The sequence below is a fragment of the Psychrobacter sp. SWN149 genome (genome assembly GCF_015864565.1).
Taxonomy (GTDB): Bacteria; Pseudomonadota; Gammaproteobacteria; order Pseudomonadales; family Moraxellaceae; genus Psychrobacter.
The window spans coordinates 1-57,671 of record NZ_JADYWX010000004.1; the positions used below are offsets into that span (position 1 = coordinate 1).

General features: G+C 43.7%; 39 protein-coding genes and 1 other RNA gene (1 of these 40 running past the window's edge). 23 read left to right on the forward strand and 17 right to left on the reverse strand.

The features are described 5' to 3' along the window. On the reverse strand, positions 1 to 3,594 hold a 3,594-nt coding region (locus I6E86_RS07455; protein WP_197176643.1), incomplete at its 3' end, for a tandem-95 repeat protein. A 735-nt stretch (positions 3,595 to 4,329) separates the two neighbouring features. Here I6E86_RS07455 and rsmA point away from each other — a divergent pair. After that, a complete protein-coding gene (gene rsmA / locus I6E86_RS07460; RefSeq protein WP_194364290.1) occupies positions 4,330 to 5,193 on the forward strand; it encodes a 16S rRNA (adenine(1518)-N(6)/adenine(1519)-N(6))-dimethyltransferase RsmA in 864 nt (287 codons plus the stop codon). 45 nt (positions 5,194 to 5,238) lie between these two features. Continuing rightward, a complete protein-coding gene (locus I6E86_RS07465) occupies positions 5,239 to 6,078 on the forward strand; it encodes a symmetrical bis(5'-nucleosyl)-tetraphosphatase (RefSeq protein WP_197176644.1) in 840 nt (279 codons plus the stop codon). Between the two features lie 86 nt (positions 6,079 to 6,164). On the opposite strand, the gene I6E86_RS07470 is transcribed toward I6E86_RS07465, so the two are convergent. The 8 genes from I6E86_RS07470 to I6E86_RS07505 form a co-directional block, all read right to left on the reverse strand. Beyond that, positions 6,165 to 8,606 (reverse strand): site-specific recombinase, encoded by a 2,442-nt coding sequence (locus tag I6E86_RS07470; RefSeq protein ID WP_197176645.1) that lies wholly within the window; start codon positions 8,604 to 8,606, stop codon positions 6,165 to 6,167. Between the two features lie 253 nt (positions 8,607 to 8,859). Continuing rightward, on the reverse strand, positions 8,860 to 10,644 hold the full coding sequence (locus I6E86_RS07475) for an acyl-CoA dehydrogenase C-terminal domain-containing protein (protein ID WP_197176646.1): 1,785 nt from the start codon (positions 10,642 to 10,644) through the stop codon (positions 8,860 to 8,862). A gap of 305 nt (positions 10,645 to 10,949) precedes the next feature. Further along, complete coding sequence (locus I6E86_RS07480) at positions 10,950 to 12,743, reverse strand: acyl-CoA dehydrogenase C-terminal domain-containing protein (protein ID WP_197176647.1); 1,794 nt, start codon at positions 12,741 to 12,743, stop codon at positions 10,950 to 10,952. Between the two features lie 544 nt (positions 12,744 to 13,287). Next, a complete protein-coding gene (locus I6E86_RS07485; protein ID WP_197176648.1) occupies positions 13,288 to 15,000 on the reverse strand; it encodes a putative bifunctional diguanylate cyclase/phosphodiesterase in 1,713 nt (570 codons plus the stop codon). Between the two features lie 153 nt (positions 15,001 to 15,153). Next, positions 15,154 to 16,020, reverse strand: coding sequence for a 16S rRNA (uracil(1498)-N(3))-methyltransferase (locus tag I6E86_RS07490; RefSeq protein ID WP_197176649.1), 867 nt, complete (start codon positions 16,018 to 16,020; stop codon positions 15,154 to 15,156). Between the two features lie 275 nt (positions 16,021 to 16,295). After that, entirely contained in the window at positions 16,296 to 17,144 is an 849-nt protein-coding gene (locus I6E86_RS07495) for a methylenetetrahydrofolate reductase (RefSeq protein WP_197176651.1), read from the reverse strand. A gap of 23 nt (positions 17,145 to 17,167) precedes the next feature. Beyond that, positions 17,168 to 18,592, reverse strand: coding sequence for an adenosylhomocysteinase (gene ahcY / locus I6E86_RS07500; protein ID WP_197176653.1), 1,425 nt, complete (start codon positions 18,590 to 18,592; stop codon positions 17,168 to 17,170). Between the two features lie 347 nt (positions 18,593 to 18,939). Beyond that, positions 18,940 to 20,883 carry a TonB-dependent receptor gene (locus I6E86_RS07505; RefSeq protein ID WP_197176655.1) on the reverse strand — a complete coding sequence of 648 codons (1,944 nt, stop codon included), beginning with the start codon at positions 20,881 to 20,883 and terminating at the stop codon, positions 18,940 to 18,942. Positions 20,884 to 21,284: 401 nt separating this feature from the next. Here I6E86_RS07505 and I6E86_RS07510 point away from each other — a divergent pair, with 401 nt between their 5' ends. Beyond that, positions 21,285 to 23,276 (forward strand): mechanosensitive ion channel family protein, encoded by a 1,992-nt coding sequence (locus tag I6E86_RS07510; RefSeq protein ID WP_197176657.1) that lies wholly within the window; start codon positions 21,285 to 21,287, stop codon positions 23,274 to 23,276. A gap of 89 nt (positions 23,277 to 23,365) precedes the next feature. Here the strand turns inward: I6E86_RS07510 and I6E86_RS07515 are convergent, their stop codons facing one another. The 5 genes from I6E86_RS07515 to I6E86_RS07535 all read right to left on the reverse strand — a co-directional run bounded on the left by I6E86_RS07515 (position 23,366) and on the right by I6E86_RS07535 (position 27,785). Next, positions 23,366 to 23,998, reverse strand: coding sequence for a DNA-3-methyladenine glycosylase family protein (locus I6E86_RS07515; protein WP_197176659.1), 633 nt, complete (start codon positions 23,996 to 23,998; stop codon positions 23,366 to 23,368). 133 nt (positions 23,999 to 24,131) lie between these two features. Beyond that, complete coding sequence (locus I6E86_RS07520) at positions 24,132 to 24,863, reverse strand: Smr/MutS family protein (protein ID WP_197176662.1); 732 nt, start codon at positions 24,861 to 24,863, stop codon at positions 24,132 to 24,134. A gap of 93 nt (positions 24,864 to 24,956) precedes the next feature. Next, positions 24,957 to 25,850 (reverse strand): indole-3-glycerol phosphate synthase TrpC, encoded by an 894-nt coding sequence (gene trpC, locus I6E86_RS07525; RefSeq protein WP_197176664.1) that lies wholly within the window; start codon positions 25,848 to 25,850, stop codon positions 24,957 to 24,959. A 79-nt stretch (positions 25,851 to 25,929) separates the two neighbouring features. After that, complete coding sequence (gene trpD / locus I6E86_RS07530) at positions 25,930 to 27,051, reverse strand: anthranilate phosphoribosyltransferase (RefSeq protein ID WP_197176666.1); 1,122 nt, start codon at positions 27,049 to 27,051, stop codon at positions 25,930 to 25,932. A 110-nt stretch (positions 27,052 to 27,161) separates the two neighbouring features. After that, entirely contained in the window at positions 27,162 to 27,785 is a 624-nt protein-coding gene (locus I6E86_RS07535) for an anthranilate synthase component II (protein ID WP_197176668.1), read from the reverse strand. A 773-nt stretch (positions 27,786 to 28,558) separates the two neighbouring features. Between I6E86_RS07535 and glnA the strand changes: the two genes are divergently transcribed. Then, on the forward strand, positions 28,559 to 29,968 hold the full coding sequence (glnA, locus tag I6E86_RS07540; RefSeq protein WP_194364306.1) for a type I glutamate--ammonia ligase: 1,410 nt from the start codon (positions 28,559 to 28,561) through the stop codon (positions 29,966 to 29,968). A gap of 222 nt (positions 29,969 to 30,190) precedes the next feature. Further along, positions 30,191 to 30,964: a DUF4124 domain-containing protein gene (locus I6E86_RS07545; RefSeq protein ID WP_197176669.1), complete on the forward strand. Its 774-nt coding sequence runs from the start codon at positions 30,191 to 30,193 to the stop codon at positions 30,962 to 30,964. Between the two features lie 108 nt (positions 30,965 to 31,072). Here the strand turns inward: I6E86_RS07545 and I6E86_RS07550 are convergent, their stop codons facing one another. Further along, a complete protein-coding gene (locus tag I6E86_RS07550; protein ID WP_197176670.1) occupies positions 31,073 to 31,789 on the reverse strand; it encodes an SIMPL domain-containing protein in 717 nt (238 codons plus the stop codon). A gap of 258 nt (positions 31,790 to 32,047) precedes the next feature. On the opposite strand from I6E86_RS07550, the gene ffs reads away from it, so the two are divergent. The 13 genes from ffs to I6E86_RS07615 all read left to right on the forward strand — a co-directional run bounded on the left by ffs (position 32,048) and on the right by I6E86_RS07615 (position 50,974). Next, an RNA gene (gene ffs, locus I6E86_RS07555) (signal recognition particle sRNA small type) lies at positions 32,048 to 32,144 on the forward strand. Positions 32,145 to 32,364: 220 nt separating this feature from the next. After that, positions 32,365 to 32,961: a LemA family protein gene (locus I6E86_RS07560; protein ID WP_179798982.1), complete on the forward strand. Its 597-nt coding sequence runs from the start codon at positions 32,365 to 32,367 to the stop codon at positions 32,959 to 32,961. A 13-nt stretch (positions 32,962 to 32,974) separates the two neighbouring features. Further along, positions 32,975 to 35,965, forward strand: a complete 2,991-nt coding sequence (locus tag I6E86_RS07565; RefSeq protein WP_227680593.1) for a M48 family metalloprotease — start codon at positions 32,975 to 32,977, stop codon at positions 35,963 to 35,965. A 244-nt stretch (positions 35,966 to 36,209) separates the two neighbouring features. Next, entirely contained in the window at positions 36,210 to 37,088 is an 879-nt protein-coding gene (locus I6E86_RS07570) for a hypothetical protein (protein WP_197176672.1), read from the forward strand. A 113-nt stretch (positions 37,089 to 37,201) separates the two neighbouring features. Further along, positions 37,202 to 38,338, forward strand: coding sequence for a 3-phosphoserine/phosphohydroxythreonine transaminase (gene serC / locus I6E86_RS07575; protein ID WP_197176674.1), 1,137 nt, complete (start codon positions 37,202 to 37,204; stop codon positions 38,336 to 38,338). Positions 38,339 to 38,593: 255 nt separating this feature from the next. Next, a complete protein-coding gene (locus tag I6E86_RS07580; protein ID WP_197176676.1) occupies positions 38,594 to 40,426 on the forward strand; it encodes an extracellular solute-binding protein in 1,833 nt (610 codons plus the stop codon). Between the two features lie 134 nt (positions 40,427 to 40,560). Beyond that, a complete protein-coding gene (gene gloB, locus I6E86_RS07585; RefSeq protein WP_197176679.1) occupies positions 40,561 to 41,340 on the forward strand; it encodes a hydroxyacylglutathione hydrolase in 780 nt (259 codons plus the stop codon). A 103-nt stretch (positions 41,341 to 41,443) separates the two neighbouring features. Beyond that, positions 41,444 to 42,514, forward strand: a complete 1,071-nt coding sequence (gene yejB / locus I6E86_RS07590) for a microcin C ABC transporter permease YejB (protein WP_197176680.1) — start codon at positions 41,444 to 41,446, stop codon at positions 42,512 to 42,514. A 98-nt stretch (positions 42,515 to 42,612) separates the two neighbouring features. Next, positions 42,613 to 43,626 carry an ABC transporter permease gene (locus tag I6E86_RS07595; protein WP_197177172.1) on the forward strand — a complete coding sequence of 338 codons (1,014 nt, stop codon included), beginning with the start codon at positions 42,613 to 42,615 and terminating at the stop codon, positions 43,624 to 43,626. Between the two features lies 1 nt (position 43,627). Beyond that, on the forward strand, positions 43,628 to 45,325 hold the full coding sequence (locus I6E86_RS07600) for an ABC transporter ATP-binding protein (protein ID WP_197176682.1): 1,698 nt from the start codon (positions 43,628 to 43,630) through the stop codon (positions 45,323 to 45,325). A gap of 171 nt (positions 45,326 to 45,496) precedes the next feature. Beyond that, positions 45,497 to 46,783 (forward strand): iron-containing alcohol dehydrogenase, encoded by a 1,287-nt coding sequence (locus I6E86_RS07605; RefSeq protein WP_197176684.1) that lies wholly within the window; start codon positions 45,497 to 45,499, stop codon positions 46,781 to 46,783. A gap of 330 nt (positions 46,784 to 47,113) precedes the next feature. Then, the gene (gene msrB, locus I6E86_RS07610) at positions 47,114 to 48,334 is read left to right on the forward strand and encodes a peptide-methionine (R)-S-oxide reductase MsrB (RefSeq protein WP_197176685.1); all 1,221 of its coding nucleotides are present in this window, start codon (positions 47,114 to 47,116) and stop codon (positions 48,332 to 48,334) included. A gap of 216 nt (positions 48,335 to 48,550) precedes the next feature. Then, positions 48,551 to 50,974: a YadA family autotransporter adhesin gene (locus tag I6E86_RS07615; protein WP_197176687.1), complete on the forward strand. Its 2,424-nt coding sequence runs from the start codon at positions 48,551 to 48,553 to the stop codon at positions 50,972 to 50,974. A 123-nt stretch (positions 50,975 to 51,097) separates the two neighbouring features. On the opposite strand, the gene folE is transcribed toward I6E86_RS07615, so the two are convergent. Then, positions 51,098 to 51,694 carry a GTP cyclohydrolase I FolE gene (gene folE / locus I6E86_RS07620; protein WP_227669600.1) on the reverse strand — a complete coding sequence of 199 codons (597 nt, stop codon included), beginning with the start codon at positions 51,692 to 51,694 and terminating at the stop codon, positions 51,098 to 51,100. Between the two features lie 380 nt (positions 51,695 to 52,074). On the opposite strand from folE, the gene I6E86_RS07625 reads away from it, so the two are divergent. Both I6E86_RS07625 and I6E86_RS07630 read left to right on the forward strand, forming a co-directional pair. Next, positions 52,075 to 52,884, forward strand: a complete 810-nt coding sequence (locus I6E86_RS07625) for an enoyl-ACP reductase (protein ID WP_194364320.1) — start codon at positions 52,075 to 52,077, stop codon at positions 52,882 to 52,884. 136 nt (positions 52,885 to 53,020) lie between these two features. Continuing rightward, positions 53,021 to 53,716: a YoaK family protein gene (locus I6E86_RS07630; RefSeq protein WP_197176689.1), complete on the forward strand. Its 696-nt coding sequence runs from the start codon at positions 53,021 to 53,023 to the stop codon at positions 53,714 to 53,716. 92 nt (positions 53,717 to 53,808) lie between these two features. Here the strand turns inward: I6E86_RS07630 and I6E86_RS07635 are convergent, their stop codons facing one another. Beyond that, positions 53,809 to 53,961, reverse strand: a complete 153-nt coding sequence (locus I6E86_RS07635; RefSeq protein WP_194364322.1) for a hypothetical protein — start codon at positions 53,959 to 53,961, stop codon at positions 53,809 to 53,811. Positions 53,962 to 54,347: 386 nt separating this feature from the next. On the opposite strand from I6E86_RS07635, the gene I6E86_RS07640 reads away from it, so the two are divergent. The 3 genes from I6E86_RS07640 to I6E86_RS07650 form a co-directional block, all read left to right on the forward strand. Continuing rightward, positions 54,348 to 55,769 (forward strand): SLC13 family permease, encoded by a 1,422-nt coding sequence (locus tag I6E86_RS07640; protein ID WP_197176694.1) that lies wholly within the window; start codon positions 54,348 to 54,350, stop codon positions 55,767 to 55,769. Between the two features lie 251 nt (positions 55,770 to 56,020). After that, on the forward strand, positions 56,021 to 57,040 hold the full coding sequence (locus I6E86_RS07645; protein WP_197176695.1) for an alpha/beta fold hydrolase: 1,020 nt from the start codon (positions 56,021 to 56,023) through the stop codon (positions 57,038 to 57,040). Positions 57,041 to 57,112: 72 nt separating this feature from the next. Then, on the forward strand, positions 57,113 to 57,671 hold the 5' portion of the coding sequence (locus I6E86_RS07650) for a DUF1543 domain-containing protein (RefSeq protein WP_197176696.1). Its footprint extends 32 nt past the window's final position; only the first 559 of its 591 coding nucleotides appear in the window; its start codon is at positions 57,113 to 57,115; the stop codon falls past the right edge of the window.

Consider the following 57,671-nt stretch of genomic DNA (forward strand, 5'->3'; position numbering starts at 1 on the left):
GTTCACAAGATTTTTAGAATCGATTATATATGTATCATCTCCTATATCACCGAGCAGTCCGGTGTAATTAGATGAGTTACCACCGAAAATTAAGGTATCATTCCCAGCTTCGCCATATAGATGATCAGTTCCGCCACTTGATATTAAAATATCATCGCCATTGCCACCATAAATATAATCGTCTCCAGCAGATCCTCTTACAATATCAACCCTATCAGTTGAAGGTTTATATTCACTTGAAGCAGTAGCCATAACGAAATCTAAGGTTATGCTATTGCCAGCAACATCAGACGCTTGAATTTGATAGTTACCTTCTACAAAAGGAATGTTAGAAGCATCAGCAATAGGCACCAATACTCTATTTTCTGACTTAAATGCCTGAAGCGTGTCTTGCTCTATATCTGCATTGACTTCTAACTGATTAGTAGTGGTATTGAAGCTTAGGATTTGACCTAGTATTGGGGCAGTAGCATCAATAGTAATATCTTTCACCGCAGTGAAGCTTTCGTTGAGTGCTTCATCTGTCACCTTCGCTTTAAAGCTATAGTCACCATCTGCTAAGTTAGAAGCCGTGCCGTTTGCCAATACTTGCCATGTCACGCCTTGATCCTTTGAATACTGATACTCAACTTGGCTACCTGCTTCATTATTCTTAATGGTTAGATCAAAAGTATTGTCTTGAGTAACGCCATCGTCTTGAGATATTCCAGTATCTTCAAAGTTATTAAATACTAATTCACCTGCCTCTGGTGGTGTCGTATCAGAAGCAATATTAATACGATAAGCACCAATATAACTCCCTTGTAAGTCAACTACTTTGATATCGAACTTTTCTGCCAACTGAGATAGGTCTAAACCAAGCTCATTACCGTTTGAACGATAAACGTAAGAGCCATCAGCTGATAGTTCAAGTTGACCATTATCTGTATCTATAACAATAGGGCTAGATGCCGAACTACCTGCTTGAAATATAAGCGATTGTCCGTCTATTTGAAGCTCATAACCATTAGGTGCGTTGATTCCGCCATCGTCATCAGAAAAGATATTGCCCGTGACGTCTTGATAACCAGTAAAATCGATCGACTCTACATCTTTAGACTGCGTTACATTAAAGTCGATCGAAGATCCATATGAGTCTACATAGAGATACACAGTATATGTGCCTGGTGGTAAAGTATCCGTGCCAAAATCTACCAAGTAACTATTAGATCCTACTGATGAGATACTACCAGAGCTCGAAGCCGAGATTCCTGTCCCTTGAAGCTCATAGCTATAATAACCATTAATAACATTAGAGCCATTAGTAAGCCCCAGCTGAGACATCCCGTTTTGACCAGTTATTTCAAATTCTATAACTTCACTTATATAAGAGGAAGCCTGCTTTTCTACTACCGTTTGCTGAGCACTAACAACGTTAGTTTCAAACGTTTCTTGCAATTCAAGGTTATACACTTCGCTGAATGAGTTAACAGTCACATTTGCATTTTTAGTAATGGTTTCTGTGCCATCAGTGACCGTGTAGGTGAAGCTGTCGCTGCCATTAAAGTTGGTATTCGGTGTGTAGCTGTAGCTGCCATCAGCGTTGACACTGACTTCGCCATTAGCTGTTTCTGATGCCAGCATATAAGTTAATACATCGCCATCAACGTCAGTGGCTTTAGCCAGTGAGCCTTTAGCTACTGTGTCTTCAGTTGCCGCAATCGTAGTATTGGCTGAGACCGGCGCATCATTCACTGCTGCCACGTTAACGGTCGCGGTTTGGGTGATAACGCCGCCTTGACCGTCATTGATAGTATAAGTGAACGTGTCTTTACCATTAAAGTCAGCGTTTGGTGTATAGCTATAGCTACCGTCTTTACCGACAACAACCGTACCATTGGCAGCATTAGTAGCGATGGCGTAGGTCAAGGCATCATTGTCTGCGTCGGTAGCGGCTTCTAGTTTGCCAGTGGCAATCGTGTCTTCAGTCGCTGCAATTGTGCTGTTCTTTGAGACGGGTAGATCATTTACTGAAGCCACGGTAATGTTGGCCGTTTTAGTAATGGTTTCTGTGCCATCAGTGACCGTGTAGGTGAAGCTGTCGCTGCCATTAAAGTTGGTATTCGGTGTGTAGCTGTAGCTGCCATCAGCGTTGACACTGACTTCGCCATTAGCTGTTTCTGATGCCAGCATATAAGTTAATACATCGCCATCAACGTCAGTGGCTTTAGCCAGTGAGCCTTTAGCTACTGTGTCTTCAGTTGCCGCAATCGTAGTATTGGCTGAGACCGGTGCATCATTCACGGCTGCCACGTTAACGGTCGCGGTTTGGGTGATAATGCCGCCTTGACCGTCATTGATAGTATAAGTGAACGTGTCTTTACCATTGAAATCAGCGTTTGGTGTATAGCTATAGCTGCCGTCTTGACCGACAACAACCGTACCATTAGCAGCATTAGTAGCGATGGCGTAGGTCAAGGCATCACTGTCTGCGTCAGTCGCCGCTTCTAGTTTGCCAGTGGCAATCGTGTCTTCAGTCGCTGCAATTGTACTGTTCTTTGAGACGGGTAGATCATTTACTGAAGCCACGGTAATGTTGGCCGTTTTAGTAATCGTTTCTGTGCCATCAGTGACAGTATAAGTGAAGCTGTCTTGACCGTTGAAGTTGGCATTAGGGGTATAGTTGTAGCTACCATCAGTATTTACTGTCGCTGTACCGTTTTTAGCAGCGGTGCCAATAGTATAAGTTAATACATCGCCATCAACGTCAGTGGCTTTAGCCAGTGAGCCTTTAGCTACTGTGTCTTCAGTTGCCGCAATCGTAGTATTGGCTGAGACCGGCGCATCATTCACTGCTGCCACGTTAACGGTCGCGGTTTGGGTGATAACGCCGCCTTGACCGTCATTGATAGTATAAGTGAACGTGTCTTTACCATTAAAGTCAGCGTTTGGTGTATAGCTATAGCTACCGTCTTTACCGACAACAACCGTACCATTAGCAGCATTAGTAGCGATGGCGTAGGTCAAGGCATCATTGTCTGCGTCAGTCGCCGCTTCTAGTTTGCCAGTGGCAATCGTGTCTTCAGTCGCTGCAATTGTGCTGTTCTTTGAGACGGGTAGCTTGTTAGCAGGGGGCTTTGGTGAATTATCACTTGAACCACTGCCTATAGCTGCAACTCCTAGTGCTACAGCACCTAATGAACCCAATAAAACACCATTGCTTATACCTCCAACTAACGAGGTATCACCGAGCATTTCTGACACAAGTGTCGAATAAGAGGTCTCTGAGACTGTTTGTGATGTTATACCTGTCTCAGAATTCACATAATTAAACTCAACAAAACCCGAATCACTAATTGTACCAAGCTGAACATCATCTGTTAAATAGTAATCCTCAATAGTCAGTAACGTCTCACCATTTTCATCTGCAATCAATAGGTCATCAGCTACTTTTTTAGCTTTTAATTTTTTAGTTGGTTGACCTGTTTTAGCATCTATTAAGGCAATTTGCATGCCTTCTTCAGCAACGATATTAGTAGGTTGGTTGCTATTTAATACTTGATTTATCAATTTGACATTATCTTTTTGTAAGACTAGTTGAGTTGTTTCTGTCATTAGACATCCTTATTAAACTCTCTTATAAATTAAGAAAGCTTTCTTATGCGGGAGAAGTTTTGTTTTATGTAGGTAACATTAACTAACAATATTGATACTACTATAATCTACATTAGTTTAATTTAATAGGGAGTAAGACTAAAGTTTTTGCTTCCCATTTAAATATGTAATAAATACTTAATGAGGATTATTGTAGAGCTTAGTGGGTATGAGAAGTGCTAATAGTTCGATTAATAACTGCTTGAGAGTTTTGGAGTGCGCTGGTGAGACAGTGCTAATACTGTTAGTGCAGGCTTACGTTACCATGTAAAATGACAGTGAATGGTCAAATTTGTACGTTTTGCCAATATTTATTAAGGCAGATCAAGAATAATAGGGGTAACAGATATAATTCATGCTATCTGAGTGACATTGATAGTGAAAAGCATACCATTAAATATACTGTGACTATCTTAGAGAGTTAAAACGTTGATACTATTAGGCTATAGGCTATAGGCTATAGCCAAAGGTTAAAGTCCTCATTAGGACACTGCCTTCGTTCCTATAAATGGAGCTTATGTTAAATGGTTTTCACCCAAAAAAAGCCACCGGCTCGGTTGCGCTAAAGTATGGGCATTTTATCGATAAAATGTCTCAAAAACACAGCCTAATTATGAGCTGTGGTATAATTTGTCATTATAATACCAGCACATTGCTGCCATAGCCCATTTCTCTTTTATACATGAAGCCCTTTTTATGTCCAAAACTTCGTTTGATGCTCAAACTATTTCTAATAGCCTACGTGCTGCTAAACACCAACCGCGTAAACGCTTCGGCCAAAATTTCTTACATGACCGTAGTGTTATCCGTGAGATTGTTGAAAGTATTCGCTTAGAGCGCGATGACAATTTAATCGAGATCGGGCCGGGGATGGGCGCGTTGACTGAGCCGTTATTGGCAGAGGTGGATGCGATGACGGTCGTAGAGCTAGATCGTGATTTGGCAGACAGCTTACGTATTCGTATCGGCGCCAATAGCCATCCAAACTTTGAGATTGTCAAAAACAATGCCATGCATGTAGATTATCGTGAGTTCTACAGTGAAGAACGCGGTAAGCTGCGCGTGGTGGGTAATCTACCGTATAACATCTCAACGCCTATCTTGTTTCATCTGCTTAGCTATGCGGATGTGATTCAAGACATGCATTTTATGTTGCAAAAAGAAGTGGTCGAGCGCATCACAGCTGATGTCGGTAGCAAAACCTATGGCCGTTTGTCTGTCATTATGCAGTACCACTGTGATACAGATTATTTGCTGACAGTGCCTCGAGGCGCTTTTAATCCGCCCCCAAAAGTGACCAGTGCTGTATTCCGCCTGACACCGCATATCAACAAGCCCATCGTTGCGAACGACGAAGAGCATTTTGCCATTGTCGTACGTGAGACCTTTAACCATCGCCGCAAGACATTACGCGCAATCTTTAAAAAATCAACGTTGTTACCGACGCTGAGCGAAGATGATTTTGCAGCGTGCAGTATTGATCCGCAAGCACGTCCTGAGACCTTGAGCGTTACAGATTTTGTCAATCTAAGCAACCATTCAAGGCATTTAGAAGTATAAGTGCTGATTTTTCTGCCATTATCATCTCTAAAACATTGAGGTATTATGAGTTTTCGCCATCAGTACGTCATTGGTGACTTGCAAGGTTGCCATGCAGCTTATCTGCAATTACTAAAAACACTAGATTTTGATCCTGCTCAAGACAAGTTATGGTTTGCCGGTGATTTGGTGGCGCGTGGTGAAGATTCATTGAATACGCTGCGTGATGTAAAGGCATTGTGCGAGCAGGGTGCTGCCGCCACTGTGTTGGGCAATCATGATCTTAACTTGATTGCGGTATGGCGCGGTGCTGCCAAAATTAAGCGTAAAGACAAAACAGCACCTATTTTTGCCGCTGATGACTGTGATGAGCTGCTCGAATGGCTGCGTCGGCAGCCGATACTGGCTTATCCAGATGATCATACGGTGCTGGTACATGCTGGTATTCCACCGCACTGGACTATTGACGCGGCAGAAAGACACGCTCAGGAGCTAGAATCACAACTGCAAGGCAGCTTGAAACAGCTCGATCGATTATTACCGAATTTGTATAGCAAAGAAGCTGATGAGTGGCATGCAAGCATCAATGGCTTTACCAAGATGCGCGCGATTGCCAACTACTTCACTCGGATGCGTCTGTGCAAACAAGATGGATCGCTTGAGTTTAGCTTTTCAGGGGAGTTGGATGAGCCGATGCCAGACGGTTTCTTTCCTTGGTTTGAGTGGCCAGTACCGCGCGCGCGTAAGATATTATTTGGCCACTGGGCGGCTCTAAAAGCGGAAGTTGATTTGCCAATAGCGCGTGCGCTTGATGGTGGCTGTGTTTGGGGCAACCATTTATTGGCTTATAGGTTAGGGGATGGTCAAGTAATCACGTCTAGCGCCCATTGCCACGTTGATATTTGAGGCATAAAAGCCGTTTTTACGGTTCGTTTTAGTGGTTGATACATTAGATTAACAGGCAATGTACCAAAACCACCAAAGTCACCCATCTAATTGGGTAGCTTTGGTGGTTTTTTAGGTTTTGGCAAAGGGTTTTTGGCATCACCAGTAGGTTTGTCATCATGGTCGGTGTCACTATGCTCATCAGCGATAATATCATTGTGCTCGCTATCAATGGTACTGATGGTCTTAGTGGCTTTGTCATACTGGATATCATCAGTATACGGCATGCTGTTCAGTTCATCATCTACCAAGCCATCATCTAAATCCATGACTTTTTTGGGAGAGGTATGAGGCTGAGTATAATCGCCGTTTGGCTGATTGTCATAGTATATGTCTGTACTTGTTTGAGTGGTTTGCTTAGACTCAGGCAATATTCTGACATCAGACAATCGGCGCACCACATAATTACTGGGTATGGCTTTGCCATTTTTTTGTGCCGAGGTATCATCAAATATCATATGACCTTGGCTATCAATCCGTGCATACTTCATGGGCTTATCGCGCGGCCAAAAGAAGTCAGAGGGGTGGCTGATAATATGACCAAACACGAGCTTTGTGAGGCGACTCCATTCAAAGAAACGCACTTCTTTAGAACGCAGAGCGACAAATAATGCCAGCGAAAAGCTGACGACCAAGTTAACCATACCAATAAGCGCCACGCCAAGTATGGACAGCAGAATGATATTCCAGTTTATGTCATCAATCGAGGAGTTAAACAGTCCGTGTGCTAAGTTGGCCGAGGCAAAGGCAATATGACGAATATCAATTGGTAGGCCAAATAAATAGCCAATCGTTGCGGTACTGCCTAAGAAAACCCCGAACAAGAAATTACCCATGATAGCGCCCAAGTTGGCTTCTATAAAGCCTCCTAAGCGTTGCAGCCATGCTTTGGGCAGTAGGAACTGTAATAATCTATGGCGCTGTATACGAGCGCCAACATTGTTATATACGGCTAGATTGTCATAATAACCGGCAATCAAACCAGATAAAAACAAGTACACACCAGCAATCGCAGCATGAGGAAGTGCCAACGAATGAAAGGGGTCTAAGTCATGGAGTAGGTGACCTGCTTTTTCAGTGCCAATCATTGGCGCACCTGTGTACTGCAACCAAGCAAAAGAGATGATAAGCGCAACAGGTATAGCCAACATGACGTTACCCATAATGGCAATAAACTGCGTGCGCAAAATATCAACGACCAACTCTGAAAGTTTGGTCAGTTGGTGAGACTTTTTACCAGAACCTTCAGAGATGGTAGAGGCAATGGCTGCTGCTGTCATGGCGGGCTGCTTGGTTGCTACGGTGCCCCGAATAACATGAATGAAAACAAAGCCCAAGCCATAAATCATACTATTGATAAATGCTCGGCCCATAGGGGCAAGTGCCAAATGATAAGCCAATATCTTTATGGTTGCCATAAAGGCAATCACGAAACCACCAATAGAGGCTTTTTTGAGCATCTTTTGATAGCCAGCTTTATCGGTACTGATATAGTGCTCACCCACACGGCTTGCATTTTCGGTGACTTTACGCGAGAGCAGTTTGGTGTTGTTATCAATCAGGTAGCCGATACTATAACGGCGATTGGCAGTGGTAATCAGGGCTTGTATCAGCTCAATAACGGCTCGATCTCGCTTTTGGTTGTCATCGGTCACAAGCTCCGTCAAAATCCGTATCCGCTGCAAACTTTGATCCAAACGCAGCATCATATTGGTCAAACGAATAGAGATACCTGTTTTATAAATACGTTTACGTACCGTGGCTACTATGTCTTCGCATTGCTCTAACATGACCAGTAAAGGTGCTGGATCAACGGCATGCTCAGGGGTAATGTCAGTGAGGGTATCCAATTCATGCGCTTGACGGTATTGATTGACAAAAAGTACCGCTTCTTGGTTTTGTGCCACAAAAGAGGCTGAATAATTCAGCATTTGAGGATAGGAGTCCATCAAATCAGGATGCAAACCAAGACCACTAATACGATATGATAGAATAATGATGGCATTCAAAATGCTGTTTTTTGCCGTCGCTACTAAATTTAAGTGCTTGTCTTCTACTTTAATCTGCTTGACCAGATCATCCCATTTGTCTTTTTCGATATTGTTGAGCCAACGTTCATCAGAGCGTTTGTCAAACAAATAACCAACCAGTTCAACCACTGAGTCATCTTGAGGTAATATCGGCAAAAAACGATGACCGATCAGCCGTCGTAAACTGTTAAAGAATCCTTGATCTGACATGATGCCCGTATCGGTATACAGCGCGATTTGTCGATACTGGATAATCAGTTTTAGCACAAAGCTAGACAGACCGTCACCATATTCTGGATGCTGATGCAAAATATCAATGAGATCTTGGATTTTTTCATTGGCTAAAGCAGGTTCTTTATCACTGACACGTAGCTCATCAATCAAACGTTTGAGCACCGAAGGATCGGGCACATCACTGAGGGCGGTAATTTGTTGTAAAATGCGTTTTAATTCTGACACGTCGCACCCTTTATCATAGTTGTTTCAATCGTTTTTATTATTTAATACTATGCATTACATAGTGGGGAGTAATGCGTTTTTGAAATTTGGTAAGGTTCTAATTTTATTTTAGCAACACTTTGTCCTGCATCATTTTAATCGTAACCACACATCGATAGTGAATTATTTTGTTAGCAGTTATTTTGACAAAAAAAAGGACAGTAACAAGACTGTCCTTTTTATTAGAATTTTATATAATCTTTGCGATGACCATTTAGCTAGCAGGTACATCGAAGTAATCAAGATCAAAGTTCATCATTGGATCACTACCAGCTTTGACCATCTGTGCATGCGACTCGATACGTGGCAATATACGACCGACGAAATAATCGGCTAGCTTGGCTTTATTGGTATAAAAATCACCTTCTTTACCATCAGCAGCTTCGACCATCATCGCAAACATGTATGAATAAGACAAGTAACCAAAAGCATGCATATAATCTACTGCACAGCCATTAACTTCGTTTTTGCGTTCGCCAATATTACTTAGTACCGTGTTGGTAAGTGTTTCAATGGTATCTGCCGCATCTAACGTGGCTTGTTTGATACCATGATCTGCTTGCATATTATTGACAAAGTCACGAATCTCACCCAAGAAGTGAGTGACGTATTTACCATTGTTACGAGCCACTTTACGACCCAATAGATCAAGTGCTTGAATGCCGTTGGTGCCTTCATAAATCTGAGCGATACGGGTATCACGTACGATTTGCTCCATACCCCATTCACGGATATAGCCATGACCACCAAAGACCTGTTGGCAATCAACCGTCGCTTCTAGAGCTTTGTCAGTCAAGAAAGCCTTAGCAACTGGCGTCAGTAGAGCAACGCGAGCAGCGGCAGCTTTTGCTGATTCAGGATCAGTACTAAACTTCTCTTCATCAAGGTTCTTGGCAACGTACATCGCAAAGCAACGTGAGGCTTCGGTGTTGGCTTTGGCATTCAATAGCATACGGCGCACATCAGCATGATGAATGATGGCATCAGCAGGTTTTTCTGGGCTTTGAAGCTGTGTATCGCTACGACCTTGACCACGGTCATTGGCATATAGCGCCGCATTTTGATAAGCAAGCTCAGAACCGCCAAGGCCTTGTAGACCCATGGTGACACGTTCGTAGTTCATCATAATGAACATTGATGACAGACCTGTGTTTTCTGCACCAACCATCCAACCTTTGGCATTATCAAAGTTCATCACACAAGTGGCAGAGGCTTTGATGCCCATTTTGTGCTCAATAGAACCAACTGCTAATGTATTGCGCTCGCCCAAGCTACCATCTGCATTGACCAAGAATTTTGGTACCACAAACAATGAGATACCTTTTGAGCCTTCTGGTGCATTAGGTGTTTTTGCCAATACCAGATGAATGATATTGTCAGTGAGGTCATGCTCACCGCCCGTGATAAAGATTTTGGTACCAGAGATGTCATAGCTGCCATCATCATTAGGCACCGCTTTGGTTTTGATAATACCCAAGTCAGTACCCGCATGCGGTTCAGTCAAGCACATGGTGCCTGCCCATTCACCATTGTACATTTTTTCTAGGTAAGTTTGTTTTTGCTCTTCAGAGGCTGCTGCGTTTAGGCATAGCGTCGCACCAACGGTTAGATTTGGGTACAGTGCAAACGATTGGTTTGCAGTAAATACCATCTCTTCTGTCAGCATGGTCACCATTTTAGGGAACCCTTGACCGCCGTATTCTGCATTACCACTTAACCCAACCCAACCTGATTCAGCAAATTGCTTGTACGCTTCTTTAAAACCTGTTGGGGTAGTGACGACGCCATCGCCATGAAAGGTTGCGCCTTCTTCATCACCACTGCGATTGATAGGCAATAGAACGTTTTTAGACAGTTTTGCCATTTCTTCTAAGATCATATCGACTGTTTCTATATCGACATGAGCGAGGTTTTCGTTATTTTGCCAAAATTTAGGCGCATTAAATACATCATTTAAGATAAAGCGCATGTCATTAAGAGGGGCATTATAAACAGCCATAAACATTCCTTTGATTCAAATGAATAAAATTAGATTCTTTGAGATTATTAATAGTTCTCTTGATATAGCATTAGAGGTGAATAACCAAAGTTTAACAAATAAGCGTGTGAGCGAGTGTATTTGTTCGTGAATTGTGCGTGCACCAAAAGTTAGTAGCGACTATTGTGATGCTGAAATACATCTCAAGTGTTAAACCCACCATTGACGTATAGTGCTAACAAGATGAACAGTGCTACAAAATAAATCGGCAACATACTATGGTATGTTGCCGATCATGTATCTTAGCTAATTTATAAAGTCTTTAATTAAAAGGCAAACTGCTCAACATCCATGCTCATGTACGGCTCAACACCAGTGCTGATGCGCTCTACGTGTGTGGTAGTACGTGGAAGCAATTTGGCAAAATAGAACTGTGCCGTCTTGATTTTAGCATCATAGAATGCAGGCTCGCTGCTGCCATCAGCAATAGCGGTTTGTGCCACAAGTGCCATACGTGCCCATAAATAAGCCAAAGTCACATAACCACTGAAGTACATATAATCAACCGCTGCACCGCCTACTGCTTCAGGGCTTTCAGTGGCTTGCATGCCAATGCGTGCTGTTAAGTCGCCCCATTCTTTTAGATGCTTGACTAGTGGACGGATAAATTGACCCATCTCATCATTTTCTTTGTTTTCATCACAGAAGTCTTGGATAACTTTGACAAAGTTTGCAAGCAGCTTACCTTGTGAACCCAATACTTTGCGGCCCAATAGATCAAGTGCTTGGATTTCAGTCGTACCTTCATATAGACAAGCGATACGGGTATCACGCACGTTTTGCTCCATACCCCATTCACTTACAAAGCCATGACCGCCATAGACTTGAATGCCATGGTTGGCCGCTTCTAGACCAGTCTCGGTCAAAAATGCTTTAGCGATTGGTGTCAACAATGACAGCATTTGATCAGCAAATTTAAGCTCTTCGCCTTCGCCTTTTGCGACAGTATCCGCAAAATGTGAGAGATAATAGACCAATGCACGGCCACCTTCAGCAAAGGCTTTTTCGGTCAATAGCATGTTGCGAACCGCTGGATGTACAATAATTGGGTCAGCTACTTTTTCTGGTGCTTTGGTACCTGACAAAGAGCGCATGGCCAAACGATCTTTGGCATAAGTCAATGAGCCTTGGAAAGCATACTCTGCAGCAGTCAAGCCCTGAACAGCCGTACCGATACGGGCAACGTTCATGAAAGTAAACATGCACTGTAGGCCGCGGTTTTCTGGGCCAATTAGGTAACCTGTTGCGCCATCGAAGTTGATGACACAAGTGGCAGAGGCTTTAATACCCATTTTATGCTCGATAGAGCCACAAACGACATTGTTGCTTTCGCCAACGCTACCATCTTCTTGAACCGTCATTTTAGGAACGATAAACAATGAGATGCCTTTTGTGCCAGCAGGTGCGCCTGGTAAACGCGCCAATACAATGTGAATAATATTGTCGGTTAAATCATGCTCGCCGGCTGAGATAAAAATCTTTTGACCAGTAATACTATAGCTACCATCTTCTTTAGGCTCAGCTTTGGTACGGATGATACCCAAGTCAGAACCCGCATGTGCTTCAGTCAGACACATCGTACCTGACCATTCACCGCTGATCATTTTTTCTAAATAGATGTTTTTCTGCTCATCAGTACCATGATGCTCGATGGTTTGGATCGCACCATGTGATAGGCCTGGGTACATAGAGAATGACCAGTTAGCCGTACCAACCATCTCATTGATGACCGTTGACAGTGAAAACGGCATGTTTTGACCACCAAATGCTTCTTCAGCAGACAAAGCAGGGAAGCCAAGCTCACAATAAGCTTTATAGGCTTCTTTGAAGCCTTTTGGCGTGGTGACAACACCATTTTCAAACTTACAGCCTTCAGCATCACCGCTTTGGTTGAGTGGCGACAGCTCATTTTCAGCAAAGCTTGCAGCCATTTCAAACAGGCTATCCATCAGCTCGCGGTCCGCTTCTTGAAATGCAGGTAGCGTTTTGTAGTGGCTTTCGCTATCTAGTAGTTCATGCATAACGAATTGAATATCACGTAAGGGCGCTTTGTATTGCATAACTTCCTGTCCTTTTTGGAATGTAACCAATCACAGTCAGTATTAGGCATAAAATTGCACTGGTATGTAGTGCATGGATTCGGCCTGACTTACGCTAAAAATTAAACCAGCAGTAAGTATAAAAACAGATTGACTGTGTTATTGATGACATAAAATAGTATTGAAAAAATCATGATTGTTAGAGTCGATAGACGACTAAATGAGTTCTAACAAATTCACTATAAAAGATAGGCGTTCATAGGAAATTATACAAGTTTGGTGACAGGACTGATAAGTCATGAACCTATCTTGCATCAATTATACAATCAACGTTAGGCGCAAAAAAATCATCGTAATAACCCTATGAAAACTTTCATGATGCTAAGAATTATCATCATTAGCGCGCTACATTTTTTAGCCGATTTAGACCGCTATTGATTGCACTGAACCACACTAAAGCGATGCTCTAAAAAAGCCGCTACAACTGTATTTGCAGCGGCGCCTCTGTTAACTGTGTCTGATAGGATGTCATGCTTACCATCAATAGGGCGTATTAACAGCAGTTCTATTTAGCAGCGTACTGTTCCATTAGCATCTTGGTCGCAGCATCAGCAGTTACTGGTTTGCTAAACCAATAACCTTGACCGTTCTCACAGCCCATGCCTAACAAAACATCACGCTGTTCCACTGTTTCAATACCTTCGGCGACAACCTGCATGTCTAGCGCAACTGCTAAATCCAAAATGGCTTTGACGATAGCGTACTGGGTGCGATCGGTATCAATATTTGAGATAAAGCTTTTATCGATTTTAATAAAGTCGAAAGGATACTCTTGTAAGTAGCTCAAAGACGCATAGCCAGTACCAAAATCGTCTAGAGCAAGACAAATTCCCAACTCTTTTAGTAAATTTAGTTGTTTTCTGACATTATCATGACGTTGAATCAAAGAAGATTCAGTCACCTCAATATGTAATTGATGTGCGGCAATACCATGCTCCACCAGCAAGCCACTTACCATCGCAAAAAACTCAGGATGACTAAATTCAGCGGCATCCGCATTGATACAAACATGCTGAGAAAATCCTTGCTGCTGCCAAATTGACAGCTGCTTTGCAATCTGAATGGCCATTTGTGAAAACAGCTCAAACGACAGCTTATGAGTGAGAATAGCATCGATGAAGTGTATGGGCTTTAACAGTCCGCGAGTTGGATGCTGCCAACGCACGAGTGCCTCAAATCCTGTAATCTCACCAGTATCTAATGAGAATTTTGGCTGATAGTGGGGGACAAACTGACCTGCTGTGGTAGCCAGCCTAAGCTCAGCCTCGAGTTGTAAGCTGCCTGCAGTATCCTCTTCAATGGCATCATCATACCAGCGGATGTCATCCCCGCCATGTTGTTTGACATATTGTAAGGCTTTCTCAGCTTTGGTCAGTAGTTCTATGACATCACAATCGTCTTTTGGAAAATAACTGACGCCAATAGATACGTGATAATAAATATTGTTGTCAGCAGCTTGCTTTTTTCCCAAAGAAAAAGGACGTTCACACATTTGCATGAGTGTGTCTAGCTGATGGCGTACTAGGTTGGCGTCATTATATTCAAACAGCAAGGCAAAGTCGTCACCACCAAAGTGGGAGAAACATCGTAGGTTTTTTAATTTGAGTGCTTCGACACCTGAGACAAAGTTCTTTATTAATTTATTGGTACCTTCAGGTCCTAACAAGCTCGAAAGATTGCGATAGCGATCGATATTCAGACGTACCACCACCACTTCTTGGTAACTGTCTAATAATATATCGCTGGTCTGATTCAAAAAAACTTTTCGGTTAGGCAGTCCTGTCAATTGATCGTAGTTGAGCAAATGTGCGAGCTGTTTTTGGTCTTTCACCGCCGAAGACAGGTCTTGTATCATACAAACATGGTAGGTGCCTTGCTCGATATGGATTCTACGGTAGGTGATATGGCAATCTAATGTCTGTCCATAGCGATTGGCCATGGAAAAATCAAGCTCATAAAACCCGTGTTCATCTAAGTTGTGATGGATGTCTCTTAAAATAGACTGTTCTTCAACTGATAAAAACTCAGCAGCATAAATACCTAGTGGTCGACCAACCAAAAAGGCCTCTTTATAGCCTATCATAAGCTCATAGCTGGCATTAACAGATAGATAGCGTAAATTGCTATCTAATATAAATATGGCATCTTCGAGGCGTTCGCACAGTTCGGTCATTAATTGTTGTTTGGTCAATACTGACAAGGGTTCAAAATTGCTCATAATAAGATCTCACAAAAGAGAATGGCTTATAGGAAATAAGAATTGAACTATCAAGGCATGCTTAATCAGTGACAAATAAAAAACAGCAGGCTCTTAGATAGTAGGTGTAAATGATCTAAAATGCTATTGTTATTCCATTATTTACCAGTTTTATCAAACACTTAATGCATGCAAGGTAGACAGTGCGACCACGGGTGCTGTTTCGGTACGTAGTACTCTGGGACCAATTTGCCAAGGTCTAAAACCAACGGATGATGCCTGCTGACGCTCATCAAGACTTAAACCGCCTTCAGGGCCAATCAGTAATTTAATATAAGGGGTTTCTTGTTTAAGGATTTGGAGTAAGTTATCAGGCATTGCAGGCTGACCCGCTGCTGGCACACTCATTTGCATACACAGGTCTGCAGGTTGTAGTAAGGCTTGATAATAAGTATCTTGACTGAGCAGAGCAACAATGGGGCTAACGGTCAGCTGTCTATTAGAAGTATCAGAATCTAAAGATTTTAGCCAGTCATTAATAGACAAAGGGGAGAGAATCAACGGTGGGCGGTTGAGACCGCACTGCTCACAGGCAGCGATAGCCACTTGTTGCCAGTGTGCGAGTTTTTTGTCTACCTGAGCGGGTTTTAGAGAGATTTCCCCATGGTGGCTACTAAGCAATTGGATGGCCGTGACGCCAAGCTCAGTGGCTTTTTGGATAGCGTAATCCATACGCTCTCCGCGGCTCATGACCAGACCTATTTTACAAAAAATCGGTGCGGTTTTATCATCTGTAACTTGCGATAGCAATGTGGCTGTCGCCGATTTTTTGCTAATGCTCTTAAGCTGAGCTTGATATTCACCGCCAAACCCATCAAACAAGATACCTTGATCACCAATACTTGCTCGCAATACGCGGCACCAATGATGAACAATATTATCTGGTAGTTCAAGCTCACTACCTATTGAGAGCGCTTTTAGCTTGATTGAGAGCGAGGTATCACTGCTGGCACTTCCATGGCTATAAAAAAAACGTCGCACGTTATCTTATTCCTATTATTTGATTAAGCTTAGTTATTATCGGGTTGGTAGAATATCACTTGAGACAATTAAAGACATTTATTTTATGAGAATTTTTCTTAGTAAAAGTTGTTTTTATAAAAACAATATTATTGCACAGTGAAGATATTTTTAATAATAAAATAAGACGAAGTGTACAAATATAATTACGAATGGTTCTCAATAAGAGTTTTACCAATAAAAATGGCGCTCCTAGGAGCGCCACTTTTATTGGTAAGTTCAGTAGAGGTGAGGGACTAAGCAGTCAACCCCAAGGCTTCAACCAAGCGTTTATTGGGCTCAACTTTGTTCATGCTATAAAAGTGCATGGCGGGTGCGCCCTCGGCGATTAAGCGCTCACAGAGACGATATACCACATCAAAACCAAACTCGCGGATGGCTTTACGATCATCACCAAAGTCAGCCAGCTGCTTACGCACAAAACGTGGAATATCAGCGCCGCAGCTGTCAGCAAAGCGTATCAAATTGCTAGAGTTGGTGATTGGCATGATGCCAGCAACCAATGGCTTAGCAACCGTATCAATACCACGCTGCTCTAATGCATCACGCAAATATAAGTAGCTGTCAGCATTATAAAAAAACTGAGTGATGGCCGCATTTGCACCAGCTTGGTACTTATTCACTAGGTTATCAATATCGAACCCAAAGCTGCGTGCTTGTGGGTGCATTTCAGGATAAGCGGCCACCTCGATGTGAAAGTGATCCCCTGAATGCTCGCGAATAAATTTAACCAAATCCAGTGCAAATGGTAGCTCGCCCATGCCAACTTGCCCTGATGGCAAGTCACCACGTAGGGCGACCAAACGCTTGATACCTAAACTCTTATAGTGCGTCAGTAGCTCAGCGATTTGCACTTTGTCATCACCAATACAGGAGATGTGCGGTGCAATTTCGGTGTCACCGCGCGCGCACAAGGCTTGTACGATGTCTAAGGTGCGACTACGGGTTGAGCCGCCTGCACCATAAGTCACCGAAAAGTACGCAGGTGCCAGCTCGTTAAGATCATCATAAGTACTCAGCAGTTTTTCGTGCCCTTGCTCAGATTTGGCAGGAAAAAACTCAAAAGAGAAAGCAGGCTTACTCATCGTCGTGCTCCTCAGTACTTTGATTAGTATTTATAAGCGTCAGGCTTAAATGGACCTTCAACAGGGACACCTAAGTACTCGGCTTGCTTGCTAGTTAGCTTGGTCAAAGTGCCGTTAAAGCCTGCAACCATAGCAGCAGCCACTTCTTCGTCTAGCTTTTTAGGCAATACTTTTACGTATAAGTTATCGGTACGCTTGTCTGCTGGCAAGTCTGCGAATTTTTCATCAAACAAGTACATTTGCGCCAATACTTGGTTGGCAAATGAGCCGTCCATTACGCGTGATGGGTGACCAGTTGCATTACCTAGGTTCACTAGGCGGCCTTCAGCAAGCAAGATCAAATAATCGTTTTCATCGTCTGAGCGGAAGATTTGATGCACTTGTGGCTTGATCTCAACCCAGCGCCAGTTGTCACGCATGAATTGGGTGTCAATTTCGGTATCGAAGTGACCAATGTTACAAACGACTGCACCAGGTTTCAGTGCTGCTAGCATATGACGATCACATACATGGTAGTTACCAGTGGTGGTAACGATCATGTCAGTATCTTCAAGCAAACGCGTGTTAATGTTGTCTGCGCCGCCAGTGTTATCACCATTAATGTAAGGTGACAATACTTCAAAGCCGTCCATACATGCCTGCATAGCACAGATAGGATCAACTTCTGATACACGTACGATCATGCCTTCTTGACGTAAGCTTTGCGTAGAGCCTTTGCCTACATCACCATAACCGATAACCAAAGCGCGGCGACCAGCAAGGAACATGTCGGTAGCGCGTTTGATAGCATCATTCAAGCTATGACGGCAACCGTATTTGTTGTCATTTTTAGACTTAGTAACAGCGTCGTTGACGTTGATGGCTGGTACTTTAAGTGTGCCTTTGGCAAGCATTTCAACCAAACGATGGACACCAGTAGTCGTCTCTTCTGAGATACCATGAATGCTATCAAGCAGCTCAGCATAATCATTATGAATTAAAGCAGTTAAGTCACCGCCGTCATCCAAAATTAGGTTGGCATCCCAAAGTTGGCCTGATGCTTCGCCGCCCACGTGAATTTGCTGACGCAAGCACCATTCGTACTCTTCTTCTGTTTCGCCTTTCCAAGCATAAACAGAGATACCAGCAGCAGCAATTGCAGCTGCAGCATGGTCTTGAGTTGAGAAGATGTTACATGATGTCCAACGTACTTCAGCACCTAGCGCGACGAGTGTCTCGATAAGTACAGCCGTTTGAATGGTCATGTGGATACAGCCAGCGATTTTAGCGCCTTTAAGCGGCTGATCGGCTTCGTAGCGACGACGCAAACCCATAAGGGCAGGCATTTCGGCTTCAGCAAGGGTGATTTCACGGCGGCCGTAATCAGCAAGGCTAATATCAGCGACTTTATAGTCAGTGAAAGAGGGATCGATCGTATGGGCAGATGGGGTGTTAGACACTGCGTCCATAATATGCTCCTATCAGTGGTTAATTTATGATAAAAAGAATAAAAACGCAGGTGCCGTTGTTTGCGCTGTGAGTGACCAAAAATAGGACACTCGACAGTTAACCGAGCCTAACATAACCTATAATTTGCATGATTTTAGCTTTCAATGCAATATTCGTGGTCATGGCGCAACACCTCTCGGAGGGTGTCATTGTAATAGATGACAGATAAAATGTCACCTACTGGCTAATAGAAATAATAGACAGCAGTGTTAAGTTTGATTTCAGGTTTTTATGGCAATAAAAAAAGGCCATCAACTGATAGCCTTTCTCTTGCTTGCAATAAATACGATCTCAATTTTCGATGAGTTTAGTACCAATCATAGGTTAAAGAGCCAAAATAGCTAGTGCCTTCAGTGGCATATTCTGTACCGAATTGATTAGATAGTGTGTAATCTTCATCAGTGATATTGTCAACGCGTAAGTTAGCACGAAGATTGGTCGTCAGATAGATAACGCCACTTAAGTTTAGTAGAGTGTAGTCATCCAACTTAGTAGTATTTGCAGCATCAGAGAATCTTTCATCAGTATATTTAGCTTCTAAACGCACATCAAAAGCAGGTTGCTGATAACCAACATAAATCAAACTGCTATTTTGAGGGCGGTATACAAGGTCGTTATTATAGTTAGTACTATTGGTGGTTTTGTCTTTGGCTTCTAGATAGTCATAACCCAAACCGAATACAAACGAACTAACGCTCCAGTCTGAAGTCAAGCTTAATCCTTTGATTTGTGCCTCACTCGTGTTGGTATTACCACCAATCAAGTCATCAACGTCAGTATGATAGCCAGTCAGACGGGAGATTTGATTTCCTTTATTGTACTCTACAAACACTTCCGTATTTTTACTGGTCTCAGGCTTTAAGTCTGGGTTACTGTAACCAGGGTAGTATAAATCGTTGAAGGTTGGTGCGCGAAATCCTGTCGCATAGCTTGCACCGATACGCAAGCCATCTAATGGACGTATAGCGGCACCTATGTTGTATGTGTCCTCATTGCCATATTGTGAATTGTCATCGACGCGATAATTGGCTTGTAGGTCATAACTATCTTCTGATAATTGATAGCCCACAAAACCACTTTTGACCGTTCTATCTTCAGGATCGTAAGCAGTTTGAGCGGCAGGTGCAGGAAAACCTGAAAAATCCAAAACATCGGATGCCTCTAATTTTTGTGATAACCATTCTGCGCCAATGATAACGGTACCAGGTTGTGCATTGATACTTGTTTCTGAACGTGCCTGCTGTTGAATGGTATCAAATTGACTGCCATCTTGATAATCAATAGAGTTAGCATCATGAGTAGTGGATTTATCGATACTTTGACCATAGCTAAATTTAGTGACGGCTAATGGTGTTTGATGCTGAATAAAAACGTTGGCGCTGCCATTTTTTTGATCTGAATAAGCATTTGGAAAAGCGTTGCCTGCAGAGTCAATATCCGTTGTAGAGTCAGAATATAATGCGCTGAGTCCAGCACTTAAAGAGTCTGAAATCTTATGTTGTAATGCTAGACTGGCATTGGTAGATTTAAAACCATCATCATCAGCATTGTAATCATAAGAGCTGGGGTTAGCAATCGCGTTAAAACCGTCTGTTTCGTTACGGCTGACACCTAAGCTCAATGAAGAAGTCTCATTTTTAAGCTGACCTGTTATGCCTACTTGGTAATGGTTGTTGCTACCATAACCAACGGTCGTTGAAAGATTGGATTGTTCTACGTTATTGCCTTTAGTAAATATTTGAATGACACCGCCCATCGCGTCAGAACCATAAATACTAGAACCTGATGCGCCATATAGTATTTCTATACGGTCGATTTGATCGGCAGATAATAAATTTAGCGCTGGCGCGCCTGTAGAAATAGAGCTGTAGCGAATACCATCAATGATTACAAGCACTTGCTTACTATCATAGCCACGCATATAAAAGTTACTGACTGTGCCTGTACCGCCACTTTGAGCAATGTTCATACCGGATTGATTTTTTAGTACATCAATCACGGTTTGACCTTGATAGCGTTGCAATTCTTCTTTATCGATTACCCGTGTCTGAGCGATAATATTACTGGTCTTAGTCGGCGTACGGGTGGCTGTTACGACAATTTTATCAAGCTCAACTTGTGGTAGGTCGCTATCGTTGATGGAAGTATTTTCAAAAGTAGCTGCCATTGCGGTATTCACAGCGAGTAAACCTAGCGCGCTTAAGATACTCAAACGAAGATAAGCACGTGAAGATGAACGTGATAAAGACATAGTTGATTCCAAAGTAATCATATAAAAAGGCAGAAATAAAAGGTAACGAGTCTGACGTTAAGCATGTCAAAGGTTACAAAAAGATGTATATAAGCAAAACTATATACATTATCTACAATATGGCAGGCTTTATAAACCACTTTAACCTAATTTTTACTCAGGGTAGGCTGAATGTTATTCATTATATAGTCGTTAATTATCCGTCTGACTATGGTTTGTTCATTGATGGATATTTTTTTAGCAGACATTATCAGACCGGTATGCTGTGTCAAAAGATAGAAAGCCAACACCGTTGACCAAAAATCATGTAATCAAAAGCACTGCTGTTATAAATAATTGTTACTATAGTGCAAATCTTGAATGTTCTCCATTGTACCGTTTATAAAAATAAGAGGTTTGTTTTGTCTACCAAGCATGATCTGACTCCCAGTGTGGCGCTTTATCCCCTCAGCTCTATCATCAAAAAGCCATTAACTATCATAGTATTGTTGATGGCGATGGTGATGGGTTTTTTTCTTCCAAACAGCGCATTTGCCCTTGAAGCAGGGGCTTTGGGTGTCGGTGGCGATAGCAGCGGAGAGTCTGTTATCTCAAACCTGCCTGACTCGTTTGGGCGCGATACACCGCGGCATACTGTACAAGGGTTCATCAGTGCGCTGGGCGAAAACGATTACTTGCTCGCCAGCAACTACCTCAATTTATCAAAATCTGACAACCCGACCACAGTAGTTCGCCAGTTCAAGCAGGCACTGGATGCAGGTGGACGTTTTCAGCCTGATTTACAGATCAGCAATGCCCCTGAAGGCAATCTAACGGATCAATTGCCACCAAGCCAAGAAAATGTCGGCGTGATTAATGTCGGTGAGAGAAGTGTGCCACTGCTACTAGAAAGAGTGGTGTCTAAAGACGACGAACAATATTGGCAGTTTTCGAGTGATACGCTCAGCTCAGTGCCAGAAGTGATAGAAAACACAGAACCTACCTTAGTATCTCGCTATACCGTTGACTCTTTAGATGGTAAAAAACTTTTCGGCTACCAATTGGCTGATTTGGTCGCTGCGCTAACCATGATTATCAGTAGCTTTGTACTGACCTACATCGCGGTGTGGCTGTTGTACCATTTACTGCGAATGACTTATCCTTATGTACGCGGTGCACCATTGCCATTGCCGAACAAAGTGATACTGCCACTCGCTGTCGTTATTATGGCACTGATATTATCCGAGGTTATGGTATATGCAGGCGTATCAGTGACGCTACGTGAGCCAGTCAATCGATTTACCGATATTGCTTCATGGGTAGCAACCACTTGGCTGCTGCTGCGGGTTATTGATGCGATATTTACTCGGGCGGTCAATCTAAGTTATAAGAGAAACCATACCGAGCGTGTGTCTATCTTGGGGCTGCTTCGCAAAGTCGTCAAAGCACTGCTACTGATATTTGCCGTCATCGTTATCTTTGGCAATTTGGGGTTTGATTTGACCACTGGTATCGCCGCTCTAGGTGTTGGTGGTTTGGCATTAGCGCTTGGTGCTCAAAAAACCATCGAAAACCTTGTTGGTAGTGTCGTTGTAGTTGCAGACTCACCAGTACGCATCGGTGATTATTGTAAATTTGGGGCTTATGAAGGCACGGTCATCGATATTGGTATTCGTTCATCACGGGTACGTACCTTGACCCGTACCGTTGTGACGGTACCAAACGGTGATTTTTCGTCCATGCAAATTGAAAACTTTACCTCAAGGGACATGTTCCGATTTTTTCATCAGCTATATCTTAAACGTACTGCCGATCTTGATGTCATCTTCAAAATGGTCAATGACTTGGATGGGTTTATAAAAGAGCATGATTTGACCAATCAGGAGTGGAATCAGGTCAATATTTTAGAGCTGCGTCAAGACTGCTATGTCATTCAGTTGCAGGCTTATGTCAATGCCGTTGGTATTATTGAATTCTATGACAAACAGAATATTTTATTTGTCGATATATTAACCCAAGTGGCCAAATACAAGGTCGAACATGCTCTGCCAACGCAGCAGCTCATCGTCAATCAAACTGAGCTTGACCACCATATAGAAAGCGACACCGCTGAAACCGTGGACGGCATCTCGGATAACGGTAGCGACACGGATAGTCATGACACCAATGGTAGCTTGGAGGATACTCTTGATTATAATCATGACCGTATAGATCTTGATAAAAAAACGGATAGTGATAAAAATAGTGAAGAGGCCAAACAGAGTGCCGGTATCAACAGCCATCATTTATCTCTAGCAACCGTCAGTAAAAGTGGCGCGATGAAAGCGCTGAAGCATAAGAGTCGCATGCTCAGAAAAAGCAAGTTCAAACATACTAAGAGAAAACCTGGCTTATCTATATGGAATCAGAACTAAGCAGACTGCTAAGCATGCGTTGCTGACCTATTTCTTTTAAAGGGACAATGATGATGATTGAAAATGCCAGTGGCTATCAGGGTTTTTTGCTATAAAGGTAGGGCAGTTTTATTGCGTAATACCCCATAATACGACCAGAGTAAGAGGCCAGCGCAACTGCGGTAAGGCGACCAGTGCTGAGTTAGGTCTTTGAGTTGCTTGGGTGTTGGGCGATCTGCTAAGCCTAATAACTCCATGGCCGCAACTTTGATTGCCAAATCATCAACCGCGAGTACATCTGCACGTTGTAGTGAAAACAATAAGTACATCTCAGCCGTCCAACGCCCGACGCCTATCACAGCCGTTAGCGTTGCTATGACGGCGTCATCTGACATAGAGGGTAGCGCGGCAAAGTCGATATCATGCTCAACCAATGATCGAACGTAGCGAGTCTTTTGTTTAGACAGTCCTTTTTCTCGCAAAGCCTCGTCCGTTGCCTCAATGATTGCGTTCGGTGTCGTCAAGCTTGCATCAACCAACCGTTGCCAAATACTGGCTGCCGCTGCGACAGACAGCTGTTGACCGACCATGGCTCTCATCAATTGCTCAAAGCCGCCTGAATTGTGTTTGAGGCTCGGTGTACCAACCTGTGCATAGATCGGCGCAAATTTGGGCTCGATAGCGATCAGCGCTGTGATATGCTCGCGCAGCTGATCTTCGTTTTCGATAGTTTGTATCGTCATGATGGTGTCGCTCTGATGGCAGGATAGTATATAGATAAGGCTACGTCTTAAGCCACTATCATAACAGTATCAAATTGATAGATAAAAAAAGGACTGCATCGTTGCAGTCCTTTTTTATTGCTAATACTGATGCTTACTCGCCATCTGATTTAGGTTTTTTAAGCAGGACCAATACCGCGCCATTGCCACCATCTTTTGGCGGTGCAGAGCAAAACGCCAATACTTCAGGCAACTGACGCAACCAACCATTGACGCACGTTTTTAGAATGGCCTCAGAGCCTTTACCATGGACGATTTTTACCATGGTTTCGTTCTTTTGCTTGGCTTGGCTCAATAGTTGAGTCATGGCGACGCGGGCTTCTTCTATCGTACAACCATGGATATCGACGGCATCATACCAGCGTAGCTTGCCTTTTTTAAGTTGATCAAAGATTTTATTCTGCAAGGTTGGCTGCTTGTACGATAAAAAGGCTTCCGCAGCGACAGGGTTTAGCAGTGCTTGCATATCTGATAAGCCTGCACCCAAGTCACTCGCTTCACTACCTTGGGCGGCCGCACGTTTAGAGAGTGTGGTCGCATCAGGTTTGCCCGCTTTGCTCGCATTGGCGGGTGAGCGGACGTTTTTGTCTTCTAGTTGGTTGACACCGTGCATCGCTTGCATGAATAGCACTTTATCATCATCAACATGTTCACTGTTCATTTGCTTGACAGTCTTGTTCACTTGCTTTTGCGTGGGCAATGACACAGGCTCAGTGGGTTTTTGATTGTCACCATCAGGTGAGTTGGTATCACGGCCTTTGCTTAGTTGGCCTTTTAGTTCTTTGAGTTGGTCTTGCATTTCTTTTGAAAATAGAGAGTTTGACATAAAAGTTAACGTATCGTTGATTGATGAAAGGTTGGTTGAGTAATTTGCATAGCACACGTATTACTCAATGCGATCTGGTTATATTGAATCACTTTACCCGTCTAGTGCAGCGCCTGCAAGTAAGGATTGTAACGCTTGACCTGGGTGGTCGGTTTTCATAAATTGCTCACCGATCAAAAAGTGCTGAATATCATTATCTAGCATTAAGAGAATATCATCACTACTATGAATGCCACTCTCGGTGACGATGAGTGGTTTGAGTGCATCGTCATCACTTTCCGTGGTATCGATAGGGTCAGCAGCCAGTGCGTCAATCAATATATGCTTTAGATCAAGCGTGGTCTGTAGGTCGACATCAAACGTATTTAAATCACGATTGTTAATGCCGTAGATGTTGTGGTTCGAACGTGGCAATTGTAGTGCGCGCTCAAGCTCGGACTTAGTATGTACTTCTATGAGTACATCCATACCCAATTCAATACTTAGCGCATGTAGCGTTTGAACTTGGGTATCATCTAAGCAGGCCATGATAAGTAAGATGCAATCAGCACCCATCAGGTAAGACTGATAGATTTGATACACATCGATCATAAAGTCTTTGCGTAATATCGGCAGGCTTGAGGCATTGGCCGCTTGAATTAAATACGTATCATCACCCTGAAAATAATCACGGTCGGTCAATACTGATAGACAGCTGGCACCCGCTTGCTCATATTGTAGCGCGAACAGGGCAGGCGTGAAGTTGTGATTGATAACGCCTTTAGAGGGCGAGGCCTTTTTTATTTCGGCAATGATGCCGACACCGTTCTCTTTTGTGCTAGCCGCGCGTAGCGCTGCCGCAAATCCTCGGCGTGATTTTTTATCCGCTGCGACTTTTGCCTGCAAGTCTTCAAGAGAAAGACGCGCGCGTGCCGCTTTTACTTCTTCGACTTTGGTGGCGACGATGCGCTGTAGTACTGAGGGAATGTCTGAATGGGTCGTAGTCATGCTGGTATCCGAATAGTGTTAAATGTAAATAGACAACGTTAGAGAGTGTTGCACCGAATTGGTGCTTATCTACTATTGGCTAAACCTGAGCAGCCAGTTGCTGTGTGTATTTGGCCAAAGACTCAAGCTTGAGTAGCGCATCGCCATTTTGAATGACTTGCTGTGCTCGGCTGACGCCATTGGCATAGTTGCTGGCAAGCCCTGCTGTATATATCGCTGCCCCTGCATTCAGTGCAATCATATCACGGGCTTTTAGCACAGCACGGTCATGAGTATCAGCACCTGATAGAGCCGCGCGAATAAGCTCAAGGCTCTGTGCTGGAGAGTCGACATCGAGTCCGATGAGGGTTTGTGATTCGATACCAGCATCTTCTGGCATCATCTCGTACACCGATATCTCACCGTCTTTTAATTCAGCAACAGTAGTCGATGTCGCCAGACTGATTTCATCCAGACCGTCTTTGGCACCCACAACCATGACATGGCGTGCGCCTAAATTTTTCATTACCTTGGCGATGGGTTCACATAGCTGCGCGGTAAACACACCGATGACTAAGTTAGGCGTGCCAGCAGGATTGGTCAAGGGCCCTAATATATTAAAGATAGTACGGGCTTTTAACTCACGGCGGATGGGATTGGCATGACGCATGGCGCTGTGATGATTAGGCGCAAACAAAAACCCAATACCTTGGTTCTCGATGCAGTCTTTTGCTTGCTCTGGGGTGAGCGTCAGGCTGATGCCAGCCTGCTCAAGTAAATCTGAGCTGCCCGATTTGGTTGAGACACCGCGGTTACCATGCTTAGCCACTTGCGCACCAGCTGCTGCCGCTACTAGCGCCGAGGCCGTTGAGACGTTAAAGAGGTTGGCGCCATCGCCACCAGTACCCACGATATCGACCAAATGCGCACAGTTTTTTGGTTCAATATTGGCAGCCAATGCACGCATAGCGCTGGCCGATGCGGTGATCTCATCAATAGATTCACCCTTCATGCGTAGACCGGTCAAAATAGCGCCCATCATCGCGTCGCTACATCTGCCTTGCATGATAATTAGCATCACTTGATACATCTCATCAAAGGTCAAATCAATGTGCTGAAAGATTCTACCCAAGGCGGTCGTTAGCAGCTTGTGCGTTTCTGTATCAGAAAGCGCTTCAATACTCTCTGGTGTATGCGTGTCTTTTATTTCTTCTGCGCTCATTATGGTCTCGCTTAATATTGTTTTTTATGATGATTTGTGTGAAATATTGAGAAGTTTTTTGACATATGGGTGACTGGTTTGAAAAAAGCAAATCATACTACATAGGAAAATCAACCCACTTGCGGTAGCGCATCTGATGCTAATGTCGCTAAGCCATGCGTCTGCAAGAAATTATTGAGCAGCTGATAACCCACTTCGCTTAAGATAGACTCAGGGTGAAATTGTACGCCTTCTACGGCAAAGGTTTTATGACGGATACCCATGATTTCTTCAATATTACCATCAATATTCTGTGTCCATGCGGTCATCTCAAGGCAGTCAGGTAAGCTGGCTTTGTCAATAACGAGCGAATGATAGCGTGTGGCTTTTGACGGGTTGGGTAATCCAGCAAATATACCTTGATTGTCATGGTAAATTGCCGACAATCGGCCATGCATCACTTCACCAGCTTTGACAACTGATCCACCAAACGCCTGTCCAATGGCTTGATGCCCCAAGCAAATCCCCAGTATCGGTATAAAGCCCTTAAAGGCCTCGATGGCCTTAAGCGAAATACCCGCACGGTCAGGATCGCATGGGCCTGGGCCAATAACAATGATGTCTGGCGCAAGCGTCTGAATCTGCTCAATAGTGACCTCATCATTACGCCAAACGGTGATATCTTGCTGTAGCTCACCAAAGTACTGTACGATATTGTACGTAAAACTGTCGTAATTATCGATCATCAGAATCATGAGTGTATCAACTTATCGATTTTCTATGTTTTCAAAATGAGAACACGCCCAAGCGATGTCTCAATCGTTATCCGTAGATAGCCATATTAGGGCACGCAAGTCTGAGCGCTATGCGCTACAGCCTTATCATGCTTTTTGATAGGCGGTTATCTTACCACTATTTTACCCACCATCAAATGCGCAGGCTGACTGCATGAGTAAGTAGTAAATAGAGCAGGTTGCACCAAATTAAAACACACATTGTTTATTTATGTTTTTATGCACTGTTTTAGTGCGATTTAACGGCTACGAATGATGCTTTATGACTGATAGATTATCGAGTCATGAGGATGTTAAATTTTTTATAAATAGGTATGTACTATAAGTAACTGTAATTATTAATAATAAATAAGGTGTCGTATTTTGATAGTGTTTCATCTATAAATATTGGCATAACCTTTGCAGCTGTTTATATAACCGCTGTTGTCATTATTTAGAGCCACAAAAGCGTGGTATAAAATAATCATCCGTAAATAGCTGTTAATGAATACATTCAGTATTATGAGTCACATATAATCAAAATTGATTTGACTTATGGTGGTACGGAAACGATGATAGGTTGGGTTGAGTGAGCGCTTTAGATGCGCGTCTTGACTAATATACTAAATAGTGTTGATAATAAGCATAATATCGAATGCGCTATTTGGTAGTATCAGCACAGCTGATATTCTTGAAAAAAGTTGTACTAATAATTTTAAATCGCAATAACGTGATCAACACAACGGAGATTATTCATGTCGAACAAACTATTAGATCTTATCAAATCCTCTAACGCTAAATGGGTTGACTTTCGCTTCACCGATACACGCGGTAAAGAACAACATATCAGCTTCCCAGCGCATAGCGTCGACGAAGATGTGATGGAAGATGGCAAAATGTTTGACGGCTCATCTATCGCAGGTTGGAAAGGCATTGAAGCGTCAGATATGATCTTGCGTCCTGATCCAGAGACCGCATTTCTTGACCCGTTCTTCGATGCCGTTACCGTGGTAGTGACTTGTGACATCATCGAGCCATCAACGCTACAGGGCTATGATCGCGATCCACGTTCTATTGCTCGCCGTGCTGAAGAGTACTTAAAATCTACTGGCATTGGTGATACCGCTTATTTCGGTCCTGAGCCTGAGTTCTTTGTATTTGATGATGTAAAATGGTCAGTTGACATGTCAGGTGTGAGCCATAAAATCACGGCTGAAGAAGCAGCATGGTCGACAGGTGAGACTTACGAGTGGGGCAACATGGCCCATCGTCCACGTGTCAAAGGCGGCTACTTCCCAGTACCACCAATCGATAGCTCACACGATATGCGTGCCGTTATGTGTGAACGTATCGAAGAGATCGTTGGTGAAGGCTCAGTTGAAGTGCATCACCATGAAGTGGCGTCTTGCCAGTCTGAAATTGGCGTAGCGTTCAACACGATGGTACGTAAAGCGGATGAAGTTCAGCAATTGAAATACGTTGTACATAACGTCGCGCATCAGTTTGGCAAAACCGCAACATTCATGCCAAAACCAATCGTTGGTGACAATGGTTCAGGTATGCACGTGCATATCTCTATCTCAAAAGACGGCGTAAACACCTTCTCAGGTGATGAGTATGCTGGTCTGTCTGAAACAGCCTTGTACTTTATTGGTGGTATCATCAAGCACGCTCGTGCATTGAACGCGATTACCAACCCATCAACCAACAGCTATAAGCGTCTAGTACCACATTACGAAGCGCCTATTAAACTTGCTTATTCAGCATCTAACCGTTCAGCGTCTATCCGTATTCCACACGTGAGCAGCCCTAAAGCGGTACGTGTTGAAGCACGTTTCCCTGATCCAACGGCTAACCCATACCTAGCGTTTGCTGCATTGTTAATGGCTGGCCTTGACGGTATCCAAAACAAGATGCACCCAGGCGAAGCTGCGGACAAAAACTTGTATGACTTGCCACCAGAAGAAGAAGCACAAATCCCAACGGTTGCAGAGAGCTTAGATGTTGCATTGCAAGCACTGCGTGATGATCATGACTTCTTGTTAAAAGGCGATGTCTTCACTGAAGACATGCTAGAAGCGTTTATCGCTTTGAAAGAAGAAGAAGTACAACGTCTAAACGTGACTGTACATCCAGTTGAGTTTGATATGTACTACAGCTGCTAATGAGTCGCTAAAGCACTTAGTTATTTTGAGTCGTAAAAACCAGCTAAGGTTAACTTAGCTGGTTTTTTTATGTCTTTTTATAGAGGTAAAAATCGTTATGAAGCGTTTTTCTTTAACATTACTACTGAATTCATATCGATGACTACTGATTTCACTGCAAAAGTATCGCATAATGATAGGTACTCAATTTTTAGTAATAGACATCAATTAGGCTGACTGACTATGGCATTATTATCAAAACCTTCTTTTTTGACAGGCGGTGTAAAGATAGGACTTCTGACCATTGCTACCAGTCTCTGTATGCCGCTTACACAGGCTGCACCCATCTATAAAGTGGTTGATGAAAAGACCGGTCAAGTGACCTTTACTGACCGTCCGCAAAGTTATGAGCAGCAAACTGGTAAACAAATCAGCCAAATAGCCATCACAACAGGCAATGAGACGAATGGCTCAGGAGTTGCTAATACAGCAGGTAGCAGTTCAACAAGTAGCAATGCAACAAGTAGTTCTGATGTCATCAATCAACCAGTTTCGGCGACACAAACACTAAATGCACCTGCCACTGCTACGACGACTGTGCCAGTGAAAGCACCAGTCAGCTATCAATTAACGATTGCTGAACCCAGTAAAGAGAGAGCTTATCGCCGCCCAGCGCAAAGTATTGATGTGGCTGTACAAATCAAGCCTGCGCTACAAGCAGGTGACAGTGTGCGTATTTATCTGGATGATAAGGAAGTGGCACAGGGGCTGAGTACATCGATTGGTACGGTAAATGTGTTGCCAGGTGCTCATACGGTAAAAGCTGTAATACAAGGCGAGACAGGCCAAACGCTTGAGCAGGTAGCCATTACTGTCTATGTGATTCAAAACAATACTACATTACAAAACAATAAAAAGATCGCACAGCAGCTTTTGGCTTATCAAAACCTATCGTGGTATCAAAAAATGAAGTTGAAACTGAGTCAAAAAGAAGTGGCTCAGTCTCAATCCCAATAACGACAACAATTAAATATGATGGATATCGTTAATCAAATAAAAAGGCAAGCACCATTGATGATGCTTGCCTTTTTTAATGTCAATTGATTGTCTTAGCAGTGCGTTGACTTACTTGGTTAGCTCAATGGTACCGTTAGCAGTGACCGATACCGTACTGTTACCAGATTCAAAGCTTTGGCTCGGTACTGACTCGTCTGCCATTCCTGACTTCATGCTCATGGCGCTATACATGGGACGTGGATAGTTGCTACCTGTGTTTAGATTGACCGTCACGACACGATAGTTACGAGCATCCCATGCCCGAGTGAGATTCTTAGCTTGCTGCTGAAAGGCGCGTGATGCTTCAGTCATGAGTTTTTGCTCAAGGGCATCTTTTTTGGTATCTGAAACCCCAAAGTTTAGATTATCCATGACCAAGGTTTCTTGCAAGTCAGCAATGAGCTGGCTGGTCGCTGCAAAGTCAGTACTCTTCAGATCTATATTTGCCTGTCCTGTCCAGCCGATAATCTTATCGTTTTTGTCATAGCGTGGATAGGTGCGCTGCTGTCCTGTGCTCACGGTCACGCTAGGGTAGCGCTTGGCGATTTTCATCGCGTTATTGATAGAGGTGCTGAGCATCGTGGCCAATGTCTTCGAGTCCGTTGCCTGTGCTTTTTTGTATAAGCTGGCGCGTACTTCATCGTTTTGAATCTCTTCTTTTACTTCTGTTTGAAATGTCAGTTGGTCGTAACCAGTTGGCTCTGCATGGGCGCTGCCCATCATGGCGGTCATGAGACAAACTGTACCAGAAGCCAGTGCTGCTTTATTTAATAAAGTGTTTTTCATTATTATCTCCTAAGTGAATTTTCATGTTTAGCAACCATATGAATGGTGTCTACCTTTATTTTTATATAAAAGCCAAGCCTGTTATTTTTTAGATTAAAACAGCTGCTTAGCTTCATTCTATAAAGTAACAAAATATGTATAAGTTACTGTGACAATTTTGTGAGCCAATCTATAGGCTATTTATCGCGCAAAACAAACAGTTTTATCACAGGGGTTGCAAAATAAAAAAATCCTTGTATAATCTGCATCTGGTGGCTCCATTGGTAGCCTCGCAACATTGTTCTATGAATCCCGCCAGGACCGGAAGGTAGCAACGGTAATAGTTATGATGTGTGCCGAGGATGTGCTTTTGGAGTCGCTTTTTTTTGCCTGAAATTTGATCTTTACATCAAAAAGTATTAAAGATGATCTTATGATGTATTAAGCCCTTCATTGTAAAGGGCTTTTTTTTGTCCAAAATTTCGTTCGATATCCTATTTAATTTTCTGTTCAATTTAAAAGCGTCATTGATTAATATGAGTTAAAATACAATGTAATAACTTTTGTTAACATTCTAGACACTTTGGGGTTTGATTATGAAGATGTTTGTTTGGCTATTTATTGCATTTATAGTGTTAGTAGTCGTGTTTGGCGTATCAGTATTTAACAAATTGGTACGCGCACGTAACCAAGCAAAGAATGGCTTTGCTCAAATAGATGTGCAATTGAAGCGTCGTCATGATTTGATTCCAAATTTGGTTGAGACCGCCAAGCGTTATTTAAGCCATGAAGAAGAGACGTTAACCCGAGTCATTAATGCGCGTAATCATGCTCAAGATCTACAAGACTCTAATAAGCATCAGCCAGACTCACTAGAGCACATGGCACTATTTGCAAAAGCAGAAGGTATGCTGTCTAAAGCATTGAGTCAGTTTTCTGCTGTCGTTGAGGCATACCCTGAGCTGAAAGCCGATAGCATGATCAAGGAGCTGATGGATGAGTTAACTAATACGGAAAATCGCATTGGTTTTGCGCGTCAGCATTACAATGACAGCGTGATGTTCTATAACAACGACCGTGAAGTATTTCCTAATAACCTTGTCAGTACGACCTTTGGCTTTCGTCCGCTCAGTCAGTTAGTATTCGAAGATAGAGAAGCGATTGCTCAGGCACCGATTGTCAATATGGGCTAAGGTTTAGATAATTTTGGCGAACTCTAGGCAGCCTGATCTGATGGATTTTTTCGGTGAACAGCGGATACGTACGCGGCGCAGTCTATTACTTTATGGACTGTTTTTCCTGATTGTACTTGCTCATATGGCTGTAGGACTGGCTGTCATGTCTATACTGCTGACAGTATTTACAGGTGGCATATATCACTGGGTATTGGTTCTGGTCATTGTCTTGACGCTAGGTAGTTTCGTTGGTGGTAGTTTTTTGGAGTATCGACGCCTAAGAGCAGGTGGCCGTGCTATTGCTCAGCGAGTAGGAGCGGTTAGGCTGTTCATTGATAACAGTCAAGAAGCATGGGAGCACAGTCAAGGAGTCGCTCATCAACATGAGACCGAAGAGAAGGTTCGCTATAGTGCGCGTCATATAGCCGTGCGCAATGAGCGTGATTTTCCGCCAGTCTATCGTCGCTATCATGAAATTGCTCAGCAATTGGCCATTGCTTCAGGTTTGCAAACCCCTATTTTGTACGTATTACCTGATGAACAAGGTATTAATGGCTTCGTCGCTGGTCGTCATAACTCAGATATGGTATTGGTCGTCACCCAAGGAGCACTAGACAAGCTGTCTGATGAGGCGCTATACGGGCTTATCGGTCATGAGTACGGCCATATCCTGCACGGTGATGCTACGTTCAATTTACAGCTAATGGTGGTGTTGGCAGGCTTGCAAATACTATACGATTGGAGTGATCCAATATCCAATCATCTCTCTAATCGTCTCTCTAATTATAGGCACTTTGATAGCGATAATATCTCCCAAAAATCTCTATCACAGAGGCAGGTTGATACGCTTGCACGCAATACGGAAGCGCAAACGGCCAATTTCACCACGCATAGTGAGTGGGTCGCTTACTGGCAGCAGCAATCACAACAGCAGCAGTCCTCAGCCAAGCGTCAGTCTAAGTGGGTGCAAACGCCACCTGTCATGGATCGTCAAGCCCCGCGTAGTTTCTGGACACTGCTACTGCATGGCTTGAGCTTCTCTAGTATGGCAAGCGCGCAGCTGATTAAGCATAGCTTCAACCGTCAGCGTGAACTACTCGCTGATGCCACCAGCGTTCAATTGACACGTACACCTGCGATTATCGAAACTTTAAAAGCCATTCATCAAGACTCACTCGGCTCGCGTTTGTCTGGCATTTCTGATATCAATGGACTCAGCCATTTTTTCTTTGCTAGTAGTGGGGCGGATTTGGGCGATGTGTCATGGTTTGCCACACATCCAAGCTTGACTGAACGTATGAGCGCTATTAACGCGGATGCTTATCATAAGTTCGCGGTACAAATTGCTAAAGAAAAACGAATAAATCAGCAAAAGGTCAAAGAAATATATAGGCAACGCCGCTTAGGAGATTGGGGAGCGACAGAAGGGAATAGCCTAAGTAATAATTCACCAGACAAAAATATACATCCTTCGTCAATATTTGAAGCTCAAACAGCCGCGACGATTAATACAGGTGGCACTAAACAGGCAAGTGACGGAAAAATTCCTGTTGAGTCTGGGAACGACGGTCGTAACAGAGAGAGCGATGAATCAGAGGTTAATGACGGTTTAGAATTTACCGTAGAAGCTGATGTGGTGGTTGATGGGCGGCTTCAAGTACAGGCTGAAGACATAAGTACTTGTGGGCTGTTGAAACCGTGGCAGTCCAAACCTGACGTTGACCTACCAAAAAACACATTGATTGAGGTCAGTGATATCCAAAAGGTGTCACTACCGCAGTATATACTTAATGATAGTCATCATCCTTTAGGCACATTAGCACTGATCGAAGCGGTTATGCTTTGTCATCAGCATCAACCATTATCAATGACTGCTACTTATAGTCTAAATGATATTTGGAATGGTGGTTTCTCTGTAGCGACTGACTCGACCTCCCATGAGCAAGTGTTACCACATAGGATAGATTATAAGTTACTGACAATAATAGCCAGCCTAGATAGGCGTTTGGACAGTGCTTTGATTAAACTCGCCTTAACCCAATTGTGTCAACATGATTTATCTGAACTACTTATCGAAAGCCTAAAGCCCAAAAGCAATGACGATCATAGTTACGATAGTCATCAGTACTATGTAAAACAAGAGAAATGCCGTACGATGTTGCTGCGCTATCAGCAAGGTATATTTGAGTTGTTTAACCAACAACTGACATCCGACTTAACCAAAAGCTTAGCGTATGATTCGTCAGATCAAAATATATCTAGTGATAGCTCTCATTCAATCGCGGTTGCTCTGAATAGCTCGTCAGCCCGAGCATCACAAAAATCGCCAATATTGTCATTATGGCAAGCGCTACATTTGCAGCAGTTGCTACCGATATTGTCTGAAGTTTTACAAGATACAGACGCGCAGGCTGTATGGCCACAGATATTAAAAGCTGGCATGGAAGACATATGTACGCAGCTTGACCCTTCAATGCAGGTGTTTAATAGTCTTGATACTGCACAAATATCAATGGTCGTCTTATTGGCGTATCGACTGTCAAAAGATGCTAAGGGCCAGATGATCTCAATGCATGATCGATCATTATTGAGTGAAAATGATGAGAGCGTGGCACATTACATTGTAGACTTGAGGCGTCATGCACGCTTGATTGATATTGATCTCGTGACAGTAAGTGATGTTAATCTACAGTGGTTACTGCTCACAACCCAGCATCTAAATAGTATCCAGTTATTGGCGATTATTTCTGCGGTTCCGGTGTCCAGTCAGTATACAAGCACTCACATGGTCGATACTCCGAATACCGATAATTATCGTGATAATCATCAAGACAGGCAACAGGATGGTGGTCAAATAGATTACAATGACCATGACACCGCCAAGCCTGCACACCATCAATATCGACAATGGCTCAGTACTTTGCATACCGTTATGCTACACGATACGATAATCAGCCAAGATGAATATGATTGCCTGACTACTATGTCAGAGCGCTGGCTGGGTATTCGGCAGATTTTTTGATAAATGATCGATTAGGAAGTAGTTGTTTAACTATTGCTTATCTGATAAATAACTATTTAATAGATGTCTGATAGCATGATGCATACTGGATAAAATAGACGGTCAGTCTTATATAGAATAGATACGTGATGACACGCAACTGGGTTGCATTTTTCCCATGTCGTGTTTTTTATAGTAAACGGATGACAGTTAATTCGCCAATCTATCAATGATACAAATAAAATAAGTAGGATAGTAAAGTCGTATGAGTGATATCCAAGATCCGCTAACTGTATTGCAGCACCGTGCGCAGCAACGCCAAATTCTAGCGATGATGGGCATCAATCAGTGGATACAGCCTGAATCAAAAACCATCAATATCACTGATATTGCTATGGATATAGCGAGTCAATCAAACGCTGAATATTTGAGCATTGACCAGCCTAGTACTACGTTACCTAATACAGAATATCTAGGCGATGAGTATCCAAACGTTGAAGCGCCAAGCGCTCAATCAGTCGCTACTGAGGTGCCGATCAACATATCTATTGGTACAGCTAGGAATATGGATGAGCAGTTCACAGAGACTCAGACTATCAATGAGCAAAGTCCAGTCACTTATAGTTTTGACCGTTTAAGTTCAGATACGCCTGATAATGAAAGCGCTACTATATCACCAGCCAATCGCACCGCCAGTAGCTTTATAGATGAGGCGGTGCAGTCAGCCACTGCGCCTGTTCTTGAGCGTCATGTTGATCAAAACACGCATAATGAAAGCCAAAAAAAGGTCGCGCCTTTTACTTTACAAGGTGGACGCTATGGCGACTGGGTCATACTGGTGGATATCCAAGCACTCACTAGCGACAGTCAAAAATTGTGGCAAAATATCACAAGCGCGCTATCAATATCCTGTGAGACGACATCATTTCCAATCTGTGAAGGGATGGATACTGCTGAGCTTGCCAACGCTAGTCTTGCAGGTTATGTGTTTAGAATGGGTCGAAGCGAAGAAATAAAAGTCGCAGCGCTGACCGTATTACCGGATGGTATCGAACATCCTACGCTGACAGCGGTGCCGACATTAGGTGATATGCTAGAAGACAGCAGTTTAAAGCGCAAACTGTGGAATCAGATATCTCTCTGAGTTATAGTACAGCCAACCTGCCTTATCAAAAATTTACTGTATCAACACACGTTTTTCTCAACAAACTGAAGTAAAGTATTCCTCTTTATTTCATTATATCTAGGACTGTGATTATGCCTGCCAACCCAACGTCTACTACCCCTACAAACACAACCGCGCCGCACCGCGTACCCAATTTTTGTGCTGGGCCAGCCACCATGCCAACATCAGTGCTCGAGTATGCCCAGAGCGAACTGCTTGACTGGCAAGGTCGCGGCGTATCGGTCATGGAAGTGAGCCATCGCAGCAAAGAGTATATAGCGATTACTGACAAAGCGGAAGCTAAGCTACGCTCGCTAATGGAAATACCAGATAACTATAAAGTACTGTTTTTGCAAGGTGGTGCTAGCTTACAGTTTTCTGCGATTCCATTGAATCTATTAAATGGTGGCCGCGGCGATTATTTGACGACAGGGGCATGGTCAGGCAAGGCAATCAAAGAAGCAAAACGCTATGAAGCACTTGGTCTGGGTGAGATTAATTTGGTCGCCACCGGTAAAAACAGTAATTTTTCAGATGTGCCAGCCCAAAGTGAGTGGAATATCAGTGAAGGCGCGGCTTATTTTCATTACTGTGCCAATGAAACCATTCATGGCCTACAGATATTTGAGCCGCCACAAGTCGATGCACCGATTATCGTTGATATGTCCTCTTGTATCTTGTCACAGCCGATAGATGTGTCTAAGTTTGGCATGATCTACGCGGGTGCACAAAAGAACATCGGTCCTGCAGGTTTGGTCATTATTATTGTCCGTGAAGACTTGTTGGGTAAGGCCAGCGAATGGTGCCCTATGCTACTGAACTATGAGCATCAAGCTGATAAAGAGTCTATGTCGAACACGCCAGCAACGTATTCTTGGTACTTAGCGGGATTGGTGTTTGATTGGTTAGAAGAGCAGGGCGGCGTGGCTGCTATTGGTAAAATCAACCAGCAAAAAGCAGACTTACTGTATAGAACCATCGATGATAGCAGTTTCTATAACAACCCAGTTGCCACTGAGTACCGCTCTATCATGAATGTACCGTTTACCTTAGCAGACAGCAGTCTGGATAAAGTATTCTTGGCAGAATCAGAAGCAGCTGGATTGCTCAATCTAAAAGGCCATCGCGATGTGGGCGGTATGCGTGCCAGCATTTATAATGCCGTACCACTTGAGTGGGTACAGCTATTGGTCGATTTTATGATCGCGTTCGAAAAAAAGCATGGTTAAGCGAATTGTTAACCCCTCGGCTATAAGATTTCAATAAAGCCTTAAGATGCAGTCATGTACAAAAAAAGCGCAACTGATAACGGTTGCGCTTTTTTATGAGACCTGTCATGCAGGAAGCATAAGACATAACCTAGCAAACCATTAGGTGAGACAGACTAACTTTGTTATGATAAAGTTTTGCACTCAGTCAGGTTTTCCGTCAGTATTCTTGTTTTGAACCCCAAATTGGTTGGCATAAAGGTTTGTGATAACACCATGATAAAAAACGCCCTATCAAAATCTGTGTTGCTAATCCTCACTGTCAGCTGGCTGCCAAGCAGTATCGCTGCACCTATCACCACATCAGCGCTTGGTCATAACAGTCCAACAGCATACATCGATGCGCCTTATCTGCCGTATGCCAATCCACAGGCACCATCAGGCGGTACTTTGTCATTAGATACTCGCGGTACATTCAATAGTGCCAACAAGTGGATGACCACTGGTGTGGCCATGATTGGCACTGATTACCTCTATGATACCTTGATGACGGGCTCATTGAATGAAGCCTTTACCATGTATCCGCAGCTGGCAAGCAAGGTGACGTATGATCCAGAGGATACCAGCTGGATTGTCTATCATTTGAATCCTGCCGCTCTATTTTGGGATGGAACGCCAGTGACCAGCCGCGATGTCAAAGCGACGTATGAGGCGATATTAAACAAAGGCCCCATGTACATTCGCAGTTATTTGGGCGATATCAAAGACATCCAACTCATTGATGAGCAGCAAGTAAAGTTTGTTTTTAGGTCTACTGAGAATAAAGAGATTTTGCTGACCGTTGGACAGTTTCCTATTTTTGCCAAATCTTCAATCGACGCTAACTTTGAAAAAATCACCTTAACACCATTGATGGGTAGTGGCCCTTATAAGCTAGGGCGTGTTGATGCTGGTCGTTCGGTAAGCTACATACGTGACCCTAACTATTGGGGCCGTGCTTTGATGGTCAACCGTGGTCGTTATAACTTTGATATGATTAAATTTGTGTATTATCAAAGTGATGAGATTGCCTTTGAGGGCTTTAAATCCGGCCAGTACCGTTTTCGCCCTGAAAACAAAGCATCGAACTGGGTAACAGGTTATAATTTTCCTGCCGTCACGGCAGGGCTGATCAAAAAAGAAGCGATCGCCAGTCAAAACCCCGTGCCGATGCAAGGCTTGGTCATGAATATGCGTCGCCCAATTTTTCAAGATATTAGGGTGCGTCAAGCGCTGACAGCCGCGTACGATTTTGAGTGGATGAATAAAACCTTGTTTCATGGCCAATATGAGCGGTTACAAAGCTTCTTTCATGGCTCAGAGCTGGCAGCAACGGGCACACCCTCTGACAAAGAGATGCAGGTGTTAACGCCTCTGCTGCCAAAGCTTGAGCCAATTCAACGCAGCGCCGTATTGGCAGAATGGCAGTTGCCAGTCAGTGATGGCAGTGGCTTTAATCGTCAAGGGTTATTAAAGGCGCGCCAGTTATTGTTAGATGCTGGGTTTTATTATGAAGATATGAAGCTGTATCAGCCTGACGGAGCGTTGGCTCAGATTGAAGTTCTCATGACAGGTGAGACCATGGGACGTGTATTGCTGCCTTATATTCGCAACCTAAAACGTTTGGGGTTTGATGTCTCTTTGCGCCAAGTGGATGGCCCACAATACTATGAGCGTATGCGCCGCTTCGATTATGATATGGTCGTTGATGTGTTTGCCCAAAGTCTGTCTCCTGGCGCTGAGCAAGCGGCATTTTGGGGCAGCGCTGCGGCTGATGAACCGGGTAACCATAATAGCGTTGGTATCAAAAATGTTGCCATTGATCAGGTGGTTAAATCACTTGGTAATGCCAAAAATCGCGATGATATCGTGTTGTACACACAAGTGCTTGATCGCCTGCTGCGAGCCGGTCATTATGTCGTACCCTTGTATGGCAAATCTGGCACCAACGTCGCTTATTGGGATCAATACCGTCATACCGAAAACCTACCATCCAATGCCGTCGGCATCGACTATTGGTGGGTGGATAAAGAAGCAGAAAAACGTGTTAATCAGTATCTGAAACGGTGAGTAATACTCAACGTACTGACCAGTGCTCAAAACAGTATTCTACGCTTAAGATAGCAAACAAAAGCGTCTGTAAATTATTAATATTCCCTAGTAAAGATATCAGTAATAAAAATAACAACCAGTAAGGATGTAACATGACTATCCGTATTCACCCAATCAAAGCCTTTAATGACAATTATATTTGGACATTAATCAATGATAATAATAAACAAGCCATTGTCATTGATCCTGGTCAAGCCCAGCCAGTGGTGGATTACTTAGAGAGCAACGAATTAGAGCTGACCTCCATTTGGACCACACATCATCATCATGACCATATCGGCGGCGTCGCAGAGTTACAGGAGTCGTATCCGATGACACATTTGGTCGCACATAGTGAGCATAACGTTGATGAAGACCAAACCATAAAAGATGGTAGCACGGTGAGTGCTTGGGGCTGCTCAGCACAAGTTTGGGATGTGTCAGGCCACACTGCTAGCCATATGGCCTACATCTTGGATATCGATGGTCAGAAGCACTGCTTTTGTGGAGATACGTTGTTTAGCGCAGGCTGCGGACGCGTCTTCACTGGTACGATTGAGCAATTGCATGAGAGCTTTAAGCGTTTGAACGGGTTGCCTCATGAGGCGCTACTGTATCCGGCGCATGAATATACGGCCAGTAACCTGCGTTTTGGTCTGTCTATAGAACCTGACAACGAAGCGATGCAGCAAGCCTTAGCACGAGCAGAGGCGCAAACTGAGCAAGGCATGGCAACGCTGCCAGTGACACTAGAGCATGAGCGTGCGGTAAACGTGTTTTTACGTACGCAAGAGCCGAGCGTAATCGCAGGAGTGAAATCCAAAATGTCTATCGATGATGAAAAGTCATTGACAATATTTGCAGCGTTACGTGAGCTGAAAAACAACTTTTAAAGTAAGTTTTTAACAAATAATTTGCTTTTAAGAACCTCTTTAACACACCGCAATTCGCTGCTGAACGTCATTGCTATCTCTCTTTACTTAGGAAGTCGCCATTATGGGTCGTTATATCTTAAAAAGACTACTACTGATATTGCCGACACTATTTTTGATATTGCTTGCCAACTTTGTGATCGTACAGGCGGCACCAGGCGGGCCTGTTGAGCAGCAGCTGGCACTTATCGAACAGGGCGCAAAAGACAATGCGCTTGGCGGTAATATTGGTGCGGGCAGTGCAGGTGGCAACGACAGCACTTATCAAGGCACGCGTGGTCTCTCTGAGGAGATGGTCGCTGCAATCAACGCTCAATATGGCTTTGATAAATCTGCTCCAGAGCGGTTTTGGCTCATGTTAAAGAACTACGCTCAGCTAGATTTTGGTGAGTCTTTTTTTAAAGGGCAGTCGGTGACCGATCTTATCGTAGAGAAGTTACCAGTCTCGATATCGCTTGGGCTGTGGAGTACGTTGCTCATCTATATGATCGCTATTCCGCTAGGCGTCTATAAAGCGATGCATCATGGCTCAGGCATTGATAAAGCCACGGCTATGCTGCTTGCTATAGGACATGCGATACCTGTGTTTGTCTTTGCAGTGATTTTACTGGTGTTCTTTGCGGGTGGCAGCTATTGGAATATCTTTCCATTACAGGGACTGACGTCCGAAAATTTTGATCAGCTAAGCGCACTTGGTAAAGTGAAAGATTATTTTTGGCATTTGGCGTTACCGTTACTGGCAAGTACTGTAGGCGGTTTTGCAGGTTTGACCTATTTGACCAAATTTAGCTTTTTAGAGGAACTGGGCAAGCAGTATGTACTGACCGCTAGTGCTAAAGGCTTAGGTGAGCGTCAGGTGCTATACGGACATGTTTTTCGCAATGCGATGTTGATTATTATCGCAGGTATTCCAGCCGCTATTGTTGGTATCTTCTTTGCGGGTAATTTTTTGATTGAAATTATCTTTAAACTTGATGGCCTCGGTTTGCTAGGTTTTGAAGCCATTCAACAACGCGATTATCCAGTGATATTTGGCACGCTATTCATCTTTACCTTAGTGGGGCTGCTACTGCAATTAATCAGTGATTTGAGTTATCACTTAATTGATCCTCGTATTGATTTTGAGGGCCGCTAATGTCAAATAATCAACCTTCACCAAAGAGCAGTACTATTAATAGCGAACCAGATAAAGCGCCAATGCCTGAGCAGCTATCTACCACAAAAAAGCAACGATTGAACCCTATATGGCAAGCACGTTTAGATCGCTTTCGCCAAAATCGTCTTGGGGTAATATCGCTGTTTGTTTTTGCTGTGATATTTGTTATCTGCATGGCGGCTAACGTCATTGCCAATGACAAACCTTTACTGGTTCAATATCAAGGCGATTATTACTTTCCAGTATTAAAAGCTTATCCTGAAACGACGTTTGGCGGTGTGTTTGAGACCGAAACCAATTATAAAGATCCTGCAGTGCAGTCGCTGATTGATGAGCAAGGGTTTTATATGATGCCGCCTATCCCGTTTGCCGACCAAACGCCGAATGTCGAGCTTGGTTTGCCTTATCCAGCAGCGCCCAATGCCCAGAACTGGCTCGGTACTGATGATATGGGGCGTGATGTGCTGGCACGGATACTTTATGGTATGCGAGTGTCGTTACTGTTTGGTTTGGCCTTGACACTTGCAGGTGCACTGATTGGGATTATCGTTGGTGCGGTACAAGGGTATTATGGTGGCTGGGTAGATCTGGCAGGGCAGCGATTTATGGAAGTGTGGGGCGGTATGCCTCAACTGTTTATGATTATTATTTTGGTCAGCTTATTTAGTCCCAGTATCACCATGTTATTTGCGTTGATGTTGTTATTTGGCTGGATGGGACTGGTTGGTTTGGTACGAGCAGAATTCTTGCGGGCCCGTAACTTTGACTATGTGCGTGCTGCACGTAATCTGGGCGTTTCGGACAGTCAAATCATGCTCCGGCACATCCTGCCCAATGCCTTGGCCTCAAGCTTGTCACAATTGCCATTTATCTTAACCGCCAATATCATCGCGCTAACCGCATTGGACTTTTTGGGCTATGGGTTGCCGCCTGGTTCGCCCTCACTGGGTGAGCTGATGGTACAAGGCAAAAACAACCTTGATGCGCCGTGGCTGGCATTATCAGGATTCTTTAGCTTGACCTTTATTTTGTCATTGCTCATCTTCGTCGGTGAAGCACTGCGTGATGCATTTGATCCGAGGCGCTCTTGATATGACCGAAAATACTATTGCCTCTGAGCAAAAAAACGTGCCAAATGACAGTGTTAATTATTTACAAGATAAGCTCATGTTAACAGTAGACAAGCTCACTATTACGACCGCTACAGGCGTTCAGTTAGTCAATGAGCTGTCTTATGAGCTGAGACAAGGTCAGACTTTGGCCATCGTGGGTGAGTCAGGCTCTGGCAAATCGATTGCCAGTCTGGCGCTACTCGGTTTACTACCAGACAGTTTGACCATTACGGGTCAGGCTAAGCTTGCTGATGCAGCAGGACTGTCGATATTGCCAATAGCAAGCCAGCCAATAACGGGCAACAAGTCACGTAATGCTGCACTACGTCCTATTCGTGGTAAGCGTATCGGCATGGTGTTCCAAGAGCCGATGACCGCATTGAACCCACTGCATACGGTTGCCAAACAAATCGCTGAATCGCTGCGTCTAAGCGGTATACCTAAGAAGCAATGGCAAGAGACCACCATTGCTTTGCTAGACGATGTCAATATCACTGATCCTGCAGACAAGCTCAATCGCTATCCGCATGAGCTGTCAGGTGGTCAGCGCCAGCGCGTGATGATCGCCATGGCACTGGCGCAGCAGCCTGATATATTGATTGCTGATGAGCCGACCACAGCGCTTGACGTTACTCTGCAGCATGAGATTTTGGCACTATTGAATGATCTCAAGCGCCAGCACAATATGGCGATGATACTCATCAGCCATGACCTCAATTTAGTCAGACGCTATAGTGATGAGGTCATCGTTATGCGCCAAGGGCAGACGGTTGAACAAGGTCAAACCGCGACTGTGTTCGCACATCCGGCAGCCGATTATACTCGCACGCTTATTAAGCAAGACTTTGGCAAAGCGCTGACCTTGATCAATGCTGACGTAGACCAATCCCCCAAGGTATTACAGGTAAAAGGGCTTACCGTACGGTTTCCGATTGAAAAAAGTCTGTTTGGCACGACCAAGCGCTGGTTTGATGCCGTCAAAGATGTCGATATGATACTTTCAAAAGGACGGGCATTGGGTATCGTTGGTGAGTCAGGCTCTGGCAAAACCACGATGGCACTTGCGCTTAGCCAGTTGCTCAGTAATCAAGCTGATGTGGCGGGACAGATAGTCGTCAATGGGCAAGATATCGCAGCGCTTTCCAAAAAAGATCTACGCGCTTTTCGCTCGCAAATTCAGATGGTATTTCAAGATCCATTTGCCAGTATCAACCCTCGCATGACGGTCATGCAGATTGTTGAAGAGGGACTATTGGTGCAAGGCGTGGGTAAGACGGCGCGCCAGCAGGCCGTGATGGAGAGTCTGACAACTGTACATCTGCCTATCGCGTTCGCAGAGCGTTATCCGCATGAGCTGTCAGGGGGACAACGTCAACGTGTGGCATTGGCACGCGCCTTGATTATGCAGCCAAGCTTGCTTATATTGGATGAGCCTACCTCGGCGCTTGACAGTACTACCCAAGTCACAGTGGTCAACTTGCTACGAGAAATTCAAGAAAAAATGAACATCAGCTATGTGTTTATCAGTCATGATCTCAAAGTAGTACGCGCACTGTGTCAGCATATTATGGTACTAAAAGAAGGTGTATGTGTGGAATCAGGGCACACCGAGGATATCTTTACTCAACCGCAGCATCCGTATGCCAAGCAATTATTAGAGGCGAGCAGTGCACAATAATAGCGACATACCAAAAACGTCAGTGGTACAATCAGTCTAAACGCCGATCTATAATCGGTTCTATTACATATTTATCTAGTCTGATATCGGCAAGCATTAATGAGGCATCACCAGCTGATTAAAGCGGTTGTTATCGCGGTTAAAATCATCATTGAAAAGGATTTTGTGCCCATGAAAAAACAAAGTAGCAAACTCAGTCTCCAGTATGCGGGTTATTTGGCAATTGCTAAGACTCGTGCCAAAGTACTCAAAGCCGTCTCTTATGTGATACCTATCAGAAGACCAATGCTGTTCGTTGGTGAGTCTGCTTGTGACGAGCTATGTGACATGCTCATCAATGAAGGCAATACCAATGTGTTTATCGTCACTGATGCCGTACTAAACAAGCTGGGCATACCTGCCAAAATCACCGATTATCTCGACGCAAAAAACATCAATTACCATGTCTATGATGGTATCACGCCAGATCCTACTTTTAGCGTCGTTGAAGAAGGACTTCGCCAATCGATAGCCGCCAATTGCGATTCTATTGTCGCCATTGGTGGCGGTTCAGTGATTGATGCGGCCAAAATGATCGCCATGTCTCAAGGCAATAAGTGCAAACCTCAGCAACTGATCGGTATTCTCAAAGCAAGAAAGCCTGCATCTCCTTTATATTGCGTACCAACGACAGCTGGTACAGGCTCAGAGGCCACGCTTGGTGCAGTAGTGTCCGACGACAAGACACACCAAAAAGCACTGTCTATCGATCCAAGAATGGTGCCATTAGCGGCAGCGATTGACCCAGTTATCATGAAAGGCATGCCAGCGCACATCACAGCGGATACTGGTATTGACGTACTGACCCATGCATTAGAGGCGTGGATGAGCGCCAATGCAAGTGTGGAAACAGACTACTATGCAGCCTCTGCTGTCAAATCTGTCATGCACTATCTGCCACTGGTATACAAAGACGGCGGCAATCTAAAAGCAAGAGAGGAGATGGGTGTAGCAGCGCATTACGGTGGTATCGCCTTTAACAAAGCAGGTCTAGGTTATGTGCATGCCATCGCTCACCAATTAGGGGCGTATTATAGTATTCCTCATGGCCGCGCTAATGCTATCGTCTTGCCTTACGTGCTTGATGTCAATCGTAAAGGAAGCAAAAAACGACTGGCAGCACTGGCAAAGAGAACTGGTATGGTGCAGGATGGTCAAGCTGGTAATGGCGACAGCGAAATAGCAGATCATCTTGTCGCACAAGTTAGAGGTTTGATTGCAGATTTAAACATTGATCCGACAGTTGGTGGCATGCAAACCAGCGATTTTGATAGTATTGCAAAAGCCGCTGCAAAAGAAGTTAGCGATACCTATGCCGTCCCGACCTATCTCTCAGCATCTGAAATTAAAGAAATCTTAACGAAGATTAAGCAGGCAAGTGACGAGCATTCTAACAAGGATACTCAAAAAGCATCATAATCTACTGTTTGCATTGATAGACTTACGATAAATAAAAGCCCATCACTCTTTTGAGGATGGGCTTTTTCATTACACTAAAGGTAATAGAGTTTTTTAAAACGTCTGCTTTGACTTTATATGTTGTCCATAATCTTCACATGCTAGCTATACTAAAGTAAATAATAACCCTCATTTCATCGTTTAATTTATCTTGTGATTACACTCAGTTGATAAAAATTATCTTAATAAACTGTAAATATGTAACAATGCAGGAATGTTACGGTGACACATATGCATTACGATGATTAAATGATATTAAGTATTAAATGAGATTACCCTTAGGAGAGCATTATGAGTCGTATATTATCCTCTAGAGTAGCAGCTATCGTTGTCATGGCAAGCAGTGTATTTTATGCAGGCTGTGCCTCCACTGAGAGCAATACTACTGTAAAAAATGCAATGGCACCGAACCCTTATGCACCTACAACCCCTGGATTGGCTGTGGCAACAGTCGCTGGCGGGTGTTTTTGGTGTGTTGAAGCAGGTTATGAGAAAATACCGGGTGTGGTAGAAGTGGTTTCTGGATACACTGGCGGCAACACTGAAAACCCGACCTATAAAGAGGTGTCAGCAGGTGGTACTGGTCATACGGAAGCGGCGCAAGTATATTATGATCCTACGAAAATAACTTATAACGGTATCGTGCAAGCTTTATGGCGCATCGCAGATCCCACTGATGACAAGGGTCAGTATGTAGATCGAGGCACGCAGTATCGTCCCGCTATTTTTTATAACAATGCTCAAGAAAAACAGATAGCGGAAGCTGCCAAGCAATCACTGCAAGATTCGAGTGTGTACAAAAAACCAGTTGTGATAGAAATCGTTCCTGCCAGCGCCTTCTACCCGGCAGAAGAGTATCATCAAGATTATTATAAAAAGAATCCGCTACGCTACAAGGCATATACGTTCAATTCGGGTCGCTACCAGTTTATCGAGAGCGTCTATGGTAAAGATTATGAGCTTGACTTTAGTCAATTCAAACCTACTGCTGATAGTGCACAGAAAACGGTCGCGAGCAAAATGCCTATCGCAAGCGCCAAGGCAGGTACTGGCTTTAATCCAAATACGTTTGTCAAACCATCACAAGATGAGCTAAAAAAATCGCTCAGTGATATTCAGTATAAAGTCACTCAAAAAGAAGGCACCGAGCGCGCTTTTGATAATGAATACTGGGACAATAAAGCACCTGGATTATATGTTGATGTCGTATCAGGTGAGCCGCTGTATTCTTCTCGTGATCAATACAAGTCTGGAACAGGCTGGCCGAGCTTTACCCGTCCATTGAATGCTAACTTGGTCGTAGAAAAGCCAGATAGAGGAATATTTGGAACCCGTACTGAAATCCGCAGTGTTTATGCAGATTCACATGTGGGGCATGTATTTGATGACGGCCCAGCACCAACAGGTAAACGTTACTGCATGAATTCTGCGGCAATGCGCTTTATTCCACTGGCGCAGATGGAAGCTGAAGGTTATGGCAACTGGGTAGATGATGTAAAACCAGCTGCTTAATATTAATTTATTAGTACGAAAAAATGCTCACTATTGTCTGAATGACATAGTGAGCATTTTTTTGCCTAATACAACATCTTTGCTATTTAGTAATAAAACGTGTTCTTTTGAAGTATTTTTTATAATATACTTACTAAAATGTATAATTTTAGTTAACTTTTAAAAGTTAGATTTCTTGGTTTCCAAACCGTAAAAAAACTTTAGAGGACACAAGCTATGTCGAGAAAATTACAGAGTTCAGTTTCAGCTAATGCGGTAATTACTCCTACTTATAAAGAAGTACCTAGATTAAGCAAGAAGGCATCGTATCTAGCAATTAGTATTTTTGCAGTTAGTGGCATATGTCTAACGGAAGAGTCCGTAGCAGCAGATTGGAGAACGATTGATAACTGTGCATTCTCTAGCGGATACTACTATGGTGATCCTGCTATATGTGACGCACAATTAGCAGAACTGACAACTGGCGGAACTGGCGCCAAAGGCGATAAAGGCGATAAAGGCGACATCGGTCTGACTGGTGCTACTGGCACCAAAGGTGATAAAGGCGATATCGGTCTGACTGGTGCTACTGGCACCAAAGGTGATAAAGGCGATATCGGTCTGACTGGTGCTACTGGCGCCCAAGGCAAACAGGGTATCCAGGGTATGACTGGTGCTATGGGTCCTATGGGTATGCCTGGTATGAACGGTATGGATGGTGCTCAGGGCTTGAAAGGTGATACTGGTGCCAAGGGTGATACTGGACTAACTGGTGCAAAAGGCGACCAAGGCATCCAAGGTGAAACTGGCCTGACTGGCGCTAAGGGTGACAAAGGCGACATCGGTCTGACTGGTGCTACTGGCGCCAAAGGTGATAAAGGCGATATCGGTCTGACTGGTGCTACTGGCGCCAAAGGTGATAAAGGCGATATCGGTCTGACTGGTGCTACTGGCACCAAAGGTGATAAAGGCGACATCGGTCTGACTGGTGCTACTGGTGCCAAGGGTGATACTGGACTAACTGGTGCAAAAGGCGACCAAGGTGTACAGGGTGAAATTGGTGACAAAGGCGACATCGGTCTGACGGGTGCTCAGGGCTTTAAAGGTGATGCTGGATTAAATGGTGCAAAGGGTGATCAAGGTATTCAAGGTGATATTGGACTAACTGGTGCAAAAGGTATTCAAGGTGAAACTGGTCTGACTGGTGCTCAGGGTGTGAAAGGTGATACTGGTGCCAAGGGTGATACTGGACTAACTGGTGCAAAAGGCGACCAAGGTGTACAGGGTGAAACTGGTCTGACTGGCGCTAAGGGTGACACTGGTCTGACGGGCGCTCAAGGCGTGAAAGGCGAAACTGGTGCCAAGGGTGATGCTGGACTAACTGGTGCAAAAGGCGAGCAAGGTATCCAAGGTGACACTGGTCTGACGGGTGCTCAAGGCGTGAAAGGCGAAACTGGTGCCAAGGGTGATGCTGGACTAACTGGTGCAAAAGGTGAGCAAGGTATCCAAGGTGACACTGGTCTGACGGGTGCTCAAGGCGTGAAAGGCGAAACTGGTGCCAAGGGTGATGCTGGACTAACTGGTGCAAAAGGTGAGCAAGGTATCCAAGGTGACACTGGTCTGACGGGTGCTCAAGGCGTGAAAGGCGAAACTGGCGCTAAGGGTGATGCTGGATTAAATGGCGCAAAAGGCGAGCAAGGTATTCAAGGCGACACTGGTCTGACGGGCGCTCAAGGCGTGAAAGGCGAAACTGGCGCTAAGGGTGATGCTGGATTAAATGGCGCAAAAGGCGAGCAAGGTATTCAAGGTGACACTGGTCTGACGGGTGCTCAAGGCGTGAAAGGCGATACTGGTGCTAAGGGTGATACAGGCGAAGCAGGTAAGGATGCTAATATCAATGTCGCTATACAGACCTCTAATAGTACAACCACACCAGCCCAAGCGACAGGCAAAGATGCCATTGCGATAGGTAATGGCGCAGTAGCTGAAGGCAGTCAATCTATTAGTATCGGTGTAGGTAATTTGGTAACAGGTAAAAACTCTGGCGCGGTTGGTGATCCAAGCACAGTTAGTGGTTCAGGCAGCTATAGCTTTGGTAATAATAATACGGTAACTGGCAATAACACGGTCGTTTTAGGAAATGGCATTAGTACTGCAGTCAACAACGCAGTCGTTGTTGGAAGTGATTCAACATCAACCCGTGATAACACAGTGTCAGTTGGCGCAGCAGGTAGTGAGCGTCAGGTGATCAATGTGGCTGATGGCACACAGAATACAGATGCAGCCAATATTAGGCAGTTGAATACCGCAAAAATCAATGCTGTAACCGAAGCTAACACCTATACTGATAACAAATATGATGTTTTGAATAGCAGCTTTCAAAGCTATTCTAACGGTGTAAATCGTCGAGTTGATGATGTAGAAAAAACTGCAAATAGTGGTGTGGCGATCTCTTTAGCGACACAGCAGGCTATTCCTAATCTCAGCCCAGGTAATGTGGCTGTGTTTGGCGGCATGGGTCATTATGAAGGACAAAGCGCTGTTGCTATTGGTGCTGCTACCATGTTAGATAATGGTCGAACATCAGTCAGCGGTGCATTTGGTTTTGCTGATTCAAGATTTGGTGGACGAGTAGGTGTATCTTACATATTTGGCCAATAAGATTTTTTGATTAATTTATATAAATTAAATCTTCGCCCCTATATGACACTTAAATAAAAAGGACGCTACAGCGTCCTTTTTATTTGAGTGTTATTCACAACAGTTTAAATAATTAACTACAACCTAAAATGCTGGCTGGCGTTTTGGAACCGCACCCAAAAACTCATTGCGCGCTTGATTGTTGTGTGTGTATTCACCTAGCATCGCTGTACTGCGCGTTGTTGAATGCTGTTTATTCACACCGCGCATCATCATACACATATGTGACGCATCCATGACCACAGCGACGCCGCGGCAACCTGTCACATCCATAATCGTTTGGGCAATCTGCTCACTTAGGTTTTCTTGTATTTGCAGACGACGGGCAAACATATCAACAATACGGGCAAACTTTGACAGTCCCAGTACTTGTCCATCTGGCAGATAGCCGATATGAGCGACACCATGGAACGGCAACATGTGATGCTCGCATAAAGAATAAAACTCAACATTTTGCACCAGTACTAATTCACGATTGGCTGATGGAAAAACAGCATCATTGACCACTTCTTCTAGACTTTGATGATAGCCTTGGGTCAAATGAGCAAATGCTTTTGCAGCACGAACTGGTGTGTCTAATAAACCAGGGCGTTCTAAGTCTTCGCCAGTAGAAGCAATCAACTGACGATAAGATTCGGTACTTTCTTTATAATCTGGGGTTATTATAGGGGTCTTACTCATAAGTTTGGCAGCCATCCAAAATGTGGGTGTAGCTTAACGTTGAATCCTATCGAGTCCGGATTCTTATAAAAATTGTGCAAGCTGGGAAGGGCTGTGATTATACTTGAAATCTGCTCAACTTCATACTGCTGTGGCAAGCCGCTGCGTGTTTAATCAATACATAGGGGTCAAACATGCAATCAGATGAATCATAGTGACTATATTTTGGTATGAGCTTATTAGAATGACAGCAGCCTTGTACAGTTTACGACTGTTTACTTAAATTAATTCGTGTATAATAACTCATCTTTTCATCTGTACTATTCATTAGTCTAAATCTTCTAATTACTCTAAATAAATTCTTATTCTAAATAATCTCTATCGATTCAAAAGGAAATATTATGCTATTGCAAGGGCAAAGATTCGTCGTAACTGGCATCGCAAGTAAGCTTTCTATCGCATGGGCAATCGCAGAAGCGCTACACCGCGAAGGGGCATCATTGATCCTGACTTATCCGAACGATAAAATCAAAAAGCGCGTGGACATGGCTGCCGAAAAATTCGAAGCAGATTTGGTGCTAGAGTGTGATGTCGCCTCTGATGACTCTATTGCGGCTTGTTTTGAGCAAGTTGCGGCTCATTGGGGTGATGGTATTGATGGTGTGGTACATGCGATAGGCTTTGCACCAATGGATCAGCTAGACGGTGATTTTGTCAATGCCACTACTCGCGAAGGTAGCCACATCGCGCATGATATCTCAAGCTATAGCTTTGTGGCTTTAGCCAAAGCGGCTCGTGAATTATTAGCGATGCGTCATGGCTCTATGCTGACTTTGACTTATGAAGGCAGCATTTCAGTATTGCCAAACTACAATGTCATGGGTATGGCAAAAGCCAGCTTAGAAGCGAGCGTCCGTTATCTAGCGACATCTATGGGCGGCGAAGGTATCCGTGTTAATGCCATCTCAGCCGGTCCTATTCGTACGCTTGCTGCTAGCGGTATCAAATCATTCCGCAAAATGCTCGATATCAGCGAAAAGATCGCACCATTGCAGCGCAATATTACTCAAACAGAAGTTGGTAATGCTGCATTGTTCCTGCTATCTCCGTGGGCGTCTGGTATCACAGGTGAGATTATGTTCGTCGATGCAGGTTTTAATACCGTTGCCATCAGCGAGCAATTAATGATGCTTGATGAACCTGCAAAATAATAATGGTTATAAACGATTCGTTTGATGATAGAAAAGGCAGCCAGTAGGCTGCCTTTTCTGGTTATACTAGGAGTCTTTTTGGCTACGTGCTTTTTAGCAGTGTGCCTTTTTAACTAAGCGCCTTTGGACGAGGGATATGATAACCAAGTTACCAAAGTGGATACTATGGGGCGGGGCGGTATTGGCATTTAGTGCTGGTTGCGTGAATACGACGGCGCTAATGGGGTTTGCCAATTTATCAGTGTCGCACGTCACGGGCAATGTAAGCTTGTTTGCAGCGGCTATCGCGCACTCAGACGCGCGTAGTATTTTATATATTGGTACCTTGTTGCTGTCCTTTTTGGCAGGGGCTATACTAAGCGGCTTTGTCATTGGACAGACATCATTGAAACTCGGTCGTCGTTATGGACGAGCGCTATATCTAGAAGCAGCACTACTGTTGGTGAGCTATTGGTTGTATCAGCAGCATGATTACTTAGGGCAGTTAGCAGCAGCGATGGCCTGCGGATTGCAAAATGCGATGGTCGCAACTTATAGTGGGGCGGTCATTCGTACGACTCATTTGACAGGGCTGACATCGGATATGGGGGCTGCAATCGGTAATTGGCTTGCTGGTCGATCTATTAGCAAACCAACCTTAGGGTTTCAAGCCATTATCTGGTATTGCTTTTGCGGTGGCAGTGCAGTAGGTGCTTACTTATTTGCCAAAGTCAGCTATGAGGCTTTGTTCGTTCCCATCACAATTGTTTTGACAGCAGCCTTTGTATACAACTATGCCTCAGATCATCTGCCAGAAGTTAGAGAGCCAAAAAAGGAAAGGCATTTATCATAATGATAAATGCCGATCGTATTTATTCTTAAGCCTCTGAAAGCTTATTTAGCTATAAAATAGCAAGATAGTAAAGCAGCAAGCTATCTTTGAATTTACTCTTTATGATCTTCGTGCTCGTGCATTCCTTGCATCATATCTAGCATGGAATCATCAGTACGCTGTTGGTCTTCTTTGGCCAGACTATCTTGGTTGATGTCTTTTGGTGCCATCTTAGTCGTTGCATCGATTTTATTTGAGTCTGTCATAAGCTACTCCAGTATATTTTTATTCGATTTCCATTATATTCTTCGATTTTACTATAAGTGTCGTAACCAAACCTTTTGTACATGTATTCAGGCATATGATTTTCACTTAACCTATTTAGTATGTGATATCGCCGATACTTTGTACAGATACGTTATGGGTTTGTTTAGTGACTATATGTAAGCGTTACTTTAAGCACAGGAATTTATAGTCACATTAAGTCAAAGGTGTCGATATCATTGTCATTATCGATACAAAAGTATTATATTTGAGCCATTTTTTATTCCGATAGTCATTTTTATGCATAAGGATACAGGGCGTACTCATATGCAACCAGTGTCTTTATATTTGAGTTTCCACACTGTCTTTGGATCAATAAGGACATTTTATGTCAGAGCAAAAATTAGATAGCCATCTTCCTAACGATGGCAATGAGTATTTATTTACCGATACCTTTCCAAAAGGCACAGGTAAAGGACTGATCGTTGTCGCAATTGCAGCGATTATCGCGATGATTATTTACAATGTACTGCCATTCGATATCAATGCCAATAAAGGTTTGGCAGTATTGTTCTTTATTGGGGTACTGTGGCTTACAGAAGCATTGCATGTAACGATCACCGCATTGCTTGTGGTCGTAATTGGCGCATTGGTTGGTATACCGGATTTCGATGCCGAGATTGGTCTGCAAAGCTTTGCCAATCCCACTATTTATTTGTTCTTTGGTGGGTTTGCCCTAGCAGCTGCCTTGCATGTGCAACAGCTAGATAAAAAAATAGCATTGAAGATATTATCGATGTCTGGTGGGAATCTAGGCAGAGCGGTATTTTTGATATTTGGTGTGACTGCATTCTTGTCCATGTGGATATCGAACACCGCGACGGCCGCGATGATGTTACCGTTGGCACTAGGTATTTTGACGCAAGTTGACCGTGAAAAAGATCGCGGTACCTTTGTGTTTGTACTACTGGGTATTGCTTATTCCGCCAGCCTTGGTGGTTTAGGTACTATCGTGGGTTCTCCGCCCAATGCCATTGCCGCAAAGGCACTCGATATTGCCTTTGTAGACTGGATGAAGTTTGGTATCCCAATGATGCTGGTGCTATTGCCATTGCTGTTGGGTGCGATGTACTTGTTCTTAAAACCCAATCTCAATCGTAAAATCGTACTCGTTGAAGATGAACCAATCGCTTGGAACAAACCGCGTGTAGTGACCATCATCGTCTTTGTCGTTACTGCGTTAAGCTGGATATTCTCCAAGCAGATCGGTGCCGCTTTTGATATTACAGATACAGATGCGATCGTCGCCTTGTCTGCTGCAGCGGCAGTTGTCAGCTTAGGATTGGTGTCTTGGAAACAAGTCTCAGACAATACGGATTGGGGCGTGCTTATGCTGTTCGGTGGCGGTATTGCACTGTCCACGATTTTGAAAGTCTCTGGCGCATCATTAGTACTGGGTGAGACTGTGGCCAATGCATTGTCCTCTGCCCCGATTATCGTCGTGATGCTGGCCGTTTCAGCCTTTATTATCTTCTTGACGGAGTTTGCTTCCAATACGGCCTCGGCTGCACTATTAGTGCCAGTATTTGCCGCTATTGCCGAGCAGATGGGTCTACCGCATGAAGTGCTGGTCTTAATCATTGGTATTGGTGCGTCGTGTGCCTTTATGCTGCCTGTTGCGACCCCGCCAAATGCGATTGTATTTGGTACAGGACTCATCAAGCAGACGGAGATGATTCGTACAGGTATTATATTAAATATTATCGCAACCATTGTTGTTGGGTTATGGGCGTACTTTTTCTTGATATAACCCAGTAGCCAATATAATTATATGTATTCATAGAAAATCAAACCCGATGTTTAGGAATGACTTAAACATCGGGTTTTTTTGTTTCTTATTACGCATAATGTCTGTATAAAATAGCTATGGTTTGAGCTTGTACGGTCGTGAGCAGCAATTGTGCTAGCATTGTATTTACATATGGATTGCTGTTGGCTGTAGCAGAAAATTATAAGTTAACACCCACAACTAACGTCATATCATTAAATGGATTTGATCGCATGACACCGTATTTATTAAAAATAGCCATTTTTTTTATTTTGGGCATTATCGGCGTACTGGCTGTGCTGATAGCGCGATACTGGGAACCTGATCGTACGGTGTCTGAGCTAAAAAAATGGCAATTGCCCAACAGCGAATTTATAGACATACAAGGTATGCAGGCACATGTGGTGCAGGCAGGTAAATGTCATTCGAATCATAGCAATGTGCCAATCGAAAAGGCGATTGATACTAATACATCATCAGTTGACACAATCGTTTTGTTGCATGGTACGTCGGCAAGCTTGCATACATGGGAGGGCTGGACCAAGGCGCTGTCTGATCAATACTGCGTCGTGAGCATGGATTTACCAGGATTTGGTTTGACAGGCCCTTATACAGACCAGAGCACAGCATATAGCAGCGAAAATTATGCGGCGTTTGTCATTGAAGTGCTCAATCATTTGAACTTAGATCGTGTCACGCTAGCGGGTAATTCACTAGGGGGTAAGATTGCTTGGCGTATGGCAGCGTTGTACCCTGAGCGTGTAGGACGGCTCATATTGGTGGATGCAGTTGGCTATCCTTCAACGCCAAAACATGTCCCTATTGGCTTTAAACTTGCTAGGTATCCGGTATTGGCACCGATTTTGCACCGTATTTTGCCTAGAGATGTCGTTGAGAAAAGCGTCTTAAGTGTGTATGCAGATGATAGTAAAGTTGATGAGGCTTTGGTTGATAGATATTATGAATTGACACTGCGCCAAGGTAACCGGCAAGCTTTAAGTCGCCGTTTAAATGAGACTGATGATGAGAGCGACCAAGCGCAAATAAAGCAGCTAGATCTACCGACTTTGATCTTATGGGGCGCAAAAGATGATCTTATTCCTGTAGAGAACGCAGCGTTATTTCATAGAGACATACCCAACAGCCAACTTAAGATATTTGAAGATTTGGGACATGTGCCACACGAAGAAGATCCTGTGGCGACGGTTAATGTTGTGCATCAGTTTTTGCTGGATAACCCGATGAGTGATTGAAGAATAGGCTGAAAAAGTGCTTTGATAAATTAACAATGGTGGTCACTAAAGTCATTTTGAAGGGAATATTTTATGCTAACACTGTATATGGTTCAGCTTGGGGGTCGTCCCAAGGGTCGTTTGATTGAGCAGCACGATATGTTTTTTGGTGTGGCCAATCAGGTCAGTGAGCTGGTGAATGATATCAATCATCATTGGCCAGAAGTAAAAAATAAGTGGCACATTGATTCTTATCGGGCGATTACTAAAGTGGGTAGTCATGCTATCAAGTTAATTGAATCCACACATCAGGGTAATAGTGAAAGTGCTCTAAAGTTATTCTTTATCAATTTAGGCGGCTACCAGCAGGGCAGTTTTGAAGAGTTTCACTATAAGCTACTTATCGTTGCTCCTAATCAAGCGGATGCCATCAAACAAGCCAAACAAAGTGAATTTTATAAGCAGTTTACTTTTAAAGATGAAGCATCGCCTTTTGACGCAGCTTCTCATATCGATGACAAGTTCGAAGTAGATATCGATGACATATATAACGTGAATGACCTTGTCTCAAATGTTCAGTTAGTTATTGAGCCTATCAGTGATACAGGCGAGTTGAATGCTCTCGAAGACAAAGAGTACGTGGGCTATCTAA

Excerpts from the sequence above, each read along its gene's own strand:
- rsmA (WP_194364290.1), top strand. The coding sequence starts at position 4,330 with ATGTCCAAAACTTCGTTTGATGCTCAAACTATTTCTAATAGCCTACGT.
- I6E86_RS07480 (WP_197176647.1), bottom strand. The coding sequence starts at position 12,743 with ATGCAATACAAAGCGCCCTTACGTGATATTCAATTCGTTATGCATGAA.
- I6E86_RS07635 (WP_194364322.1), bottom strand. The coding sequence starts at position 53,961 with ATGACAGACTCAAATAAAATCGATGCAACGACTAAGATGGCACCAAAA.
- I6E86_RS07625 (WP_194364320.1), top strand. The coding sequence starts at position 52,075 with ATGCTATTGCAAGGGCAAAGATTCGTCGTAACTGGCATCGCAAGTAAG.
- msrB (WP_197176685.1), top strand. The coding sequence starts at position 47,114 with ATGAGTCGTATATTATCCTCTAGAGTAGCAGCTATCGTTGTCATGGCA.
- I6E86_RS07515 (WP_197176659.1), bottom strand. The coding sequence starts at position 23,998 with ATGACGATACAAACTATCGAAAACGAAGATCAGCTGCGCGAGCATATC.
- I6E86_RS07485 (WP_197176648.1), bottom strand. The coding sequence starts at position 15,000 with ATGAGCAATTTTGAACCCTTGTCAGTATTGACCAAACAACAATTAATG.
- yejB (WP_197176680.1), top strand. The coding sequence starts at position 41,444 with ATGGGTCGTTATATCTTAAAAAGACTACTACTGATATTGCCGACACTA.
- I6E86_RS07545 (WP_197176669.1), top strand. The coding sequence starts at position 30,191 with ATGGCATTATTATCAAAACCTTCTTTTTTGACAGGCGGTGTAAAGATA.
- I6E86_RS07615 (WP_197176687.1), top strand. The coding sequence starts at position 48,551 with ATGTCGAGAAAATTACAGAGTTCAGTTTCAGCTAATGCGGTAATTACT.
- I6E86_RS07605 (WP_197176684.1), top strand. The coding sequence starts at position 45,497 with ATGAAAAAACAAAGTAGCAAACTCAGTCTCCAGTATGCGGGTTATTTG.
- I6E86_RS07535 (WP_197176668.1), bottom strand. The coding sequence starts at position 27,785 with ATGATTCTGATGATCGATAATTACGACAGTTTTACGTACAATATCGTA.
- I6E86_RS07640 (WP_197176694.1), top strand. The coding sequence starts at position 54,348 with ATGTCAGAGCAAAAATTAGATAGCCATCTTCCTAACGATGGCAATGAG.
- trpC (WP_197176664.1), bottom strand. The coding sequence starts at position 25,850 with ATGACTACGACCCATTCAGACATTCCCTCAGTACTACAGCGCATCGTC.
- I6E86_RS07570 (WP_197176672.1), top strand. The coding sequence starts at position 36,210 with ATGAGTGATATCCAAGATCCGCTAACTGTATTGCAGCACCGTGCGCAG.
- I6E86_RS07475 (WP_197176646.1), bottom strand. The coding sequence starts at position 10,644 with ATGGCTGTTTATAATGCCCCTCTTAATGACATGCGCTTTATCTTAAAT.
- I6E86_RS07505 (WP_197176655.1), bottom strand. The coding sequence starts at position 20,883 with ATGTCTTTATCACGTTCATCTTCACGTGCTTATCTTCGTTTGAGTATC.
- I6E86_RS07645 (WP_197176695.1), top strand. The coding sequence starts at position 56,021 with ATGACACCGTATTTATTAAAAATAGCCATTTTTTTTATTTTGGGCATT.
- trpD (WP_197176666.1), bottom strand. The coding sequence starts at position 27,051 with ATGAGCGCAGAAGAAATAAAAGACACGCATACACCAGAGAGTATTGAA.
- folE (WP_227669600.1), bottom strand. The coding sequence starts at position 51,694 with ATGAGTAAGACCCCTATAATAACCCCAGATTATAAAGAAAGTACCGAA.
- I6E86_RS07465 (WP_197176644.1), top strand. The coding sequence starts at position 5,239 with ATGAGTTTTCGCCATCAGTACGTCATTGGTGACTTGCAAGGTTGCCAT.
- I6E86_RS07560 (WP_179798982.1), top strand. The coding sequence starts at position 32,365 with ATGAAGATGTTTGTTTGGCTATTTATTGCATTTATAGTGTTAGTAGTC.
- I6E86_RS07600 (WP_197176682.1), top strand. The coding sequence starts at position 43,628 with ATGACCGAAAATACTATTGCCTCTGAGCAAAAAAACGTGCCAAATGAC.
- gloB (WP_197176679.1), top strand. The coding sequence starts at position 40,561 with ATGACTATCCGTATTCACCCAATCAAAGCCTTTAATGACAATTATATT.
- I6E86_RS07520 (WP_197176662.1), bottom strand. The coding sequence starts at position 24,863 with ATGTCAAACTCTCTATTTTCAAAAGAAATGCAAGACCAACTCAAAGAA.
- ahcY (WP_197176653.1), bottom strand. The coding sequence starts at position 18,592 with ATGGACGCAGTGTCTAACACCCCATCTGCCCATACGATCGATCCCTCT.
- I6E86_RS07495 (WP_197176651.1), bottom strand. The coding sequence starts at position 17,144 with ATGAGTAAGCCTGCTTTCTCTTTTGAGTTTTTTCCTGCCAAATCTGAG.
- I6E86_RS07580 (WP_197176676.1), top strand. The coding sequence starts at position 38,594 with ATGATAAAAAACGCCCTATCAAAATCTGTGTTGCTAATCCTCACTGTC.
- I6E86_RS07550 (WP_197176670.1), bottom strand. The coding sequence starts at position 31,789 with ATGAAAAACACTTTATTAAATAAAGCAGCACTGGCTTCTGGTACAGTT.
- serC (WP_197176674.1), top strand. The coding sequence starts at position 37,202 with ATGCCTGCCAACCCAACGTCTACTACCCCTACAAACACAACCGCGCCG.
- glnA (WP_194364306.1), top strand. The coding sequence starts at position 28,559 with ATGTCGAACAAACTATTAGATCTTATCAAATCCTCTAACGCTAAATGG.
- I6E86_RS07630 (WP_197176689.1), top strand. The coding sequence starts at position 53,021 with ATGATAACCAAGTTACCAAAGTGGATACTATGGGGCGGGGCGGTATTG.